The organism is Nocardia sp. TBRC8007, from assembly GCF_056629435.1.
The window spans coordinates 1-57,671 of sequence record NZ_JBWSOR010000018.1; the positions used below are offsets into that span (position 1 = coordinate 1).

Below are 57,671 nucleotides of genomic sequence, written 5' to 3' on the forward strand. Positions count from 1 at the left end.
ACTGCTGGCTACCCAGGTGACCGCCCGGCTCGGCGAGGTGCTGGACACCCAGGTCCCGGTACGCACGCTGTTCGACGCGCCGACTGTCGCCGCACTGGCCGCTTATGCCGAAACGCACCGCGGTGGCGGTGGCCGTGCTCCCTTGCGTCCCGTGCCGCGCCCGGACCGGATTCCGTTGTCTCCTGCTCAGCAACGTATCTGGTTTCTGAACCGATTCCATGCCGACGCGCAGGCCGGACCCGCGGACGCCGTCGACAATATCCCCATCGCATTGCGGATGTCGGGCGACCTCGATATCGCGGCACTGGCCGCGGCTCTCGCCGACGTCGTGGCTCGACACGAGACCCTGCGCACGATATACCCGGACGGTCCGGAAGGCCCGGAACAAGTAGTCCTGGCCCAGGCCGCACCGGACATCTCGGTCGAACGGGTGTCCCATACCGCGCTGGTCGACCGGTTGCGCGCGCTGGCGATTCCCGGCTTCGATCTGACCGTTGAAAGACCTATTCGCGCAGTACTTTTCGAGATAGTTGAGGAAACGCGGCCACAGTATGTGCTCGCCATGGTGTTGCATCACATCGCCGCGGACGGGTTCTCACTAGGGCCTTTGGCCGAAGACCTGATGACCGCCTACGCCGCCCGCAAGGCGGAGACGGCGCCCACTTGGGCGGCATTGCCGGTGCAGTACATCGACTACACGCTCTGGCAGGCCGGATTCGCCGATACCGAGCGCCAACTCGACTACTGGCGCCGTACGCTCGACCGGCTTCCGGAGCAGCTGGAACTGCCTGCCGACCGTCCGCGACCGCCGGTGTCGTCCTACCGCGGCGAGGCCCATCGCTTGCGGATCGACTCCGACCTGCACAGTGAACTGCGGGAGTTAGCCCGTAAGCGGGAGACCACGTTGTTCAGCACGGTCCACGCGGCGCTGGCGATCTTGTTGTCCCGTCTGTCCGGCAGCTCGGACATCGCGATCGGAACCCCGGTCGCAGGCCGTGGCGCGGCGGCGCTGGATCGGCTCGTCGGGATGTTCGTCAACACCCTGGTGTTGCGCAGCGTCATCGATTCCAGGAGCAGATTCGAGACCGTGCTGGATACAGTGCGTGATCAGGACATCGATGCGCTCTCACACGCCGATGTTCCGTTCGAACGGCTCGTCGAGACACTCGCGCCCGCCCGTGCGCGCAACCGTCATCCGCTGTTCCAGGTGGCGCTGACCTTCCAGAATTTCGCACTACCCGAAATCGAGTTGCCGGGACTGCGCGTATCGATGCATGATTTCGATTCGCCCGCAGCTGAGTTCGATCTCCAGTTCACTGTGTTGGAGTCGAACGACAAAGACGGTCGTGCGGACGGCATGCAGATCGAGATCCGTTACGCCACCGATCTGTTCGATGCGGCGACCATCGCGGTCCTCGGCAGGCGATTCACCCAGGTGCTCGCTGCTATTGCCGCGGATCCTACCGTGGTCATCGGCGATATCCAGTTGCTCAGCGCCGAGGAGCAGCAGCGGGCGCTGTACGAATGGGCGGTAAGCGGTCCCGCTGCCGTTGAGGTCACCGACAGTCTGGCCGATCGATTCGCGCGAGCCGCCGCGCTCGAACCATCGGCGACAGCAGTCCGCGATGGGGTGCGGTCGCCGGCCTACGCCGAACTCGATAGTTGGTCCAACCGGCTGGCGAGGCGGCTCATCGCCGCAGGGGTCGGTCCGGAAACACTGGTGGCCGTCGCACTGCCTCGGTCAGTGGAACTGGTGGTCGCTCTGCTCGCTGTGCTCAAGGCAGGAGGCGGGTATCTACCGATCGATCCGGCCTATCCGGCCGACCGCATCGAGTATGTTCTCGACGATGCCAGCCCGATCTGCGCGGTCGCCGGCGCAGGCACCGAATTGCCATCCGGCTGGTTCGGTGGACCGATCATCGACGTCGACGCCTCGGCACTCGCCGCGTACAGCACCGCGCCGATCACCGACGCGGATCGGCGCGCACCGCTGCGCTCTGCGCATGCCGCGTACGTCATCTATACCTCCGGCTCTACCGGAAGGCCGAAAGGCGTGGTGGTGCCGCACCGCAATGTGCTGCGACTGCTGGACAATACCCACAGGTACTTCGCCTTCGGCCCTGCGGATGTGTGGACGCTGTTCCACTCCTACGCTTTCGACTTCTCGGTGTGGGAGTTGTGGGGCGCGCTGCTGTCCGGTGGCACGCTCGTAGTGGTCGACTACTACACCGCCCGCTCGCCGCAGCAGTTCCGGGAACTGCTGATCACTGAGCGGGTCACTGTGCTCAATCAGACGCCGTCGGCGTTCTACCAACTCGTAGCCGCCGACTCGACCGAGTCCGAGCCCGCCGCGTTCGCACTGCGCACAGTGATCTTCGGCGGCGAAGCGTTGGAGCCGCAGCGGTTGACCGGTTGGTTCGCGCGTTATCCGCACTCGCCGCGGCTGGTGAATATGTACGGCATCACCGAGACCACGGTGCATGTCTCCTACCGCGAAATCGGTGCGGAGACCGGCTCCGCCAGTGTGATCGGCGCGGCGCTGCCCGGGTTGACCGTTCGCCTGCTGGACGACCGATTGCGGCCTGTCCCGGTCGGGGTACCCGGCGAGATCTACGTCTCCGGTGGACAGTTGGCACGCGGCTACCTGCATCGTCCTGCCTTGACCGCGGGACGATTCGTCGCCGACCCCTACGCGAGCGACGGATCCCGTGCCTACCGCTCCGGTGACCTGGCCCGTTGGACCGCCGATGGTGACCTGGAATATCTCGGCCGGGCGGACCAACAGGTGAACCTGCGCGGGTTCCGGATCGAATTGGGCGAGATCGAGGCCGCATTGCTGGCGGCGGCCGCGACGGTGCGTGAGGTGGCTGCGGTGGTTCGCACCGATCTAGTAGACGAACCGCGCATTGTCGCGTATGTGGTATCCGGCGATGACGCGCTCGACACCGCCGCACTACGCCATACACTTGGCCATCGGTTGCCCGAGCACATGGTGCCTGCCGCTATCGTGCCGGTGGCGCGCATCCCGTTGACGGTCAACGGGAAACTCGACCAGGCCGCACTGCCTGCGCCGCTGTTCGAATCGACCGTTTATCGGGCGCCGAGCACGGTGAGTGAGCGTGTCGTGGCCGAGGTATTCGCCGATGTGCTCGGACTGGAGCGCCGGGTAAGTGCCGACGACGATTTCTTCGAGTTGGGCGGAAGTTCCTTGCTGGCCGCGAAGGCGGTCACCCGGATCGGTGCGGCGCTGGGCCGGAGGGTCGGCGTGCGTGTGCTGTTCGAAGCGCCACGGGTCGCGGAACTCGCGGTGGCAGCATGCGCGGTCACCATGGGGGGTGCGCGCCCGCCGTTGGTGGCCGGATCGCGCCCGGAGCGAATCCCACTTTCGCCTGCGCAGCAGCGGATGTGGTTCTTGAACCAATACGATCGATCCTCTTCCGCGTACAATATTCCCGTCGCCCTGCGGCTGTCCGGCATATTGGATGTGCCTGCGTTGCAGGCGGCGATCGGCGATGTGGTTGCCAGACACGAGGCACTGCGCACCCGCTACCCGCAGCTCGGTGATGCCCCGGTGCAACTGATCGAGCCCGCCGCGCGGGCGACACCGGCGCTGGAGCCGATCGATATTCCAGAAGCACAGGTCCCGGAGCGGATTCGGCAGCTGGCCGAGACCACCTTCGACGTCACCACCGCAGTGCCGGTGCGGATGTGGCTGTTGCGCGTGGATCGTGCCGAGGCACACCCCGAACCCGTGCACGAGGAATTCGTGCTTGCCGCAGTGCTGCACCATATCGCCGCCGATGGATCATCGATCGTTCCGTTCGTGCGCGACCTGGTGTTCGCCTACGCCGCCCGGCGTGACGGTGCGGCACCGGAATGGGCGCCCCTTGTGGTGCAGTACGCCGATTACGCATTGTGGCAACGCGATTTGCTCGGCGCGGAGGACGATGCCGAATCAGTGGCTGCGGGTGAGATCGCTTTCTGGACCGAGACATTGGCCGGGCTGCCCGACCAGCTCGCGCTGCCGTCCGATCGTCCGCGCCCTGCCACGCAGAGCTTGCGCGGTGCGAAAGTACCTTTGGCGATCGACGCGCGGCTGCACGCGGATCTTGTCGCGCTCGGCCGGAGCCAGGGTGCGACGCTGTTCATGGTGGTGCACGCGGCGTTCGCGGCCCTGCTTGCCCGCTGGTCGGGCACCGGCGACATCGTGGTCGGCACACCGGTGGCCGGCCGCGGTGCGGCCGAACTCGATGACGTGATCGGAATGTTCGTCAACACTCTCGTACTACGCGTCGGTGTCGACAGCCACGCCTCTTTCGCCGCCCTGCTGGCTCGCTCGCGCGCGGCCGATCTCGCGGCATTGGAACACACCACGGTGCCGTTCGAACGAGTGGTAGAAGTGCTCAATCCGGTGCGATCGACCGCAAGGCACCCGCTGTTCCAGATCGGCTACTCGTTCCAGAACCATGAGCGCGGACAGCTGCGGCTACCGGGGCTCGATGTGCAAGAGGTCGAATATGACAGCGGGATAGCACAATTCGATATGCATCTATTCGCCGTCGATCACTATGCCGACGAAGGCGAACCCAGCGGCATCGATCTGACCCTCGGTTATGCCACCGACCTGTTCGAGCGGCCGACCGCGCTCCGCTTCGTCACTCAGCTGCGCCACGTGCTCGAAACGGTGGCGGCTCGGCCGGATCTGCCGATCGGTGATATCGATCTACTCGGCGCCGAGCGATCACTGGTGCTCGCCGACTGGAATCGGACTCGGCATCCGCTGCCACGGGAGACCCTGGCGGATCTGTTCGGCGCGCAATGCGCGCGCAGCCCGCATGCTATCGCATTGGTCGACGCGAACAGCGGAAACGAGCTCAGCTACGCGGAGTTCGACGAACAGGTGAACCGGTTGGCGCACAGACTCATCGCGACAGGTGTCGGTCCGGAGACGACCGTTGTACTGGCGATGCGCCGCTCGCTGGAACTGGTCGTCGCGATGTACGCGGTGGTGCGGGCAGGCGGTGCGTATGTGCCGATCGATCCCGATCATCCGGCTGAACGGATCGCCCACATCATGGCGGTCGCCGACCCCGCGGCTGTGCTGACTACTTCGCACGATGGGATGCCGATCGACATCGAGTGCACTGTGCTGGACGTCGACCAGCTCGACCATGCCGAGTTCGATACGACGCCGGTCACAGACGCACAGCGGATTCGTCCGCTGCGGCCAGAACACCCGGCCTACGTGATCTTCACCTCAGGTTCCACCGGCCTGCCCAAGGGGGTCGCGGTCCCGCATGCTGCTGTGGTGAACCAGCTCGCCTGGCTCGCCGAAGAATTCGCGCTCGGCGCCGATGACCGTGTGCTGCTGAAGACCCCCGCGACCTTCGACCTGTCGGTGTGGGAGTTCTGGTCTCCGCTGGTTACCGGCGGCAGGCTGTTCATCACCAAGCCCGGCGCCGAACGCGATCCGGACCAGCTGCGCATGCTGTTGCAACACCACAGTGTGACAGTGCTGCACGCGGTGCCTTCACTGATCGGGATGCTGCTTGCGGTCGAACCCGATCTGCCACTGCCGGTTTCGGTGCGTGATGTGTTGGCCATCGGTGAGGCGTTGCCGCAGGCCACTGTGGAGGACTTCTTGCGCAGGCACCAGGGCACGACCGTGCTGCACAACCTGTACGGCCCGACCGAGGCGGCGGTATCGATCACCTCGTTCGAAGTACGTGCACCGCAGGAGCATGCTGTTCCGATCGGCGCGCCTGTCTGGAACAGCCGGATCTACGTGTTGGACGCGCGTTTGCGACCGGTGCCGATAGGGGTGCCGGGTGAGCTGTACCTGGCAGGCGCGCAGTTGGCGCGCGGCTACCAGCGTCGCTGTGCGCTGACCGCTGATCGGTTCGTGGCAGACCCGTTCGCGGCCGATCCGACCGTGGGCGAGCGAATGTACCGGACCGGCGATATCGTGCGCTGGCGGCAGGACGGGATGCTGGAATACCTGGAACGCGCGGACTTCCAGGTGCAGATCGGCGGTTTCCGGATCGAGCTCGGTGAGGTCGAGGCCGCGTTGCGGCACCAGCCGGGTGTCAGCGCGGCGGTCGCGGTGGCAAGGGCGGACGAGCGAGCCGGAGCAAGGCTCGTCGCGTATGCCTCGGTGCCGGAGGCTGATCCGGATACGCGCGCCGAGCTGGCGACATCATTGCGCACGGCGCTGGCGGCGCGACTGCCCGGCTATATGACCCCAGCCGTTGTGGTTGTGCTGGCGGCGCTGCCGCTCACCGCCAATGGCAAGATCGACCGCGCCGCGCTACCCGAACCGATCTTTGCCGAAGCCGCCTTCCACGCACCGGTCAGCGCATTGGAGTGTCTGGTCGCGGAAGCTTTCGTGGAAGTCATAGGCCTGGACTCGGTGAGCATGGCCGCCGTGGGCACAGCCGACGACTTCTTCGCCCGAGGTGGCAACTCGCTGATGGCCACCAGGCTGGCCGCTCGGCTGGGTGCGGCACTGGGCGGCCACGTTCCGGTGGCCGCGGTGTTCGAGGCGCCGACGGTGGGCGCGCTCGCCGAACGGCTCGCACACATCGATCACGCTGCGGCCCGGCCTGTCCTGGCTCGTCGCACGGACGGTGCACCGGTACCGCTCGCGCCGGCCCAGCAACGCATGTGGGTGGTCAACCGGCTCGCGCCCGACTCCTCGGCCTACCACATCCCTGTGGGTCTGCGACTGCGTGGCGCGCTGGATGTAGCCGTGTTGGCTCTTGCCGTACGGGATGTGCTGGACCGGCACGAAACGTTGCGCACCAGATACCCGGATACCGAGCAGGGGCCGGTCCAAGAGGTCGTGGCCGCTCCCGCGGTCGACCTGACACCGATCGAGGTGTCGCACGAAGAACTGGACGCCGCGATCGCCGCATTCGTATCCCCCGGCTTCGACATCGCCGCCGCGCCTCCGGTGCGCGCCGCACTGTTCACGACCGCCGCCGCCGACTACGTCCTCGTGGTGACGCTGCACCATATCGTCGCGGACGGGTACTCGGTCGCTCCGCTGACCAAAGACCTGGTGCGCGCCTATCTCGACAGGTCGGCCGGGCGCGCACCGGAGTGGACCCCGCTGCCGATCGGATACCGCGACTACAGCGTGTGGTGCTTGGAGTTGCTCGGCGCCGCGTCCGATCCGGACAGTGTGCTCGCCCGTCAGCTCGCCTTCTGGCAGCGCGAACTGGCCGGCGCGCCCGAACTGCTCGCCCTGCCCACCGATCGCCCGCGACCAGCCCACAGGGACGCCAGAGGCGCTACCGTCGTGATCGAAATCGGCAGCGAGCGGGTCGACCGGCTCGAACATCTTGCCCGTACGCACGGCGGTACCTTATTCACCCTGGTACACAGCGCGCTTGCGGTACTGCTTGCGAAATTGTCCGGCACCGGGGACATCACGGTCGGTGCCCCGGTGGCCGGTCGCGGTGTCCGTGAACTGGACGAGCTGGTCGGTATGTTCGTCAATACGGTGGCATTGCGGACCGAGGTCGACCCTGTAGCGAGTTTCGCGGAGCTGCTGCGGCAGGCCACGCACCGCGATATGACCGCGCTCTCCCATGCCGACGTGCCATTCGAGCAGGTGGTCGAGGCACTAGCGGTGTCCCGCTCTAGCTCGTACACGCCGCTGTTCCAAGTGCTGCTCACCTTTCAGAATATGCCGGGTGGTTCGGTCGAGCTGCCCGGGCTCGCGGTCGAGGCGCTCGATCTCACCCTGGCCGAGGCGAAGTTCGACCTGCAGTTCACTGTGCTCGAATGTTTCGGCACCGATGGTGCCCGTACCGGTCTGGATCTGCATATCAGTTATGCCACAGACATTTTCGACGTATCGACCGCGCACATACTCGGTGAGCGACTGTTGCGGGTATTAGATACGGTCGCAGCCGATCCGGAGGTGGCGATCCGCGCGATCGACATCCGCTCCGCCGCCGAACGCCGACCTCGGCCCACCGCGACGGTGGCCGATCTGCCTGTGCTGGTGGCACGGGCAGCGGCAGGCGCACCCGATGCCCGCGCTTTTGAACATGGCGATCAGGTGGTCAGTTTCGGTGAGCTGGACACCAAGCTCACCTCGGTGGCCGAAGCAATGGGTGCGGCGGCCACGCCAGAAGTCCTGATCAATGTTTCGCTCGCCGGACTGGTACCGGGCATTCTCGCTGCCTTGGGCGGTAGCGGTCTGGCGGCCCTTCTACAGACCCTGCTCGCCACCACACAAGCGGTGCTCGCCGATTCGGAGTCGGCGCTCGATTCGGAAGGAAACCGTTGATGAACCACGCAGATTCGGTTACGTCCAGCACGAGCGGCGCGCAGTCCGCCCCAGGTGATCGCGCCGCCATGCGCCGCGCCTACGGTATCGACGATCTGCCCGTCCTCATCGCGGCCGTCGCGGAACGGGAACCGCGGCGAGTGGCCCTGAGCCACGGCGAAGTCGCTGTCACTTACGCGGAGCTCGCGGAAGAACTCGCGGTGCTGTCCGAAGCGATGGGCGCAGGACTCGGCGCGGACGCGCTGGTCTCGGTGGTGGTCTCCGGCCGGCTTCCCGCACTGCTGGAATCCGGTGCGGGAGCGCTCGGCGCGATCCTGGACGCACTGCTCGACGACGCGCTGACTGTGGCGCACGACGTCTTGACTTTCGCAGTGGCGCCGGTCGAGACATTAGTGAGCTTGTTCGAGGAGCAGGTCGAGCGCACTCCGGACGCGGTAGCGCTCGAGTACGCGGGCCAGACCCTGACCTATGCCGAGTTCGACGGGCGGGTCAACGCACTGGCCCGACACCTGATCGAGCTCGGCGTCCGACCGGACGCGTTGGTCGGCTTGGCCGTTCGGCGGTCTTTCGACTTGCTGGTCGGTATGTACGCCATCCTCAAGGCAGGCGGCGCGTATTTGCCGATCGATCCCGATCACCCAGCCGACCGCATCGCCTATGTACTCGCGGTCGCCGAACCGGTGCTCGTGCTCACCACTACACCGGACGAGCCCGAGCTCGGCGGCGATATCGCGACGCTGCGGATAGACCGGTTTGCAGGCGCGCCCACGCCGGATGCCCCCGTGCTCGTTCATTCGGCCGACGAGCTCGCCTACGTGATTTTCACCTCCGGCTCGACCGGACGACCGAAGGGTGTGGCGGTATCGCACCGGTCGATCGTGGCGAATCTGCGCTGGCGGCAACGGCTGTACCGGTTACACGCCGATGACGTGGTGTTGCAGAAGACCCCGTTCACCTTCGATGTGTCGGTATGGGAGTTCTTCTGGCCGTTGCAGATCGGAGCGCGACTGGTCATCGCGGCGCCGGAAGGGCACAGGGACCCGACTTATCTGACCAGGGTGATCGATGAGTGTGGCGTCACCGTGGCGCATTTCGTGCCGTCCATGCTCGCGGTATTCGCTGCTGAGGCGCAGGCAGCGGCAGTGGATTCGTTACGGCTGGTCTTCGCCTCCGGCGAAGCGTTGCCTGCCGCGACCGCAGCGGGCTTCCGCGACCTCAGCGGTGCGACGCTGCACAATCTGTACGGGCCGACCGAGGCCGCGGTCGATGTGACCTCGCATGAGGTGACCGGCACGGACGTTACCCAGGTGCCGATCGGAGTAGCCGCCGACGATACCGAACTGCTGGTGCTCGACGACAACCTGCGGCCAGTGGCGCGTGGTGTAGTGGGCGAGCTGTATTTGGCCGGCGTGCAGCTGGCCCGCGGCTATGTCGCCCGTCCCGGTCTGACCGCGGAGCGCTTTGTGGCCGATCCGGAGGGACCGGCAGGGGAGCGGATGTACCGCACCGGCGATTTGGTGCGATGGGCACCCGGCCCCGACGGCATACCGGACGAACTGGAATATCTGGGCCGTACCGACTTTCAGGTGAAACTGCGTGGGCTGCGGATCGAGCTGGGCGAGGTAGAGGCAGCGCTGCTGCGGCATCCGGGGGTACGACAGGCGGCGGTGGTGCTGTATCGGCACACCAGCGGCGAACATCTGGTCGGTTATGTTGTCGGCGAGGCGACCGACCAGGTCGACGTGCTGGATTCCGTTCAGCGCGAGCTGCCCGAGTACATGGTGCCCACAATGCTGGTCCCGCTGGACGCGATGCCGGTGAATGCCAATGGCAAGTTGGATCGGCGGGCGCTGCCCGAGCCGGAATTCGGCACCGACGCGGCAGTTTACCGCGCGCCGGCAACCGAGGCAGAGGTGGTGGTCGCGGCGATCTTTGCCGAACTGCTCGACGTGGAGCGGGTGGGGGCCGACGACAATTTCTTCACCCTCGGCGGCAATTCTCTGCTGGCCACCCGCGCTATCGCCCGGGTCGCGGCGGCCCTTGACGCCTCGGTGGATGTGCGCGACTTCTTCGATCGTCCGACCGTGGCCGCGGTGGCTCGGCGCGCCGCGACGTCGATTCCGGCGACACCGCGTCCGGCGCTGGTCGCGGGTTCGCGACCGGAGCATGTCCCGCTCTCGCCGGCGCAGCGACGGATGTGGTTCCTCAACCGGTTCGGCGCCGATGCCGAGATCGATCGCGACCTCGGCGCCGCGGCCGTGGACAACATTCCGGTGGCGCTGCGCGTGCGCGGGCCGCTCGAGGTCTCCGCCTTATCGGCCGCGATCACCGATCTGGTGGCTCGGCACGAGGTACTGCGCACGGTGTATCCGCATACCTTGGCCGGACCGGCGCAGCTGGTGCGCCGCGTGCACGCGGTATTCGACCTGACCCCGACGGAGGTGCCGCCACAGCGGCTCGTCGAGGCGATAGGCCGAGTGGCGGGCCAGGGATTCGACGTCGCCGAGGAGATCCCGGTGCGGGTGCGCCTGCTGCGTTGCGGGCCGCAGGACCACACGTTGGTGCTCGTTGTCCACCACATCGCCGCCGATGGTGTTTCGCTCGGCCCATTGATGCGCGATCTGGCCACTGCCTACGCCGCACGGTATGACAGTAGAGCGCCGGAGTGGACGCCGCTGCCGGTGCAGTACGCCGACTACGCGTTGTGGCAGCGACAAGTGCTCGGTGTGGAGTCCGATGTCGATTCCTTGGCCGCGCGTCAGCTTGCTTTCTGGCGGGCCGAATTGGCGGAGTTGCCCGCACAACTCGATCTGCCTGCCGACCGCCCTAGACCGGCCTCCGCCTCATATCGCGGCGCGACATTCGAGTTCGCTATCGACGCCGACTTGCGCGCTGACCTGGAGGCCCTTGCGGCCCATTGCCGCGTCACTCCGTTCATGGTGTGGCACGCGGCGCTGGCAGCCCTACTGGCCCGGTTGTCGGGCACGACCGACATCGCGATCGGCACGCCGGTCGCCGGGCGCGGCGAGGCCGCGCTCGACGATCTGGTCGGTATGTTCGTCAACACCCTGGTGCTGCGCGCGGATGTGAATGGCGCCCGCAGTTTCGCCGAGCTGCTTGCCCAGATCGCTGAACGTGATCTGCGTGCCTTCGCGCACGCCGATATCCCGTTCGAACAGCTGGTGGAGGCGCTGAATCCGGCGCGCTCAGCGGCCAGGCATCCGTTGTTCCAGGTCGCGTTGTTCATGCAGAACATGGGACCGGTCGCGCTGGCAATGCCGGGTCTGGAGACGGAGCTGGTCGACTTCGATCCCGGTTTCGCGAAATTCGATCTCCAGCTCACCGTATCGGATACCACGACGGGGTATCGCGCTGAATTCACCTACGCCACCGATCTGTTCGATGCCGCGACCGTGCGGGAATTCGCGGCCAAGTTCGTCCGGTTGCTGAGTGCGGCCGTGCGGACACCAGAAGCACCAGTCGGCGATATCGTCCTGCTCGACGCGGGGGAGTTGGACTACGTTACTTCCAGCTGGAATGCCAGCGGGCACAAGGTGGCCGACCGGTTCATGCATGAGGGCTTCGATGCGCAGGTGCGCCGTACTCCGGATGCCACCGCCCTGCGCACCGAAACCGAGCAGTTGAGCTACACCGAGCTGTCCGATCGGGCCAATCGGCTGGCCCGAATGCTCATCGACAGCGGTGTCGGCCCGGAAGCATTGGTGGTGCTGGCCATGCCACGCTCGGTCGAGTTGGTCGTGGCCATGTACGCCGTAGCGCGGGCGGGCGGTGCATATGTCCCGGTGGACCCGGCGCACCCGGCCGAGCGCATCGGGCACATCCTCGACACCGCATGTCCGCATGCGATCCTCACCACTACGACGGCTGGGTTCGACGCGACGGCCATGACGGCCGAGTCTCGCCCAGGCACCGTGCATTACCTGGACGAGCTCGATCTTTCGGGGTATTCGCCAGGCAAGATCGGCGATGGTGAACGCCGTGCCATGCTGCGTCCGCAGCACCCGGCCTATGTGATCTTCACTTCCGGATCGACCGGAAAGCCGAAAGGCGTGGCAGTCAGTCACCAGGCCATCGCCAACCAGCTGGTCTGGATGCACGCCGAATACGGCTTCTGTGCCGGCGATATCTACTTGCAGAAAACCGCGAGCACCTTCGATGTGTCACTGTGGGGCTACTTCCTGCCCCTGCGCGCGGGCGCGACTCTGTTGCTGGCCGGGCCGGACGGGCATCGCGACCCGCGCTACCTCGCCGAGACCATCGCTCGCCACGGTGTCACGCTCACCGACTTCGTGCCGTCGATGCTCGCAGTGTTCGCCGCGCACGTGGAGCCAGGCGAACTCAACACACTGCGTGCGGTGTTCGTCATCGGTGAGGCGTTGCCACCGGAGACGGTGGCCGCGTTCGATCACGTGTGCGCCGCGGGGCTGCACAATCTTTACGGCCCGACTGAGGCGGCGGTATCCATCACCTATCGTGCGGTCACCGCGGCGGACGCACCGCTGGTTCCGATCGGCGAGCCGGAATGGAACGCGCAGGTCTACGTCTTGGACGCGCGATTGCGGCCAGTGCCGATCGGGGTGCCGGGCGAACTGTACCTGGCGGGCGTGCAGCTGGCGCGCGGCTACCACGGCCGGGTCGATCTCACCGCTGACCGTTTCGTCGCCAACCCGTTCGGCGAGTCGGGCGCGCGCATGTATCGCACTGGCGATCTGGTGCGCTGGAGTGCCGATGGTGAACTGATCTACTTGGGCCGCACAGACTTCCAGGTGAAATTCCGTGGACAGCGAATCGAACTCGCCGAGATAGAGACGGCGCTGCTGGCCGCACCTGAAGTGAGTCAGGCGGTTGTCAGGTTGATCAGCGGCCCCACCGGCGATTTCCTGGTTGGCTATGTGATCGCCACGCCGGATGCGGCTGTCGTTCCTGAAGCGTTGAAAGCCGCACTCGCTCAACGCTTGCCCGCCTACATGGTGCCCGCGACCGTAGTGGAGCTGGACGAATTCCCGCTTGGCACCAGCGGCAAACTCGATCGTGCCGCGTTACCGGTCCCGGTGCTCTCGGTCGAGCGGTTCCGCGCACCGGTGACCGCGCCACAACGGCTGGTCGCCGCGGTGTTCGCAGAGGTGCTGCGCCTCGAACGAGTAGGTCTGGACGACGACTTCTTCGCGCTCGGCGGCAGTTCACTGGATGCCACCCAGGTCACCGCCCGTACTGGCGAAGCTATCGGGGTACGTATCCCGGTGCGCACGCTGTTCGACGCGACCACGGTGGCGGGTTTCGCCGACGCGGTCACGCGACTGAGCGCCGATGCCATGCCCCGGCCCGAGCTGGTCCGTCGGGATCGGCCCGAGCGGGTGCCGCTGTCACCTGCCCAGCAGCGCCTGTGGTTCCTCAATCGGATCGAGAGCCAGGACGGCGCCGACAGTGTCTACAACCTTCCGGTCGTGCTGCGGCTGAGCGGGCGGCTCGATGTTCCCGCATTGGAACATGCCGTGCTCGACGTCTTGGCCAGACACGAGACATTGCGCACGGTCTACCCCGATGCCGAAAGTGGCCCCTACCAGTCGGTGCTGGATACTGTCGACGTCAGCCTCGCACTGCGGCCGGTGTCGGTCACCCCCGCCGCGGTGGCGGATACCGTGGCCGGGATCGCCCGTGCCGGGTTCGATGTGACCACCGAGCCGCCTACCAGAATCGTGCTGCTGGCCATCGACCACGCGGATACGCGACCCGACGGCTCCGGCGACGAATATGTGTTGGTGTTCGTGGTGCACCATATCGCGGCCGATGCTTTGTCGATGGTCCCGCTGAGCACCGATCTGATTCGGGCTTACGTCGCTCGGCGGACCGGTACGCGACCGGACTGGGCCATGTTGCCGGTGCAGTACGCGGACTACAGCTTGTGGCATCGGGATGTGCTCGGCGCTGAGGACGTCCCAGGCGATCTGGCCTACCAGCAGCTGCGTTTCTGGCGCGCGGTGCTCGACGGCGCACCGCCGCAGTTGCCGCTGCCGACCGATCGCCCCAGACCTGCTGTGGCGTCGCAGCGCGGCGCCGCTGTGGACTTCGTGCTGGAGCCTGAGGTGGTGGCTGGGCTGCGCGATGTAGCGCAACGCGGTGGTGCGACCCTGTTCATGGCGTTGCACGCGGCCTTCGCCGCAACCTTGGCCCGACTGAGCGGTAGCACCGATATCGTGATCGGCACACCGGTCGGTGGGCGTGGTGAGCGGGCGCTGGATGCGCTGGTCGGCATGTTCGTCAACACGTTGGTGCTGCGCACACAGGTCAGTGGTGCTGCGTCGTTCGCCGAGTTGCTGGCCGAGGTGCGCGACGGTGATCTGGCCGCGTTCGCCAACGCCGACTTGCCGTTCGAACGCCTGGTAGACGTTACGACGGTGGATCGTTCTTCCGGTGCGCATCCGTTGTTCCAGGTGATGTTCAGCTTCGCGACCGCGACACCCGCGTTCGGTAGCGCGGAGCTGCAGGTGCCGGGACTGGCGGTGCGTCCGGTCGAGATCATTGATACCGGCGCGAAATTCGATCTCCATCTGGTCATCGAGGAGGAGAACGGGACGGAGGGACTGTCCGGCAGTCTGCGGTATGCGACCGATCTGTTCGATGCGCGGACCATCGAATTGTACCTCGCCCGATTCCGATGGATACTCGCTGCCGTCGCAATCGACCCGGACATGCCTATCGGTGATATCGAGCTGCTTTCGGACACCGAACGCGCACTGGTGCTGCGCGAGTGGAACGCCACCGCGCACCAGATCGGCGAATCGGACACGCTCGCCACACTGTTCGCCGCACAAGCGACCAGGACACCGGACGCGCCCGCGATCACCTTCGAGGTGCCGACGGCTCATTCGTCGCCCGACCACCACCTCTCATCGAGCCGCTCCGCGACGCTTACTTATAGTGAGTTCGCTGGTCGGGTCAACCGGCTGGCGCGCTGGCTCGTCGACCAAGGTGTCGGTCCGGAGACGCTGGTAGCGCTGGGGATTCGGCGTTCGATCGATCTGGTGGTCGGTATGTACGCGATCACTGTCGCGGGCGGTGGTTATGTGCCGCTGGACCCTGACCACCCTGCCGAGCGTACCGCGCACATCCTGGACACCGCCCGGCCGGTCTTCGTGCTCACCGCTGGAGCCGAGCTGAATTGTGGTATCGCCGAGATACGGATCGATCAGCTGGAGCTGTCCGGCTATTCGGATGCCCCGCTCACCGATGCCGACCGGCGTGCGCCGCTGCGTCCGGCGCATACCGCGTATGTGCTGTTCACCTCCGGATCGACCGGCAGGCCGAAGGGCGTGGTGATGAGCCACGGCGGAATTGTGAACCGGCTGCGCTGGATGCAGTCGGCGTATGTCGCGCTGGGACCGCATGACGTGCTGCTGCAGAAGACGCCGGCCACTTTCGATGTGTCGGTGCCGGAATTCTTCTGGCCTTTGCAGGTGGGGGCACGGATGGTGCTGGCGCGGCCGGACGGGCATCGCGATCCGGCTTATCTGGCCGAACTCATTCGGAGCGAGGGCGTCACCGCCGCGCACTTCGTGCCGTCCATGCTCGCTCTTTTCGTGGCCGATCCGGTCGAGGCGCCGTCGCTTCGCCAGGTGTTCTGCTCCGGTGAGACCTTGCCCGCGGGTACGGCCCAGCGGATGCGTGAACTCGCCGGGGCACGGGTGCACAATGGTTACGGTCCGACCGAAACTGCGGTGGAGGTGAGTTTCCACGAGGTATCCGACGCCGATGTCGAGACCGTGGCACTGGGCAAGCCGATCTGGAACACCAGGGCCTACGTGCTCGACGTACGGTTGCGGCCGGTGCCGGTGGGAGTGCCGGGTGAGTTGTATCTGGCGGGTGCCCAGCTGGCGCGTGGCTATCTGGGTCGTACTGATCTGACTGGTGACCGATTCATCGCCGACCCGTTCGGTCCGGCGGGGGAACGGATGTACCGCACTGGCGACTTGGTGGTATGGAACCAGGCTGGGGAGCTGGAATTCCTGGGCCGCGCCGATTTCCAGGTGAAGCTGCGTGGCCTGCGCATCGAACTCGGCGAGATCGAGTCGGTTCTGCTCGCGACGCCAGACATTGCCCAGGCGGTCGTCATGGTGCGCGACGATCGGGGTACAGGGCAGCAGTTGGTCGCCTACTTGGTTGTCGAGGAGCCGGTCGATATCGCCACCGTAAGGGACACAGTCGCCGAGCGACTGCCTGGATATATGGTGCCGCAGGCCTTCGTGGTGCTGGAGCGGTTCCCAGTGAACTCCTCAGGGAAGCTGGACCGTGCGGCGCTGCCTGAGCCCACGCCGAAGACTACACAGTTCCATGCACCGAGTGGATTTTCGGAAGAACTTGTCGCACAGACATTTACGACACTACTCGGGGTGGCGGAGGTCGGTGCGGACGACGATTTCTTCGCCCTTGGCGGCAATTCGCTCAGCGCGACCCAGCTCGCCGCGCGGTTGGGCAAGGCCACTGGCGCCGAGGTGCCGGTGCGCACGATCTTCGATGCGCCGACAGTGCGCGCATTGGCCCGCCGGATCGCTGTGGCTCGAACGGATGAGAGCGAATCCGCTGTCTTGCCACCCCTCACGTCGCAGGAACGCGGCGCGGCGATTCCGCTGTCGATCGCCCAGCAACGCATGTGGTTCCTGAATCGGTTCGATAATGCCGGTGGCGGGTACAACATCCCATTCGCTTTGCGGCTGACCGGGGCGCTCGATGTGCCCGCTCTGACAGCGGCTGTCGCCGATGTGGTCGCCCGCCACGAAACCCTGCGCACGATCTATCCCGAACACGATGGCGTGGCGGCGCAAGTGGTCCTCCCGGCCGAGGCGAACCTGTTCGATATGGTCGTGCGGCCGGTATCCGCGACTCAGGTACCCGAACTCATTGCTGTCGCGGCGCAAACCAGTTTCGACGTGACCACCGAGGTCCCGCTGCGTGTACAGCTACTGCGCGTACACAACGCAGCCGCCGAGGCCGATGCGGAACAGGTGCATATCCTGCTGTTCGTCGTGCATCACATCGCGGCCGACGGATGGTCTTTCGCGCCGCTGACCCGCGATCTGGCCAACGCCTACACCGCGCGCTGCGCGGGTACTGCTCCGGTGTGGCAGCCGCTGCGGGTGCAGTACGCCGATTTCGCGATCTGGCAGCGGGCCGCGCTCGGCTCCGCTGACGATCCGGCCGCGCTGATCTCCCGTCAGCTGGCCTACTGGACCGACCGGTTGGCCGAGGTGCCCGAGGTGCTGTCCCTGCCGTCGGACCGGTCCCGCCCCGCTGTCGCCACCAACCGCGGCGGCGCGCTGACCGGGCGATTGGACGCTGCCCTGCACCAGCGGATCCAGGACCTCGCCGCGGCACATCGGGTGACCCCGTTCATGGTGCTGCATACTGCGCTGGCCGTGCTGCTGAGCCGCTACGGTGCGGGCGCCGATGTCGTGATCGGCGCACCGGTCGCCGGGCGTGGCGAGGAGGTGCTGGACGAACTGGTCGGCATGTTCGTCAATACGTTGGTGTTGCGCACCGAAGTTCGTCCGGATGCGTCTCTGGCCGAGTTGCTTGCCTGCGTGCGTGCCACCGACCTGGCGGCCTACGACCATTCCGCAGTGCCGTTCGAGCAGCTGGTCGAGATCGTGAACCCGGTCCGCTCCCAGGCGCACGCACCGCTGTACCAGGTCGCGCTGACCCTGCAGAACCACGCCGCGCCGGAATTCCGGCTGCACCAGTTGGCCATCGCCGCGCTGGAGGTCGGCCCGGCGCCGATCCAGCTGGATCTGGACTGGACGCTGACCGAGCGCTACACCACCGAGGGCGCCCCGGACGGTATCGACGTACACCTGCATTACGCGCTCGACTTGTTCGACGAGCCGACTGTCGCCGGTTTTCTCACCGTATTCGAGCGCATACTGCGTGCCCTGCTGCACGACACCAGCACCCTGGTCGGCGATATCGAACTGCTGTCGGCGTCCGAACGCTCCGTGGTCCTGGCCGATCGCAATGCCACTGCGCATGCACTGCCCGGCGAGACGCTGGACGATCTGCTCACTGCCCGGATAGCGGCCACGCCGGACGAGGTCGGGGTGCGCTACGAAGATATCGAGCTCACTTACGCCGAGTTCGCCTCCAGGGTCAACCGGCTGGCACGCGCGCTTATCGCGGCGGGTGTCGGCCCGGAGACCATCGTCGGCTTAGTCGCATTCCGCAGTGTCGACATGCTCGTAGCGATGTACGCGATCGTGCGCGCGGGCGGAGCCTATCTGCCCATCGACCCAGCGCATCCGGCTGATCGAGTGGCGCAAGTGCTGGAGACTGCGGCGCCGCGGTTGGTGCTGACGGTCGGCGGAGCGACGCTGTCCGGACCGGGCGGGATACGCGTGCTCGACCTCGCTGAGCTCGATCTCGGAGGTGTCTCAGACGGGCCGGTGTCCGATACTGAGCGAATCGGCGCGCTGCGCCAGGACAACACAGCGTATGTGCTGTTCACTTCCGGCTCCACCGGACGCCCGAAGGGCGTCGCGGTCACTCACCGCGCGATCATGAATCAGTTGCGCTGGCTCGAATTCCGCTACCAGGTCACCGCGTCCGACCGCATCCTGCAGCGTGCGCCACTGACCTTCGACGTATCGGTCTGGGAGTGTTTCCTGCCGGTCGCGGTCGGTGCCCCGCTGGTGATCGCCCGGCCGGGCGGACATCTGGATCTCGCGTACTTCGCGGGTCTACTGCGCGAGCACCGGATCACCATCGCGGAGTATGTACCGTCGGTGCTGGCCGCCTTGATCGGCGAGGGGATGGGGGACGCGCTGGGCTCGTTCCGGCACTTGCATTGTGGTGGAGAGGCGCTTACCCCGGATCTGCTCGCCGCACTGCACGGCAGCTTCGAGGGGGCGGTGCACAATGCCTATGGCCCGACCGAGGCGGCGATCTCGGCGATATATCACGAGTTCACCGAAGCCGATGTCGAGACGGGCCGGGAAGTGGCTATCGGCAGGCCGTGCTGGAACACCAGGGCTTATGTGCTGGATGCTCGGTTGCGTCCGGTGCCGATCGGCGTCACCGGCGAGTTGTATCTGGCGGGCGAGCAGTTGGCTCGTGGCTATCACGCCCGTGCCGGGCTCACCGCCGAACGGTTCGTCGCCGATCCATTCGGGTCGCCGGGCCAATTGATGTACCGCACCGGCGACCTAGTGCGCTGGAATCGCGACAGTGATCTGGTGTACCTGGGCCGCAACGACTTCCAGATAAAACTGCGAGGACAGCGCATCGAGCTCGGCGAGATCGAAGCCGTCCTCGCCGCTGTGACCGGGGTGACGAATGCGGCAGTGCTCGTGGCCGCCGACAACGCGGGCTACGAATCTCTGGTCGGTTACGTCACCGGTACCGGCCTGTCCGCCGATTCGGTGCTCGACGAAGCGCGTGCGCACTTGCCTGCCTATATGGTGCCCGCCCATGTAGTGGTGCTCGACGAGATGCCGTTGACCACGGTCGGCAAGCTGGACCGGTCAGCGCTGCCTGCCGCTGAATTCACCGGCACCGCAGTGCGGTTCCGCCCACCACGGGAAGGAACTGAAGCGGTGTTGGCCACGCTGGTCGCCGACCTGGTCGGTACGGCGCGGATCGGCGCGGACGACGACTTCTTCGCCCGTGGCGGCAATTCGCTGTTGGCCATGCGGCTGATCGCCAGGACGAATGCCGCCTTCGGCTGTGCGCTCACCGTGCGCGACGTATTCGAGGCACCGACCGTGGCCGAGCTCGCGGTGCTGGTCACGCGATCGGTAAGACCGAACGACGCCGGCAGGCCCACGTTGGCGCCGCGCGTGCGTTCCGCGCGCATTCCACTGTCCATGGCACAGACTCGGATGTGGCTGCTGCACCAGCTCGATCCAGAATCGGGTGTCTACAACATCCCCATCACTATCCGGCTCACCGGCGCCCTCGATCATGCCGCGTTGTGTGCCGCGGTGCGCGACGTGATCGATCGGCACGAATCGCTGCGTACCGTCTTTCCCGCTGACGCCGAAGGGCCAGTTCAGGTGGTGCTCGCAGGCGCGGACGTGCCCGAGTTGACATTGCGTCCAGTCGAGGTAGCCGAGCCGCAGCTGCATGACGCGGTGCTAACGACGACCGCTGACGGATTCGACCTGCGTACCCGGATTCCAGTGCGGGCGAATCTCTTTCGTACTGCACCCGACAACCATGTGCTCGTCGTGGTGGTCCACCACATCGCCGCCGACGGCGTTTCCGCAGCACCGCTGGCCCGCGACCTGATGACGGCTTACACCGCGCGGATCGCGGGGCAGGCGCCAGGGTGGCGACCGCTGCTGGTGCAGTACCCGGACTTCACACTGTGGCAGCACGAGGCACTCGGTTCGGCAGCCGACCCGGATTCCACACTGTCGAGCCAGATCGCCTACTGGCGAGCCGAACTCGCCGAACTGGCCCCAGTGTTGGAGCTGCCAACGGACCGTCCGCGCCCACCGGTGGCCTCCGGCCGCGGCGCCACCGTCGAGCTGGAGATTCCCGTTGAGCTGACCGGAGCGATCGCTGAACTCGCACATCGGCACGGCGTTTCGACCTTCATGGTGCTGCACGCTGCCTTCGCCGCACTGCTGGCCAGGCTGGCGGGCACCGATGATATCGCCATCGGCACCCCGGTCGCAGGCCGTGGTGAGGAAGCGCTGGACGAGTTGGTCGGCATGTTCGTCAATACCCTCGTACTGCGTACTCCGGTCGCGGCGGGCACATCCTTCGCTGAGCTGCTCAGCCGAGTGCGTACGGTCGATGTGGGCGCCTTCGCACATTCCGATCTGCCCTTCGAGCGGCTGGTAGAAGAGCTGAATCCGGTTCGATCGCAGGCCCATTCGCCGATCGTGCAGACCCTGCTCACCTTCGAGCACCGCGACGACACCGTGCTGCGTCTGCCCGGTCTCACAGTGTCGGCCTACCCGCTGGACAACCAGGTCGCGCAGTTCGATCTGGCTGTGGAACTCGCCGAACACCAAGCCGAAAACGACGGTACCGTGCTGCGTGGTGTGCTGCGGTATGCGACCGACCTGTTCGACCGCGGCACTATCGAGTCGTTCGGGGCTCGTCTGGTCCGGGTGCTGCGGACCGTGGTGATCGATGCGTCGGTCCGTGTCGGCGATATCGAGTTGTTGGACGACGCGGAGCGTACATTGGTGCTCGACCGCTGGAACGACACCGCAACACTGGTGGATTCCGCTGCCACGCTGCTTTCGCTGTTCGCCGCGCAGGTGGCCAGGACACCGGATGCGCCTGCGATCACCTTCGAGGTGCCGGCGCAGGCTCACTCGTCGCCCGGCCACAGCTACGTGACGTTGACGTATGGCGAGTTCGCTGGTCGGGTCAACCGGTTGGCGCGTTGGTTGGTCGATCAGGGTGTCGGCCCCGATACGCCGGTGGCGTTGGGTATGCGGCGTTCATTGGATCTGGTGCTCGGCATTTACGCGGTTACTCTCGCTGGTGGTGCGTATGTTCCGCTCGATCCCGATCATCCGGCTGATCGGCTGGAGTATGCGCTGACCACGGTTCGGCCGGTGTGCGTGCTCACTTCGGGCCTTGACCTGGAGACGGATACGGCGCGGCAAGTCCGGCTGGATCGGCTCGATCTGGCCGGGTATTCCGCTGAGCCGTTGACCGCGCTCGACCGGATCGGCACGCCGGAGCCGGAACATACCGCGTATGTGATCTTCACCTCGGGGTCGACCGGCCGTCCCAAGGGGGTGGCGGTCTCGCATGCGGCGATCGTGAATCGCCTGAGCTGGATGCAGTCGATGTATGCGTTGGCCGCGGACGATGTGGTGCTGCAGAAGACTCCGGCTACCTTCGACGTTTCAGTGTGGGAGTTCTTCTGGCCTTTGGCTTTCGGTGCGCGTTTGGTGGTGGCGCGGTCGGACGGGCATCGTGACCCCGCCTATTTGGTGCGGGTGATCGGCGAGCAGGGCATCACCACGGTGCACTTCGTTCCCGCCATGCTCGGGGCGTTCTTGGCCGAGGCACGTGCTGTGGAGTGCGCGACACTGCGTCATGTTTTCGCTTCCGGTGAGGCGTTGCCCGCAGTGGCCGCTCAGCAGGCGCGGGAGTTGGTCGGCGCGCGGGTGCATAACTTGTATGGACCCACCGAGGCTGCTGTCGATGTCACCTATCACGAGGTGACCGATGCCGACGTAGTGTCGGTGCCGATCGGGCGACCGGTGGCCAATACCAGGGTGTTGGTGTTGGACGCTCGGATGCGGTTGGTGCCGGTCGGTGTGCCTGGCGAGTTGTATCTGGCGGGTATCCAGTTGGCTCTAGGGTATGTGGCGAGGCAGGAGTTGACCGCAGAGCGGTTCGTGGCCGACCCGTTCGGGCCTGCTGGGGCACGGATGTACCGCACTGGTGATCTGGTGGCATGGCGCCCCGATGGTGAGCTGGAATATCTGGGCCGCACCGACTTCCAAGTAAAGCTGCGCGGCCTGCGCATCGAACTCGGGGAAATCGAGTCGACGCTCACAGCGCTGGATTCCATCGCCCAGGCGGTGGTGCTGGTGCGTTCGGACGAGCGGCTGGGTGACCAGCTCGTCGCCTATCTGATCGCACCGCCTGGCCATCCGATCGATATCGAGGATGTGCGCGCGGCAGTGCGGGCCGAGCTGCCCGCTTATATGGTGCCCGTGGCGTGGGTGGTGCTGGAGGAGTTCCCAGTCAATGCTTCCGGCAAGCTGGATCGCAAGGCATTGCCCGCACCGGTATTCGAGACCGCGGAATATCGTGCTCCGGCCACCCGTGCCGAGGCGGCTGTCGCGCAGGTCATCGCGCAGCTGCTCGGTGTCGAGCAGGTCGGTGTCGACGACGACTTCTTCGCTCTCGGCGGCAATTCGCTGATCGCGACCAGGGTCGCGGCCCGGCTCGGAGCCGAGCTGAATGCCGAAATTCCGGTCCGCCTACTCTTCGAGGCGCCGACGGTGGCCGCGCTGGCCGCCAGGGCCGAACGGCTCGCAGGCACCGGCGGCAAGCCCGTACTGGTGGCGCGGCCACGTCCCGAGCGGATTCCGCTCTCGCCCGCGCAGCAGCGACTATGGTTTCTCAATCGCTTCGATCCGTCCGAGACGGTGTACAACATCGCGGTAGTGGTTCGACTCACCGGTTACCTCGACCTGGACACGCTCGCCTCCGCCCTCGGCGCTGTGGTAGGCAGGCACGAAACCCTGCGGACGGTGTATCCGGATCTCGACGGCACCGGTTACCAGTGCATTCTCCCGCCCACCCCGATACAGGAGATCCAGCGGTTGGACGGGATGGACGCGGTCGCCGAGTTCGTCGCGACCCCATTCGACCTGACCGCCGAGGCGCCGCTGCGCGTCGGTTTGGTCACCGGCTCCGACCGCGACTACTTGCTCGCCTTGGTGGTGCATCACATCGCGGCCGATGGCTTCTCCATGGGGCCATTGGCCCGCGACCTTGCCGCCGCGTACGCGGCGCACGCGACCGGCGCCGCGCCGGTCTGGCCCGAGCTCGCGGTGCAGTACGCCGACTACGCGCTCTGGCAGCGTGAAGTGCTGGGCGCAGAGGCTGATCCGGATTCGCTGGCCGCGCGCCAGCTGCGGTACTGGCGTGAAACACTGCTCTCCTTGCCCGCTCAGCTGGATCTGCCCGCCGACAGGCCGCGTCCCGCGATTGCCTCACACGCGGCGGCGAGCCTGACAATGGCACTGCCGGACGAGGTCAGCGCAGGTATCGCGGACGTGGCCGCACGTTATGCGGCCACCCCGTTCATGGTGGTACACGCCGCGCTGGCTACGGTGCTCGCCCGACTGTCCGGTACGTCCGATATCGTCATCGGTGCGCCGGTCGCAGGCCGCGGTGAAGCGGCACTGGACGATCTGGTCGGAATGTTCGTCAACACCTTGGTGCTGCGCGCCGAGGTGCCCAGCTCTGATACCTTCGCCGAGGTACTGCGCAGGGTGCGTATGGGCGACCTGGATGCCTTCGCACACGCCGATGTCCCGTTCGAGCGATTGGTCGAGGCGCTCGACCCGCCGCGATCCCAAGCGCGGCACCCGCTGTTCCAGATCGCGCTGTTCTATCAGAACCTCGCACCGATCACCGCGGAGATGGCGGGTATCACCATCACCGAACATGAACACGACTATGCGACAACCCCGTTCGATCTACAGTTGACCGTCACCGATGACGTGCTGCATTTCACCTACGCAACCGATCTGTTCGATGCCGCCACGGTCGAGTCCTTCGGTACCCGTTTGGCACGTTTACTCGCCACTGTCACTGTTGATCCGGAGCAAGTGGTCGGCGATATCGATCTGTTCGGTGTGGACGAGATGCACCGCGTAGTCGTGGAGTGGAACAATTCCACGCATACCGCGTTTGTCGCCGAAATGCTGCTCGACGAATTCGAGGCGCAGGCTGTCACAACACCAGACGAGCCCGCGTTGGTGTTCATCCCAGACAACTCGGTGGCCGCCTCGGACCAACGCACCATGAGCTATGGCGAATTGGACCGGCGCGCCAACCAGCTGGCCCGTCATCTGATCGCAGCGGGAATCGGTCCAGAAGCGCTTGTCGCGCTGTCGATTCGACGTTCGCCAGAGCTGGTAGTCGCGATGTACGCGGTACTCAAGGCCGGTGCCGCGTATGTACCGATCGATCCGGACCACCCGCCACGGCGCATCGCGCACATCCTCGACTCCGCGCGACCGGCTGCCCTGCTCACGACGACAACCGATCAGATCGGTGCGGACGATACCCTCGCGACCGTCCTGGTCGACCGAGTCGTGCTGGATAGTTACTCCGCCGAGCCGATCGCGGCCGAAGAGCGCACCGCGCCGATCCACCCACAGCACCCGGCTTATGTGATCTTCACCAGCGGATCCACCGGGAAGCCCAAGGGTGTGAGTGTTTCGCACGCCGCGATCGTCAATCAGATGACCTGGATGCTATCGCAATACCAGCTCACTGCCGAGGATGTTTATCTGCAGAAGACCGCGACCACCTTCGACGTGTCGCTGTGGGGTTACTTCCTCCCGTTGCGTATCGGCGCCACATTGGTGCTGGCCGCTCAGGACGGCCATCGCGATCCTGGTTACCTCACCGAGGTAATCGCCGGAAAACAGGTGACAGTAACCGATTTCGTCCCCTCGATGCTCAACATCTTCGCCGGGCATGTCGCCGCTGCGGGTCAGCGGGCTCGGCTCGACTCATTACGCATGGTATTCGTGATCGGTGAAGCGCTGCCCGCTGAAGCGGTGCGTGCCTTCGGTGCGGTGAGTGCCGCCCGGTTGCACAATCTGTACGGGCCGACCGAGGCGGCGGTGAGTATCACCTATCGTGATGTCACCGGCGAGCATGAGCGCACCGTCCTGCCGATCGGAAACCCCGAGTGGAACAGCCGAGTCTATGTGTTGGATTCGCGGTTGTGCCCGACGCTACCCGGAGTATCGGGCGAGCTCTATCTCGCGGGCATCCAGCTGGCCCGCGGTTACCACGGCAGGCCGGATCTGACCGCGGACCGCTTCGTAGCCAACCCGTTCGGCGCGCCGGGGGAGCGGATGTACCGTACCGGCGACCTGGTGCGTTGGGAATGCGATGGCGGTACTGCCGAACTGGTATATCTGGGCCGGACTGACTTCCAGGTGAAATTCCGCGGCCAGCGCGTCGAACTCGGCGAGATCGAAGCCGCGCTCGCCGCGGTGCCCGGTGTGGCTCAGGCCGCGGCACGGGTGGTCGCCACCGCTACCGGCGATGATCACCTGGTCGGCTACCTCACCGCCCAGCCGGGTGGCATGGTGTCCGATACCGAGGTGCTGCGCTCCGCCGCGGCAACGCTGCCGTCGTACATGCTCCCTTCGGCACTGGTCACTCTGGCGGAGTTCCCGCTCAACGCTTCTGGCAAGCTGGACCGGAAGGCATTGCCTGACCCCGTCTTCGATCGGGTGATCTACCGTGCCCCCGTCACACCTGCCGAGCGGCTGGTAGCTGAGGCTTTCGAGGCGGTCCTCGGTACCGGGCCGGTCGGCACCGAGGACCATTTCTTCGCGCTGGGCGGCAATTCCCTCAGTGCTACCCGAGTGCTGTCCCGGCTCGCCGAACGGCTCGGCCGCCGGGTTCCGGTGCGGTTGCTGTTCGAGGCGCCGACCGTACGCGCGCTGGCCGTAATGCTCACCGAGGAAGCCATCGCGACCGAGCAGGTGGTGCCACTGGTCGCCGGGGTGCGGCCGGACCTGATTCCGCTGGCACCGGTGCAACGCGGCATGTGGTTCCTCAACCGGCTCGACCCGGCCTCGCCCGCGCACAACATCCCGGTCGCGCTGCGAATCGTGGGTGAAATCGATGCGGCGACCCTGCGTGCCGCGTTCGACGATGTTGTCGCACGGCATGAGACGTTGCGCACGATATATCCGGTCGACGCGGCCGGAATCGGCCATCAGGTGATCCTGCCTTCGGACGCCACGGGGGTGCGCTTGGCGGTCGAAGCGCTCGGCGATAGTCCGCTGGATGACCGGATCGCCGAATTCCTCGGTGCGGGTTTCGATGTCACCACCGAGGTACCAATGCGTGCGGTGTTGTTGCGTGAGCATCGAACCAGCCATGTGCTGGTCGCGGTCGTGCACCACATCGCGGCGGACGGCTACTCGATGGGCCCGCTGCTGCGGGATCTGCTGGCTGCCTATCTCGCCCGCACACTCGATACCAGCCCGCACTGGCCCGAGCTCCCGGCACAGTATGCCGACTATGCCCTGTGGCAGACCGCCGATCTGGAAACATCTAGCGCACAGCAGCTCTCGTACTGGACCGAGACGCTGCGCGCACTGCCCGACGATCTCGAACTGCCCACCGACCGCCCCCGCCCCGCCGTCGCGAGCAAACGCGGCGCGAGTGTACGGGCCAGGATCGGTAGCCCGGTCGCGCTCCAGGTGCGCGAACTCGCGGCGCGGTGCGATGCGACATCGTTCATGGTGATGCACGCGGCGCTTACGGTTTTGCTGTCCCGGCTGACGGGCGCCGATGACATCCCGATCGGTACTCCAGTGGCCGGACGCGGTGCGGCGGCATTGGATGAGCTGGTCGGTATGTTCGTCAACACCGTGGTACTGCGTACCCGTCCGGATCAGGACCGTTCTTTCCTCGATCTGCTCGAGCAGACCAAGGCGGTCGACCTCGCCGCGTTCGGGCACGCGAGCGTGCCGTTCGACCGGGTGGTCGACGAACTCGGTGTCGAGCGTTCGCAGGCCAGGCATCCGCTGTTCACCGTGGCGCTGAGCTACCTGAACGTCGGCGCAGGTGCCGTCACCGTGCCCGGACTCGAGCTCACTGCGGTCGAATTCGACGAGCCGGTGGCCCGGTTCGATCTGCAATTCACCGTGGCTGCCGAACCGGACGCCGACGGACACCTGGCGGTCGAACTGGACTACGCCACCGATCTGTTCGACGCGGACACCGCCGCGGCCTTGCTGCGCCGCTTCGGCAGACTGCTCGGCTCCCTCACCGCAGCGCCCGAGCTGCCGATCGCCGCGGTCGATATGCTGGCGCCCGCCGAACGCGCCGAGGTGCTCGACCACCGGGGCGGCGCGCCGGTACCGCCCAGCACGCTGGCCGAGATGATGGCCGCGGCGGTGGCCTTCGATCCCAGTGCGGTCGCACTCATCGAGGATGCGCGGCAGCTGAATTATCTGGAGCTGGACGCGCAGTCGTCCCGCCTGGCGCGCATGCTCATCGGATACGGTCTCGGCGCCGAGGATGTCGTGGCGGTGGCGGTGCCGCGGTCGATCGATTCCATGCTCGCGGTCTGGGCAGTGGCCAAAACCGGCGCCGCGTTCGTTCCGGTCGATCCGACCTACCCGGCCGAGCGCATTACGCATATGCTCTCGGACTCCGGCGCGGCGCTAGGCGTGACGATCACCGCTTGCCATGCCGCATTGCCCGGCGCGGTCGACTGGCTGGTGCTGGATGCACCTGCCACCGTCGACCGGATGCGCAGGCACAGCGCGGCTGGGCTGAGCGCCACCGAACTGATCCGTCCCGTGCGGGTGGGCAATCCGGCATGGATGATCTACACTTCCGGCTCGACCGGAACCCCTAAAGGGGTTCTCGCCACCCATGGTGGCCTCGCCGGGGTGGCCCGCGCCCAGCGGGATCGGTACCAGGTCACCGCGGCCGCCCGCGTCCTGCACGTGGCCTCGCCTAGTTTCGACGCGTCCATGCTAGAGCTGCTGTTGGCTCTGTCGGCGGGCGCGGCGATGGTGATCGCGCCCGCGGGTAGCTACGGCGGCGCCGAGCTCACCGCGCTGATCCGCGATCAGCGGGTGACGCACGCGTTCCTCACCCCCGCAGTGCTGTCGACACTGGACCCGGCCGAGCTGGGTTGTCTGCGTCAGCTCACCGTCGGCGGCGAATCCTATGGTCAGGACACCGTGCGGCGTTGGGCGAGTGGGCGATCGTTCTACAACACCTATGGCCCGACCGAGACCACCATCATCACCACGATCAGCGCGGCGCTACGGTCGGAGGACCCACTCGAGCTGGGCACGCCGATCCACGGTATGTCAGCGGTAGTGCTGGATAGCAGGCTGCGGCCGGTGCCGGTCGGCGTTACCGGTGAGCTGTACCTGCGTGGTCCCGGCCTGGCCAGGGGATACCATGCGCGAGCCGGGCTTTCGGCTTCTCGCTTCGTCGCCGATCCCTACGGTTCAGCGGGTGGACGGCTGTACCGGACCGGCGATCTGGTGCGCTGGACTCGTTCCGGTGCCATGCGGTACGTGGGACGTTCCGATTATCAGGTGAAGGTGCGGGGACTGCGCATCGAGCTCGGTGAGATCGATGCCGTGCTCGCGGCGCACGAGGCGGTGGATGTCGCGGTCACCGTGGGCCATACCGATTCCTCGGGTGTGGTCTGTCTGGTCGCCTATGTCGTCGCGACGCCGGGTCGGACGATCGACATCGCCGCCTTGCTCGCTCATGCCGCCCGCTCGCTCGCGGCGTACATGCTGCCGAGCAGCGTGTTGGTGCTCGACGAGCTGCCCCTGACACCGGTCGGCAAGTTGGATCGCAAGGCATTGCCGCGGCCCGAGCTGCGTGCCGCGCCATTCCGTGCGCCGCGCACCGCGGTCGAGCAGGTGGTGGCGCAGACCATTGCCGAGGTACTCAGCCTCGACGGTGCGGTGAGCTTGGACGACGACTTCTTCGCCCGCGGCGGCAATTCATTGACCGCGACCCAGCTATCCGCCCGGCTCGCGGACCGGCTCGAAGTCGGCGTCGGTGTCCGTCTGGTGTTCGAGCACCCCTCTGTCGCCGCCTTGGCCCAGGCCTTGGAGACCGCTTCTGGGGAAGGTTCGCGTCCCGCGCTGGTCCGGCGGCCTGACACCGGTCCGGCACCGCTTTCGCTCGCCCAGCAGCGCATGTGGTTCCTCAACCGGCTCGATCGGCAGTCCACCGCCTACAACATCCCGCTGGCGGTGCGCCTGATCGGCGAGCTGGATGTGGCCGCGCTCAACGCCGCGATCGGGGACGTTGTCGCCCGCCACGATGTGTTGCGCACTGTGTACCCACAGCACGAGTCCGGACCAATGCAGGTTGTGCTGCCCGCCGCGACGAATACACCGGTACTGGTGCCCATCACCGTTCCCGTCGATGACCTCGGCGCGGCGGTCGCCGACTTCGTCGGTGGTGGTTTCGATGTCACCGAGACCATCCCGGTGCGCGCCAGGCTGTTCGCCCCGGTCGACGATCACGCCGACGCCGATAAGGCGACCACGGATACCGAGCACGTGCTCGTGGTGGTCGTGCACCATATCGCCGCGGACGGCTCGTCGCTGCTGCCACTGGCCCGTGATGTCATGATCGCTTACGCCGCGCGTAAACAGCACACCGAGCCGGACTGGTCCCCACTGCCGGTGCAGTACACCGACTTCAGCCTGTGGCAGCGCGAAATGCTCGGCGCGGAGGACGATCCCGACTCGCTGTTGTCGCGCCAGATGCGGTTCTGGAACGCCGCGTTGGCGGATCTGCCCGCACAGCTGACCGTGCCCACCGATCGCCCCCGTCCTGCGATTGCCTCCACCAGGGGCAGGCACGTCGATTTCACGATCGACGCGGCGGTTCAAGCCCAGCTGATCGAACTCGGCCGAGCGTCGGGGGCGACCCTGTTCATGGTGATGCATGCCGCGTTCGCGGTGCTACTCGCCCGCTTGTCCGGTACAGGGGACATCGCGGTGGGCACTCCGGTCGCCGGGCGTGGGGCACCCGAACTCGACGAGGTGGTCGGCATGTTCGTCAATACCCTGGTGTTGCGTGCGCAGGTCGAGGCGGGCGCCGGATTCGCCGACCTGCTCGGGCAGGTCCGCGACACCGATGTCGCGGCCTTCGCGCATGCCGATGTGCCCTTCGAGCGGTTGGTCGAGGTGCTCAATCCGGAGCGCTCCACCGCGCGGCATCCGTTGTTCCAGATCGGCTTCTCCTTCCACAATCAGGCGGAGGCCGACTTCGCCCTGGACGGTTTGACCGTCACCGCGGCCGATTTCGAGTCCGAGGTCTCCCAGTTCGACTTGCACCTGGTCATCACCGACCGCTACGGCCCAGACGGGTCTCCTGCGGGCATGGCCGCCTCGATCACCTACGCCACGGCCCTGTTCGACGAGACCACAGTCGCGGGCTTCGCCACTCGCCTGCAGCGGCTGCTGCTCGAAGTCTGCGCGGCTCCTGAGCGGCCGGTCGGTGATCTCAGCTGGTTGGATCCGGTGGAGACCGAGCGCATGCTGATCACCTGGAACCGAGCCGAGCGCAGCTTCGTCCCGGCCACACTGTTGTCGGCTTTCGAGAAGCAGGTCGCCCGGACACCAGAGGCCATCGTGATTGTCGACGGCACCCGGATGGTGACCTACCGGGAGTTCGGCGCGCGAGTCAATCGCCTGGCTCGGGTACTCATCGGGCGCGGTATCGGCCCGGAGACGCGGGTAGCGCTGGCTATCGGCCGTAGTGTCGATTTGCTTGTCGCGATGTACGCGGTAGTGACGGCAGGCGGTGCCTACGTGCCGCTGGACCCGGCGCATCCACCGGAGCGCACCGCGCGGGTGTTGGCCGCCGCGAACCCGCACCTGGTGCTCACCTCGGCGCGGGCACGGATGTCGCCCGCGACGATAATGGAATACGGCGTGGTGCTGGATATCTCGACGGTAGATGACACCGGTGCCGACCGTCCGATACGAGACGAGGAGCGGATCGCGCCGCTGTCGCAGGCGAATGTCGCATACATCATCTTCACCTCCGGATCGACCGGCACTCCGAAGGGCGTGGCGGTGCCGCATGCCGCGATCGCGCATCAGCTGGACTGGATGCAAGCGGAATACGCGCTCGGCTCCGAGGACGCGATCGCGCTGATCACCTCCGCTGCCTTCGACTTGTCGGTGTGGGAGTATTGGTGGGCGCCGCGCACCGGAGCCAGGATCGTGCTCGCTCCCCAGGACGCGCAGCGCGATCCCGCTGGGCTGCTCGATCTGGTGCGCCGAGCAGCGGTGACCACGCTGACTCTGGTGCCGTCACTGCTGGCGATGCTGGCCGAAGCTTCCGGCGCACAACCGCTGCCCGCGTCGCTGCGCCGAATGCTGGTCATCGGTGAGGCGCTGCCCGCTGTGACGGTGCGGCGGATCGAGGCGCTCACCTCGGCCCGAATCGACAACCTCTATGGGCCGACCGAGGCCGCGGTGTCGGTGACCCGGTTCCGGACCAGTGCGAACAGTAAGCATGCGGTGACGCCGATCGGCACACCAGAATCCGGTAATCAGGTCTACGTGCTCGACGACCGGCTGCACCCCGTTCCCACAGGGGTGACCGGTGAGCTGTACCTGGGCGGTGCGCAGCTGGCCCGCGGCTATCATGACAAGGCCGAACTGACCGCGGAGCGGTTCGTCGCGAATCCGTTCGACGTCTCTGGCACGCGCTTGTACCGGACCGGCGATATGGTGCGCTGGGGTATCGATGGCAACCTCGAGTACGTCGAGCGGCGCGATTTCCAGGTGAAGGTGCGCGGCTACCGCATCGAACTCGCCGAGATCGAGCACGCGTTGCGCGCACGTCCCGAGGTGGCCGAGGCAATCGTCATCGCGTACGGCACCGGCGGCGACAATGCGGTACTGGCGGGCTATTTCACCGCGACGCAGCGGCTCGATCCGGGCGAACTGCGTGCCGCATTGGCGGATACCCTGCCGAGCTATATGGTTCCCGCGATACTGCGGCAGCTGGAATCGTTGCCGCTCACCGCGAATGGCAAGGTTGATCGGGCCGCGCTGCCGCGACCAGATCTTGGCGTGACAGAATTCCGCGCTCCCGATACCGAGCTGGAACATCAAGTGTGCGCGGTCTTTGCCGAGGCGCTCAGCGCTGAACGGATCGGCCTGGATGACAACTTCTTCGAACGCGGCGGCAATTCGTTGCTGGCCACCCGGCTGGCAAACGGACTGAGTACCGCACTCGGCGAACAGATCCCGGTGCTCTGGTTGTTCACCGCGCCGACACCGGCCCGCCTGCTCGCTCACCTGGAGCAACACCGGTCCGGCCGTGGCCGGGTCGATGCGGCCGCCGCGTTCGATGTGGTGCTGCCCCTGCGTACCGGCGGTGCGCGTGAGCCGTTGTTCTGCATCCATCCTGCCGGTGGCGTGGCCTGGTCGTTCGCGGGCCTCGCCGCCCATCTCGACCCCGATCGGGATGTGTACGGCATCCAGTCGCCGGTGTTGAGTGCCGAGATGGCCTTGCCCGATTCCATCGAGGCCTGGGCACGCCGGTATGTCCAGGAGATTCGTGCTGTGCAACCGGAGGGCCCGTACCACCTGCTGGGATGGTCGCTCGGCGGTGTGCTCGCTCACGCTGTAGCCGTGCAACTGCAGGAGCAGGGACAGCGGGTGGCGGTGCTGGCCATGATGGACAGCCCGCTTCGTGTCGCCGTGGCCCAGGATGTGGCAGCGCCGGTCGCCGATCTGCTCGGCGGATTGCTCGGCGAAGCGGCCGACGACGATGACGCCGAGCTGGATTTGTCCCAGCTCGCGCGCCGGATCGCGGCGCTGCCGGAGCCGTTCGCCTCGTTCGGCGCCGAACGCCTTGATCGGGTCTTGGCCGCGGGAGCCGGGTCGCTGGAGTTGATCACGCGGTACCGTCCGCGCCCGTACAAGGGCAATCTCGTGTATTTCACTGCCGCGCTCGACGACCCGACCGGCGCCACCGGCGCGGTGAGCTGGGCAGACGCGGTGGACGGCACCGTGCACAACCATGCGGTACATGCCTCGCACTGGCGGATGACCTCGCAGGACGCGCTGGCCAGGATCGGTCACGTCCTCGCCGAGGCATTGGCCGATGCCGACCAGTCCTAGATTCCCCCAACTCTGACTCGACCAGGAATGAGGAACTCGAATGAACAACCCGTTCGATGACAATGACGCCCAGTTCTATGTTCTGATCAACGAAGAGGGAGAACATTCGCTGTGGCCGGTCTTCGCCGCCGTTCCCGGCGGTTGGACTATCGCCCACGGAGCCGCTGACCGCACGTCGTGTCTGCGGTATGTACAGAGTCATTGGGTGGACATGCGCTCGAAGTCGCTCGTTGATGCAGTGCCGGACAAGGTGAACTGATCGTCTGCGTCCAATGCGTGCGACTTTCGTGCTGTACCGACTCGCAGTGCCGACGGGGATTTCGCATGGAGGAACGGCGTTGCGGTACAAGCAGGCCCATCAAGTGCCTGTCGACCTTCGCGACCTTTGCCCTCTCGCACTGTCGAGCTCCGGGTCCGTATCGCGGATGCGGACACAGGCGGTGCGGGTTCGGCGAGTGCCGGTACCCTACGCGGCCGTGTCCGCCGCCGCGACTACACCGGGACGCCATTTCCGGTTGTATCGGTTGTGGCTCTGCCGAGCTGTGTGGCGACGGTCCGAGGAGATGTCGGCCGTGCCACACAGTCCAGCGTTCGGGGCCTGCGCTCAAATCGTGATACCGAGTATGCCGGTGGGGCTGGTGGCGACCACGGTGGGGGTCGCTGTGCCGGTGATCGGCGCTGAAACTACCTGACTGGTGCCAGGGTTGGTGATGAATAGGGTGCTGCCGGAGGCGGTGATATCTGCAGGACCCAGCAGGCCGGTCACCAGAGGAGTCGCCGCGCCCCCGGTGACCGGTACCGTCGACACCTGAGTGGCTCCGCTCTCGCAGAGGTAGAGGAGATTGCCGACCCGGATGAGACCTGCGGCATTGATCAGACCGGATGCCAGCAGGGCTGGTGTGCCACCGGCCTGCGGCACCGAATACACATTGCCGGGGTTGATGACATCGGTGAAGAACAGCAGGCCGCCGTAGGTGTAGGGCAGTGCGTTGCTGGTGCCGTCCAGGGAGGTGACGGTGACCCCGACGGTACCGGTGCCTGGTGGGGCGATGGCGTTGATCTGGGTGTCGGAGATGATGGTGAAGGTGGTCGCTGTCGCCCCGAACCGTACGGTCAAGGGGCCGGTGAATCCGCTGCCGAAGATTTCCACTGTGTTGCCGCCGGATTCGGGACCGGAGATCGGGTTGAGCGCGGTGAGCACGGGTGGTGCCAGCAGCGCCGCCGCGATCGGGGCGAGCCCCGATTGGGTCGATATCCCGTCGGTGATGCCGAATATGATGCCGGTGGGGTTGGTGGCGACCACGGTAGGGGTGGCGGTGCCGGTGATCGGCGCCGATACCACCTGGTTGGTGCCCTGATTGGTGATGAACAGGGTACTGCCGGAGACGGTGATATCCGTAGGGGACGCTAGTCCGGTCACCAGCGGGGTCGGTGTGCCACCGGTTGTCGGTACCGTCGACACCCGAGCGGCCCCGACCTCGCAGATGTAGAGGAGGTTGCCGACCCGGACGAGACCTGCGGGAACGCTCAGTCCGGTCGCCAGCGGGGTCGGTGTGCCCCCGGTCTGCGGTACCGAATACACGTTGCCGGAAAGTGCGACGCCATCGGTGAAGAACAGTAGGCCTGCGCCGTTGTAGGTGTAGGGCAACGGATTGCTGGTGCCGTTGAGCAGGGCGGCGACGGTGACCTCGACGGTGCCGGTGCCTGGTGGGGCGATGGCGTTGATCTGGGTGTCGGAGATGATGGTGAAGGTGGTCGCTGTCGCCCCGAACCGTACGGCCAGCGGTCCGGCTCCGGCGAATCCGCTGCCGAGGATCTGTACGGTGTTGCCACCGGAAGTGGGGCCGGAGCTGGGGTTGAGCGAGGTGAGCACAGGCGCCATCGGGGGCCTCCTAAAGAATTAAAATCGTTGTTATGCAAAGCTTTTCGAGGTTATTGCATCTCCTCTGTATTCAGTAACTCACTGGCGGTGGCAGTTTCGCAATGAAACTATGGTGGCAGTTTCGCAACAATCCCGGTTCATGGCCTCGGATCTACGACCAGCTGGTTTCGGGAGGTAACAGTGGTTGCCCGGCAGTGGGTATCGGGGCACGGATGCGACATTCGGGATATTCGACTACAGGGCAGTTCTGTGCATACCGCCGGTGTGACATATCGTCGAGGATTGAAAGAGTATGATGCGCAAAAGGATTGACATCGCTGATGCGGATCGGATGAACTCGATTCGGCATCTGCGCCGGATCTGCATCCGACTGCTGCCGGGGCACGTACTCGAGGCTGTACGAACCCATCGGCTCGCCGGAAACCGACCGTGAGCAATGAGTCCCGGAGTCCGGCTCGAGTAGTGACGGGCAGTGCTACGCCATCCGATCTCGGTGAGGATTTCGGTCAGGACAGTCCCGGTCAGTTCGACCCACCGACCGGGGCGGAACGCGTTAGCCTGGCGGTTCTGTATTCATGGCAAGGCGGCTTCGCCGTAGCGCGCGATACGTTGTTCGATGTTCTGCGCGGTGCGGCGCACCTGCTCGCCCAGTGCGCGGATGGCGGGACCGTCTAGGGTGGCGAAGACAGTGGCCATCACCGCCATGGGCACTGTGGCATCGGGATTGTGGATCGGTGCGGATATCGTGGCGATGCTGTAGGCCGAGCCGTCAGCCAATTCGTCTTCCAGGACGTCGATAACGGAGAGCTCGGCGTAGGCGCGGGCAAGTTGTGTGGTGATCTCATCGACCTCGCCGTCGGCGCTGAGCGCGCGTAGTGCGGTGTAGACACGCACATACTGGGGGGTGAGCCGTTCCACGATGAAGCCGCGGTGGCGGATCTCGGTGAGCACGGCTGCCATGCGCTGCTGGAACCTGTGGCTAGGTGTTCCGATTGCCTGCAGCCACTCGTGCTGTGCATCAGCGCTCGACCAAGCGATGTAGTCGCGTCCGATCGGGGCTACGAACGGGGTGCGCATACCACGCTTGATCCTCGGCCCGCGTGGGCATTCGCCGACGGTATCGATGACTACCAGGGTCGCGCCCTCCCGACGAGCCAGCGAAACCTGAGTGTTGGTGGCGGTGGCCAGTTGCCGCAGATCGGCCCGATGCAGCTGGGCGCTATCCGGCCTGGCCAGTCTGGTCATGGCAGGCCCCCAGGTATAGCGGGCTGTCGCAGGATCTCTGATCACCCACTCGCGGGTAGCCAGTGTGGTCAGGATAGCGTGCCCCGTGGCCCGGCTGATGTCCAGGCTGCGGCAGATCTCGGCCAGAGAGAACTGTTTGGCCGGCTCGCGACCGAGCAGTTCCAGCACCGCGATCACCCGCTCGGTGGGCGCTGACGAGCCTTGACTCGGGGGCGGGGCCGGGGCTACCTTATTTGTCATATTATCGAACTTTATGTCGATATTTCGACATTAACAAGCGGTCGGTGGAGACGCTGATGAGTGAGGCAATGGCGGTGCGCGACCGGCACTGACTGCTTGGGATCGCATGACTGTCGAGATGATTGCGAGCTACACATGATCACACTGACCAGGTCCGGCCAGGGCACAACCGCGCCCGCCGTCGCCGAACAGCGTCGGGTGTCGGCGTTGACCTGGCGAGCCTTCGGCATATGGACTGCGATCTTCTGGGGCGCGACCGCAGTTTTCGCGATGCTCTTCTATGTGGGAGTCCTCGACTTCACCACAAGCACCAAAGCTTCGCTCTACGGCACCAGCATTTGGCTCAATGGGTGGTTCATCCCGTTGTTGCTACCGGGAGCCAAGCGGCGGCCACGGCGGGCGCTGTTGCACGAATGCCTGGTTTTATGGATGCTCTCCTATGTGCTGACGAATCTGCTTTGGGAGATTCCGTGGGTGGTCTTCTCCCCCATCGTTTTCCACGATCTGCACACGCTGAACGACATCGTCGCGCAGACCGAATGGATGCGGGAAAACGTCTTGCACATGTACTGGTGGGACCTCGCCTCGTTCGGCTCGGTCGACCTCAGGACAGTCAACCACAATTCGACTTTCTTCGCGCTGGAGATCTTCGCTTTCCTCAATCTCGCCGAGTCCCTGATCTTCTGGCGTCTGAACAAGAAACGCTCTCCGCTGCGCTATCTGATTCCGGTGCTCGGCGCCGGAATACCGGTCGCGGCTACCTTCATCTTCTCGTTCAGCGAGGTGTTCAACGGTTTCGAGAACTTGCCCGGCGGCGTTGCCGACACCCTCCTTGCGTTGGTATGGACGCAATACCAGTACGTGGTCTTCCCGATCGTCTTCGGGTACCTGGGCGGCAAACTCCTGTTAGAGGATTGGCGCTATACCAGGGTCGCGGCGACCGGGCTGCCGGACTCCGGTCAGGCCACCGCGTAGTACGAAGCTGGTTGCCTGTGCTGCTATGGCCACCGCGTCCATCGGATTGCGGCACCGGCAACGCAGGCGACCTTTATCACGTCGTGAACATGGGTCCGGCCGAGCTGTGCCCGATCGCGCGGTGACTGCCGTGCACTCGGCTACGACACGCGCGACATGCACCGGAGTGGCGCTGATACACCGCTCCGGTGGGCATAGCCTCAGACAATCTCCACTGAGTCCGAATCCACTCCGAGCTCGAGAAGGGGTCAGAATGTCACACAACACCGTGCCCACCAAGGACGGTTGTGAGCTGGCTTACCGCGATACCGGAGGACATGGCATTCCTTTGGTGCTCCTGCACGGCTGGTCTCAATCTCGAGCCGTCTTCGATCGGTTGATCGAGCAGCTACGCCCCGGCCGCCGGATCATCAGCTACGACATGCGTAACCACGGCCGATCCGGCCGCACCGACAACGGCGCCAGGATCAGCGCGCTCGCGGCAGACCTCGATCATCTGCTGCATCACCTCGGTATCGACCGCGCCGATCTGTTCGGGCATTCCATGGGCGCCTCGGTGCTCTGGTCCTATCTGGAACTGTTCGGCCCCGATCGGGCGCGCAGCCTGATCCTCGTCGACCAGCCCGCAGCCTGCGTCGCTCAACCCTGGCTGCGGCCGGCCGAAGCCGAACAGGCAGGCGTCCTCTTCGACTTCCCCGGTGCGGGCGCGTTCGCCGCTTCCCTGCTCACCGATACCGCGCCGCGCACCCGCCGTGAGTTTCTCGCCGACATGCTCACCGATCATATTTCCCCCGATGATTTCGAATGGCTCTACCAGCAGAACCTGCTGTTACCCATGCCGTGGGGCGCCCGTCTGCTCATCGAACACCTCATGCAGGACTGGCGTGACTTTCTGCCTCGGATCACCACACCCACCTTGGTCATCAGCGCCGAGGTCGGCAATATCGCCTCCGGCTCACAAACCTGGCTCGCATCGCGCATCCCCGGTGCCGAACTGCATGTCATCGCGGAAAGCGAAGGCGGTGCCCACTTCGCCTTCTATGAATCACCCCATCACTTCGCCACGATCCTCGACAACTTTCTCGACCGCGTGCCCGGATAGCAGCCCCACATCGCCGTTGTTCGCGCGCGCCGTATCGGCTGTGCTACAGGGTGCAAAGCCTCGGTCTCGGTCGATCCGCTCTCAGCGGGTGACTATTTCATCGGCAATTCGGGCCAGGGCATGATGTCGTCGATATGGTTCTCCAGCTGTGTCGCAATACTCAACGCAGCGGTTTTCGCCGTTTCGAACACATCCGGCGTGGCGGGACCCAGATCCTCTCCACTCGCGGTGACCTTGACCTCGAGGTTCCGCACGCGGAAGATCACCCGTGAGAACGCCCCGTTCGTGCCGAGTTGTGCGGCTGTTTCCTGGTGGGCGCTATCGCCGAGTAGCGGTACCGGCACCGCTTTAGGAGGCCGATAGAAAGCCTTTGTCGCAAGGGTAAATTCTACAGCTACATGTCGTTCCAGAAGAGCTGGGTCTCCAGCCGAGTAGCGAATGCGATACACTGTGCATTCGAGCTGGTTGACCTCGATATCCTGTATATTCTTCTCTTCGTCGAGATTTCCTGGAAGGTCCGGATTCAAGATATCTGCAAGGAATTCTCGAGTAGGCACTACGATCTGCTCGCGAATTGGCTGGCAATCTTTCGGCACTGCGCGATAGATCAGTTCCTGAGGTTGCTGGTCGACCGTCGTGGAGCAGCCGACGAGCACCGTCGCGACAGCTACTGTCACCGATATGCCGATAGGCTTGAAAATACTCTTGCAGGGTTCCCGAATGTACCGAATTTTTATGTTCACGACGGGGTTCCCCAGCTCGGTCCAGTAGGGTTGCGAGGTTGCCAGCCGGTGACGTCCAAGGCGTCGGTAGCGATCGCGGCGGGTACCGCGACCTCTCCGGCCCTGGTGATGATCGCGTCCATGGTTCCTGCCAGGTTGTTCTGGTACGTGATTATCGAATCCAGGACGTTTCCGGTCTCTTCCATGAACTGTCCCAGCGCCTGGAGGATGCTCGACGCTATGCTCCCGCCATCCAGTGTCAGCGTTTCCATGATTTCCTCGAGCAGGCCGCCTGCGAGTTCGGCAACGATGGCCGCGTACTTCGTGATGTGACCAATAGCGGTCGCGTAGTTCTGGGTCACCAATGCGCTGAATTTATTGATCTCGTCGGCGATCTCTTTGATGACCGCTCTCTGTTCTGGTGTCATCGTCAGAAGGTTGTCGAGATATTCGACAGCGGCGTCCTTCGCACTGCCATTCCATCGTGCGTTCACGGATGCCCGTGCGGTTGTCAGCCCGTTCCCGTCGTCGCTTCCGTCGATCGACTGCGTCAATTCCGACACTGCCTTCTGCCATGCCGCGAGGACAGTGGAAACCAGGTTCGGGTTTCCGAGCATCTTGCGGATCAGCTCGACCTGCTCTCGGACGGCTGTGTTGCCGACTTTCTCAGCGGTGGTGACGAGCGTGGCCGCTTGATTGTAGGGAAAGGTGAGTTCGGTCGCCAAGCCGAAGGGATTCTTGTCTGACGGAATCGCGTAGCCTTGTCGCGTCTTCGATCCCACGTCAGTAGCCTAATTGTGCGTCGATGAAGCCGAATTTACGATAGTACTCGGTGTCGACACTTTCGAAGTGAGTTGCACACGTTTCCATTCCCGAGGCCGCTGAGGCAATAGAATTCGAGCCAGAGATCAGTTTCCCGACCAGGGTATCCGATGCAGTGTTGAATTTTGTCACGATATCTGTGCCGAAGTATCCGAGTGCATCACCATCCATGGGAGCGTCCGAGATAGCCTTTTTTGCTTCATTCCAGTGCTCGGCTGCCTGTTTAACCTCCACCGCCTGTAATTTCAATGCCGCCGGACACACGCGAAAATCTGTATCAGCCAAAGTCTTTTCCCCTGTTCACATCTGAACCACGTACTGCTCTAGGTTGCGCTGCTGTGGAGTTCAGCGCTGCGATCAGGGCGGTCAGTACGTCGTTCTCGTTCGACTCGGATACCTCATAGGCCTCGAGCTGAATCGAGCGGAGAGCGCCGGTCCCGTCTACGGTGACAGTTCCATACTCGATACCGGTGTAGTGGTCGGTTACCGGCACCCGATGCCGCTGCGCGATTCGTCGCGCGGTGCGTGTTCCCGACCGGATATCGGTGATCAACTCGTCCCAGTCGCGATTCATCTCCTGGACAAGGTGATATAGCCGATCGAAGTCGGTCACGCCATCCTCCTTCCGGACGGACTCGTCGCACTGCCGGGGCCACGCAGGTCGTCCAACAGTTCGTACGCTTCGGGAAAGGCTTGGGCGAAGCGCCTGGTCATTTCCTCCGAGGCCTTCGAACGCGCGCGATCCACCGCTTGCACAATCGAGTCGCATACCTTGTCGAGATCGTCTGCGAGCGCCCACGCCGGCCGATTCCGGTCACCGAACCCTTGCGCCAGAGCGATATCGGTCACGGTGCCGGTGCCGGAGACCCACGCCGTGACCGCACCATCGTTCGACGTGGCCGTGAAGGACAGTTCTCCGCTGTCATTTTCGATTTTCGTCGTACGGCACAGCGCCACCGCGAGCTGCTCTTCGCTCTGCGCCTGCAGACGGCGCAACTCTTCGCGCGCATAGTCCATGGAGCCCCCCGGAGGTAGTCGATTCGCGTCAGCGATCATCGTCTTCGCTCGAGGCGGATGTCAACCCGAAACGCGGAGAGCTGCGAATTCCCGGCTGCCAGAATATGAGAAGGCGCAGTGTTCCGGGTGGCGACGGTGATCCGTCGATCGCACCGCCGTCGCCTGCCCGGTCGTCCTCACGCCAAGTCGGTCGCGATGATCTGTTCGATATTGCGTTCGGCGAGGGCCGCGATTGCCAGGAGGGGATTGACACCGATATTTCCCGGAATCAAGGAACCGTCCATAACGTAGAGGCCGGAGTATCCGTGCAGCCTTCCGTAATCATCGGTGGCCTGTCCGAGCACGCATCCGCCCAAGGGGTGATATACGAAGTCATCGCCCCAGATCTTGTAGACACCGAATAGATCGGTGCGGTAGATCGTGCCTGCTTTGGAATTGATGGCGTCGAAGACCCGTTTGGCCGCTTTGATCGATGGCTGGGTGTAGGACGATTGCCAAGAGAGATCCACCTTTCCGGTGGACGAGTTATAGGTGAACTCGGCGCGGTTGGGGTTGTCGGTGATTGCCAGATAGAGGTTGACGCCGTTCTCGGTACCGGTAGGGAACGGTGCGATTTCGGCGAATACCGGCCCTTGGGGATCGGCCCAATTGTCGATGCCCATGCACGGAATCGTCGACTGTAATGCGCCGGTGAGATGCCAACCGGCCCTGGCTACCATCACGTTGCCGTTATTGCCCCAGCCGGTGCCGACCGTACCGGCCAGATTCGGCAGTTCACCCTGCGCCTTCATCGTGACCAGCAGCTTGCTGGTGCCGACGCTGCCCGCCGCGAAGATCACTTTATCGGCGACCACGGTTTTGGTCGCCAGGGTATTGCCGAGGACGTCGCTTTGGGTGATGGCCACTGTGTAGCCGTTCGCGGCCGGTGTCACACTGGTGACCTCGTGCAATGGTGAGATGCTCAGCCTGCCGGTCGCCGCGGCCGCAGCGAGGTAGGTCTTGTCCAGAGAGCGCTTGCCATAGTTGTTGCCGTAGATCACCTCCCCGTTCAGCGCCGATCGGGGGACCTCTTTCGCCTGCTCGCGCCGCATGTAATCGAAGTCGTAGACATTGGGCACGAACGTGGTCGCGTAGCCTGCCTTTTCGGCGGTCTTACGACTGGCCCTGGCGTATTTGTAGCACTTCGCGGAGTCGAACCAGTTCTCGTCGACGTTGTTGACGCCGAGCGCGGCCTGCGCTCTGGGGAAATAGGTGGAGTACATCGTGGTGGCGTCGACCGAAGGTAGGATTTGTTGGAAGTAGTTCCGTTTCGGCAGTGGCGCCATGCCGCCGTTGACCAGTGAGCCGCCGCCGACACCGCGGCCTTGATATATCCGCGTTGCCGAGAATTCTTCCGAGTCGAGCACGCCTGCGCTACGTGGGCTGATGGACTTGTTGGCGTCGAACCCGAGAAAGTGGCTCACCGGTTGATCGGTCCTGTTCCGGAACCAATACGATCGTTGATCCGGCTTCAGCATGGTGCAGAAGACTTTTCCGTCCGATCCGGCCGTGGTCCAGCTCTGTCCCATCTCGACCATCGCTACCTGTTTGCCCGCCTGGCACAGCCGTAGCGCGGCGACCGAGCCGCCATAACCACTGCCGATAATCAAGATCGGCACATGATCGCCGTCGCCGATATTCGCGGCCATTGCTTTCGCGGTCCACATTGCCGGGCCGAGCGCAAGCGCGCCTCCCGCTATAGCGGTACTCGCCAGAAATTTGCGCCGTGTCATTCCCCGTCGAACGGCGGTGTTTGCCGAGGGATGTCGGTTGTGCATACTCAGAACCTTCCGATACGGAGGCGAAGACCTCGAATCGGAAGGAATGTAACAGGTTCTAGTTATGCTTCGAGGTGGAATGGATTGTGGATCTTTATAATTCGCAACCAGTAAATCGACGAGTATTTTGGCGGATTTCCGTCGCCGGCCCGTTTCGTTGCGGCCGATCGCTAGCGCGCGGGGCGGCCGAAGAGCACCAGCTGCATCAGCAGTTGTACCCGATCCGGCGCGGCCAGCGGCTCGTTGCCGAAGGCTCGCCCCAGGTCGACGACTACCGCGAAGGCCGCGTGGACGAGTAAGCGTGCCTCGGCCGGGCTGAGTTCGGGACGCACTTCGCGAAGCAACCGGGCCCACTCTGCTACGCTGAGCCGCTGGATATTGCGTAGGGTGGTGCGCTCGTCAGCTGGAACATGTTGGAACTCAGCGTAATACACGAAGCTAAGGGCGCGTTCGGTGAATGATCCGGCGACGTACTGCGCGATCAACGCGGTGAGGGCGGCTTCGGAACTGGTGGCTGCCGCGACCGTGGGGCCGATCACTCCCGAGACCCGCTCGGCGGCGCGACGGAACGCGGCGGCGAGAATATCGCTCTTGCCTCGATAGAATCGATATACTGCGGAGGCAGCCGAAAGTCCTGCCGCAGTGGCGATATCCTCCACGCTCACATTCGGATACCCGCGCTTGTAGAAAAGCTCTACTGCTTTATGGAGCAGGAGTTCGTGTTTGAACGAGTCCGGGATCTCCAGCGCGGGCACCGGCTCGACTGCGTGTTCTACGGGCAGCTCGGCGTGCACGATCGCCCAACATGCCGAAAGCAACAGTCGGGAAAGCACTTTTGCCGGCATGGTGACCCGATGGTCGGCGATGCTTGTGATGATGCTCAGCAGTGCGGCTTGCAGCACACGCAGGTCGTCGACAGATATTTCCTGGCGCAGTGCGGCGCATCGATTGCCCAGGGCGTCGAGGACCGCATTCTGTTGCTCGGTGAGTGTGGTCTGGTCTTCGGGCTCTAGGTATCTTCTCTCCCAGCGCACCAGGGTAACTGTGGGGCGATTTTCGATGGTGACTGCGATCAGTGCCTCGAGCAGCTGCCGTAACCGCTGCTCGGCCGGCTGGTCCGTCGACCGGTCGGGCAACGCAACCGATTCGGTCACCGCGCGGCCCACCCGCAGTAATTCCTCCCGGAATAGGGCGTATTTGCTCGGGTAGTGCCGATACAGTGCCGCGGAGCTGATCCCGAGCTCGGAGGCGATGTCGTCCATGCTGACGCCGTGGTATCCGAGCTCGCCGAATGCCGCTGCCGATGTCGCCGCGATCTGCGCTCGGCGATTCTTCGGCCTGCGCCGGATTTCTCGAGATGCCGAGTCGCCGCTGCTCGCCCTCCGCGCCATCCGGCGATTATCGACATTCATAGCGGATATCGTAACGATCTGGCCGTATCGGTGGCCTCGTCATGTCAAGTGATGCTGCTCCCAGCGGCCGGGCTCCGATGGACCGTCTTCTCCGGTCGGTGACGAGGTGAGCTGTGGGTATCGATGGATCATTTCTTCCTCGCGCGATAGGCCGCGACAGCGTTGCGGTTTCCGCACGTTGTACTGCAGTAGCGGCGAGATCGGTTGCGGGATAAGTCGAAAACGATGCCCGAACAAGTACTGTCGGCGCATATGGACAATCGGCTGGTCTCATCGGCGCGGATCAGATCGATCAGCGCCATCGCGGTCTCGACGGCGATCCGTACGGGAAGCGGAGCCTGCGGGGAGACCGCGTGGATGTGGTAGTCGATGGTGCCGTGTCGGACCAGCTGGGGTGTGGCTCGATGTGTCGCCAAAGTCTCGTTTACCAACTGGGTCATCGTATCGCGATCGCTGGTGAGCATCCGGCGTAGCGGTGCACGCAGGGCGCGTACCGCCGCGAGTTCCGCGGCATCGCCCGCATGTGCGCCGGTATAGCCGTGTTTGACGAAAAATATATCGAGCTGGTCGGTTTCGGTCAGGGCATCCGGCGGCTCCGCCGAATTCACCAGCTCGACCGCCGCGACCAAGCTCACTTCTGTGTCATGAGCAAAAGGCATATTGACAGATTACCAAATCAATCATAGCGTCATGTTCAATGTTTGCAATTGCTCATGACAGCGCCGTGCGGTGGAGATCGGGATCGGTATGCGCGGTGATTTCTGCGATATCGTTCGGGCTATCCGGCCCGCTGGCGCGCGGTGCGATGACCGCGGGTTGGAGTTCGGTAGCAGTAGTGGCGGTTCGGGTCCTGGTGGCCGCTGCCGTCCTCGCGCCGATCGCGGCGGTCCAGTTGCGTGGTGAATGGTCGCTTGTGCGCCGCAACGCCGCTCTGATCACCGCCTATGGACTTATTGCCGTCGCGGGTACGCAAGTGGCGTTTTTCAACGCGGTCGCTCACATGCAAGTCGGGGTGGCGCTCTTGATAGAACTCACTGCGCCGATCGCCGTGGTGGGCTGGCTGTGGTCGCGCCATCGCCAACGACCCGCTGCGGCGACCATTGTGGGCGCTCTGCTCGGGATCGGCGGCTTGGCCTTGGTTATCGACCTTGGCTCTGGTCCGGCCACCAACTGGGTCGGTATCGCCTGGGCCTTTGCGGCCATGGTGGGCGCGGCCTGCTATTTCGTGCTGTCCGCTCAGGGGGATGGCACGCTACCCGGCGCCGTTCTCGCCGCAGGCGGGCTCTTCATCGGCGGATTCGCCCTGCTGGCGCTGGGGGTGATCGGCATCCTCCCGCTCCGCGCCACTACGAATCCGATCGTCTTCGACGATTTCACCGTCTACTGGTGGTTTCCGCTCCTGCTGCTCGGTATGGTGACTGCCGCTCTTGCTTATGTCACTGGCATCGCCGCTACTCGACTGCTCGGCGCTCGCCTGGCTTCTTTTGTCGCCCTTTTCGAAGTCCTGGCCGCCATGTTCTTCGCCTGGACGCTGCTCGGCGAGGTTCCTCGCCCGATCCAACTGCTCGGCGGGGTACTGATTGTCACGGGCGTCATCGTCGTGCGTCGCGGGGAGTGATCACCTTGGCTACCGAATAGCGACAAGGTCATCGTGTCGGGTGGGAGCCGGATAGATGCTCACGCGGTCGGGTCAGGTCGCGTCCCCCGGATTGTTCGTGTCGAATGTCGCTACCCCGAGCTTCTGCCATGCATGCAGCAGATGCCTGTCGCCTGATGCCGCGACGAGATCTGAATCGTCGAGTTGTTCGGCGCAGCAGCAATGGATGGCGTCATATCCCCGCAGTGCACAGTGATCGGCCAATTCGGCCGCGCGCAGCATCAATGTTTCGTCGATCTCGATGATCTCGATCTGCCGCCAGAGTCGGCCCAGCAGATGCAAGCAGGCCGTGAAGGCCGCGCCATCGAGGCGATCCATTCGATGAGCCTGTGCGAGCGCTGCCGTGGTCTCCACGTAGAGGAGCCTGTTCGACACCACTGAGTCGGAATCATCCCAGAAGCGACGGCAGGCTTTGCTGCTTGGCTCGTCGACCAGCAGTGGAACCAACGCGGAGGTATCGAGATACCCGATCACCGGCGCTGCTCATCGATGAGTTCACTGACGATGCCGTTTCCGTGGATCGGTTCCGGAGCTGCCTGCTTCTGCGTGCGCGCGGGTTGGACGCGCCCTTCGCTACGAAGCTGTTCCAGCTTCGTCGGGCGGTCGACCGGAACAATACGGGCGATCGGCTGCCCATGATCGGTGACCGTTACCGTGTATCCGGATCGAACCTCGGCGAGGTATCGACTGAGGTTATCGCGAAGCCCACGAACTCCGACATCCATGGCAGGGTCCTCTTCTTGTGGTCATAATATTGTATGGAATTATAGCCACAGTTCTCACTCGGATTCGCTACCCGGGACAGCGAGAGGATTCAGCTATGTCCTGCCTGGCGGAGAGCGCCGTACCAGTCGAGCAGATCGGGGTCGTCCACGGCGCTGCGCTCCACGACGCGGTTCGGGTCGGCGCCCTGGAATAGTTTCTTGATCGGTACTTCCAGCTTCTTGCCGGTGCGGGTATGCGGGATGCCGGGGGCGAGGATGATCTCGTCGGGAACGTGGCGCGGCGACACTTCGGTGCGAATGGTGTTGTTGATGCGCGCTTTCAGCTCGTCGGTGAGTTCGGTGCCCGGTGTCAGGACCACGAACAGCGGCATCCAGTAGCCGCCTTCGTGCTGCTCGGCGCCGATCACCAGGGCCTCGGTGATTTCCGGTAGCCGTTCGACGGCTTGGTAGATGTCCGCGCTGCCCATCCGGATGCCGTGCCGGTTGAGGGTGGAGTCGGAGCGGCCGTGCACGATCACGCTGTGCCTGTCGGTGATGGTGATCCAGTCGCCATGTCGCCATACGCCGGGGAACATATCGAAATAAGCTTCGTGATAACGCTTTCCGTCGTCATCGTGCCAGAAGCGCACCGGCATGGACGGCATCGGTGCAGTGATCACGAGCTCGCCGACCTCGCCACGCACCGGTTGCCCCGCCGGATCGTAGGCATCCAGCGCGACACCGAGGTAGGGCGCCGAAAGTTCGCCTGGCCACACCGGTACGGTGCGTACCCCGCCGATGAATGCCGACACCACGTCGGTACCACCACTGATCGAGCAGATCTGGACGCGCTCGCCCGCGTGCTCGCTCAGCCATAGCGCTGAAGAGGTGGGCAGGGTAGAACCGGTGATACCGACCATACGCAGCGCCGACAGATCGTGTTCGGCGCGCGGCACGACGCCTGCTTTGCCGCAGGCCAGCACATAGCCGGGGCTGGTGCCCAGCACGGTGGCGCGCACTTCGGCGGCGAGGTGCCACAATGCGTCGGGGGCGGGGTGGGTGGGACTGCCGTCGTAGCAGACGACGGTCGCTCCGACCAGTAGCCCGGCGACCTGGAAGTTCCACATCATCCAGCTCGGGCTGGTGTACCAGAAGAAGGTGTCGTCGGGGCCGATATCGGATTGCAGGGCAACGGCTTTGAGGTGTTCGAGCAGCACGCCGCCGTGGCCGTGCACGATACCCTTGGGCAGGCCGGTCGTGCCAGAGGAGAACACGACCCACAGCGGATGATCGAACTCGACGGGCTCCGTGGTGATTACGCGCGACCCCGACTCGGTCATGGCGACCGCTTCGTGCCACGGCAGCGTATCCGGTACGTCGAGCCCGAGCCGGGACACCACGATCGTGGCCTGCACTGAGGTCATGCCCGCGCGCAGCGCCGCGATATCGGCCCGCTTGTCGTATGTCTTGCCGCCGAAGCGATAGCCATCGGCGGTGATCAGCACGGTGGGTTCGAGCTGCCCGAGCCGATCCAGCGCCGCCTTCGGCGAGTAGTCCTGCCCGCAGGCGCTCCAGACCGCCCCGATGCTCGCGGTGGCCAGGAACGCGACGACGGCTTCGGGTAGATTCGGCAGATACCCCGCTACCCGGTCGCCGCAGCGCACACCGAGGTCACGCAATGTGCGGGCGAGAGCTGCGGTATGGTCGACCAATTCGGCCCAGGACACTTCGCGGACCGGGCCGTCCTCACTGACAGCCTTGATCGCGGGCCGGTCGCTGCGGGCCTGGCGGATCACCTGGTCGACGTAGTTGAGCCGGGTGCCGGGGAACCACTGCGCGCCAGGCATGTCGGTGCTCGTCAGTACTTCGCCTGCGATCTCCCCGAGCGCGAAGTAATCCCACAGCGCGTGCCAGAAACCGGCGAGATCGGCGACCGACCACTGCCACAAGGCGTGATAGTCTGCCGCGCGTACCCCGGTATGCTCGGCGACGAATCGCGCGAAGTCGGTGATCCTGGCCTCGGCGATATCTCGTTCGGTCGGCACCCATTGTGGTTGCATCGCGGTTCTCCTGGCTGTGGGACTGGGTGATCAGGCGCGGTTTGCGCGGCGGACGATCTGCTCGGCGTGCCGGAATACCGGGCCGTCGACCATCTTGCCCTCGAAGGAGAAGACCCCGCGGTGTTTGGGTGCTTCTGCCAACAGTCGCAGAGCCCAGGCGGTCTCTTGTTCCGAAGGGGTGTAGGCCGCCCGTAGCACTGGCAGCTGGCTCGGATGGATGGCGCCTTTGGCGTCGAATCCGACTGCGACCGCGTCCTCAGCTTCCGCGCGCAGACCGTCCAGGTCGCGAATGTTCAGATATACCGAATCCAACGCGAATTTTCCGGACGCCTTCGCGGCCAATAGCGCGGTGGACCGCACATGGCGGGCTACGTCCCGGTAGCCGCCCTCGGCATGCCTGCTCGACGTGCCGCCCATCGCGGCCACCAGATCCTCGGCGCCCCACATGACGCCGATAGTGTTGCGCGCCATCGCCGCCCGGCCGGCTGCGAGCGCGCCGAGCGGGGATTCGATCAGTGCGATCACCTCATAATCAGGTAGGGCTGTGATCTGTTCGGCCGATTCGCATTTCGGCAGCATGATCCGGCGGTATCCGGTCTGGGCCAGCGTCTCCAGGTCGAGTGCGTGCTCCTCGGTGCCCGCCACATTGACCCGCACCACCGTGTTCCGCGGGTCCAGCGGCGTATCCAGGAGCGCGACCCTGGCCGCCGCCTTGTCATTCGTGGCGACCCCGTCCTCCAGGTCGAGGATCACCACATCGGCCGCGGCCGATGCCTTCGCATAGCGCTCCGGGCGATCGGCCGGGCAGAACAGCCAGGCCGGGCCCGTCATCTGCCAGCTCATGGCATATCCTTCCGCGAAGACTTGCGGACCAGCGTTTTGCGGACCGCGGTGGCTACGATATCGCCGTGCTGGTTGCGCGCGGTATGCGCGAAGGTCACGATGCCTTCGCTGGGACGGCTTTTGGACTCGCGTTTGTCGGTGACCACGGTCTCGGCGTACATGGTGTCGCCATGGAACAGCGGCTTGGGGAAGGTGACTTCCGAGAAGCCGAGATTGGCCACGATGGTGCCCTGGGTCAACTGCGCCACCGACAGCCCGACCAGTGTGGACAGGGTGAACATCGAGTTCACCAGCCTCTGGTTGAACGGGGGCAGCTGCTCGCTGAACGCGGCGTCCAGGTGCAGCGCCTGGGTGTTCATGGTCATTGTGGTGAACAGGACGTTGTCCGCTTCGGTGATAGTGCGGCCGGGTCGGTGTTTGTAGACCACTTCGGTATCGAACTCCTCGAACCACAGGCCACGCTGCACAACCGTGCGCCGGGTCACAGCCCGAGCTCCCGCCCGATCAGCATCAACTGTACCTCCGTTGTGCCCTCGCCGATTTCCAAGATCTTGCTGTCGCGATAATGCCTGGCGACCGCGTATTCGTTCATGAAGCCGTAGCCGCCGAAGATCTGGGTCGCATCGCGGGCATTGTCCATGGCGGCCTCGCTGGCTACCAGTTTCGCGACAGACGCCTGCTTCTTGAACGGCTTGCCCGCCAGCATCAGCGCCGCAGCGTCATAGTAGGCCGTACGGGCGGCGTGTGCCCGCGCCTCCATCCTGGCGATCTTGAAGGCGATGGCCTGGTTGCGTCCGATCGCTTGGCCGAACGCCTCGCGCTCCTTGGCGTAGCGCACGCTCTCGTCCACACAGCCCTGCGCGGCCCCGACCGAGAGCGCGGCGATGGCGATGCGGCCCTCATCGAGGATGCGCAGGAAGTTCGCGTAGCCGCGCCCGCGCTCGCCTAGCAGGTTCTCCTCCGGTACCCGGACATCGGTGAAGCTGAGCGGATGGGTGTCGGAGGCGTTCCAGCCCACCTTGTTGTACGCGGGTTCGGCAACGAAACCGGGGGTGCCGGCAGGCACAAGGATGGTCGAGATCTCCTTCTTGTCGCCGCTCTGCCCGGTCACCGCGGTCACCGTGACGAGCGCGGTGATATCGGTGCCGGAATTGGTGATGAACTGCTTGCTGCCGTTGATGATCCACTCGCCGCCGTCAGCGACCGCGGTGGTTCTGGTGCCGCCCGCGTCGCTGCCTGCACCAGGCTCGGTGAGCCCGAAGGCAGCGAGATTGCGACCGCTGGTCAGCCGAGGCAGCCATTCCTGCTTCTGCTTGTCGTTGCCGAACCGGTAGATCGGCATCGCGCCGAGCGAGACGCCCGCCTCCAGGGTGATCGCTACGCTCTGGTCGACTTTGCCCAGCTCCTCCAACGCGAGGCACAGCGCGAAGTAATCACCGCCCATGCCGCCGTACTCTTCGGGGAAAGGAAGGCCGAACAGCCCCATATCGGCCATTCCCGCGACTACCTTGTACGGGAAGGTGTGGTTCGCATCGTGCTCGGTGGCTACCGGTGCGACCACCGACTGCGCGAAGTCGCGCACCGTCAGTGCGAGATCGCGGTATTCCTCCGGCAGCGTGCCGGTGGATAGGAAGTCGGTCATGCTATGTCCTTTCTGGCCTGAGCGGGCCCTGCGTGGTGATGCTGCGCTGCCGTCTTCGGGCCTGACCCGCTCATGCTGTGTTGTTGTGTGCTTGAGCGGGGGCCCTGCGTGGTGATGCTGCGCTGCCGTCTTCGGGCCTGACCCGCTCATGCCGCGCCCTTACCTATTCGGTTGGCTCGGCGTGGTTCAGCCGGTCCGGTGTGGCGACGACACGCGCGAGCACCTGATCGAGGCGCACTTGAGCGCCAGGCTCGACCAGCAGTTCCACGGTTCCGGCGACCGGGGCGGTGAGCGAGTGCTCCATCTTCATCGCCTCCACGGTGACCACACGATCACCCGCGGCGACGGTGCTGCCCGCGGCAACCGGCACGGTGATCACCGACCCAGGCATGGGGCTGCGGATCTCGGCATCACCGATATGGTCGTCGGCACCGCGCACATCGACCTCGGCGACTTCGCGAAGGGCGGCGATGCCGGAGGCCCCGGCCACCCAGAGTAGGCCGTCGTGTTCGGCGACCCGGTAAGCGTGCCGCAGGCCCGCTGTGGTGAGGGTGAGTACTCCGGCTGCAGTGCTACCAGCGAATGTCGCGGTGATCGTGCAGGTTTCACTGTCACCGACGCGGACAAGGCCGTCGGCGGGGGTCCCGGAGAGATAGACGTGTTCGATGCGGTCGCCGCCCGCGAGCCGGATCGGCATCGGCGCGTGGGCGCCGATTCGCCACCCGGACGGGACTGCCCATAGCTCAGCCTGTGTCACTGGCCAGCGGCGCAGCCAGTGGCAGGCCGCCGCAGCGATGAACTCGTTGTCACCGACTGCGGCAGGATGGAAGTCGGCCACCAGCCGGTCCAGTAGAGCGGTGTCCAACCGTCCTTCGGCTACGTCGGGGTCGGCCAGTAGGAAACGCAGGAATTCGATATTGCTGGTTACACCGAGCAGCACGGTCTCGGCCAGCGCCTGATCGAGTTTCGCGAGCGCGGTGGTGCGATCAGCGGCGTGCGCGATGATCTTGGACAGCATCGGGTCGTAGTCGCTGCCCACGTGCGTACCGATCCGTAGCCCCGAATCGACCCGCACCCCTGGGCTTTCCGGTTCGTCGAGGTCGAGCACCGTGCCACCGGTGGGCAGGAATCCACGGGCCGGGTCTTCGGCGTACACTCTGGCCTCGATCGCGTGCCCGGCCATCCGGATATCGTCTTGGGTCACCGCGAGCTTCTGCCCGGCCGCGACCCGGACCTGGCATTCCACCAGGTCGACACCGGTGACCAGCTCGGTCACCGGATGCTCCACCTGCAGACGGGTGTTCATCTCCATGAAGAAGAATTCATCTGGCCGGTCGGCGGAGACGATGAACTCCACAGTGCCCGCGCCTACATAGTCCACGCTGCGCGCGGTATTGCAGGCGGCGGCGCCGATCCTGGCCCTGGTCGCCGCGTCGAGCAACGGCGAGGGCGCCTCCTCGATCACCTTCTGGTGGCGCCGCTGCAGGCTGCATTCGCGCTCGCCCAGGTGCAGCACATTGCCGAACTGGTCGGCGAGGATCTGCACCTCGATATGCCTGGGCCGGGTGACGAAGCGTTCCAGGAACAGCGTGTCGTCACCGAACGCGGCAGCGGCTTCCCGCCGTGCGCTGCGCAGCGCCTCGGGCAGCTGGGCTGGGTCGTCCACCCGGCGCATGCCTTTGCCTCCGCCGCCTGCCGATGGCTTGACCAGCACCGGATACCCGACTTCGACGGCCGCGGCGATCAGGGCGTCATCGGTCAGGCCCGGCGTGGCGATACCGGGTACCACCGGGACGCCGAACGTGGCGACAGTGTTCTTCGCGGTGATCTTGTCGCCCATCACCTCGATCGCGCGCGCGGGCGGGCCGAGGAAGACGATGCCGGTCTTGGCCAGCGCGGCGGCGAACGCGGGATTCTCCGAGAGGAAGCCATAGCCAGGGTGTATGGCCTGCGCGCCGGTGCGCACGGCGGCGGCCACTACCGCGTCGATGGCGAGGTAGCTCTCCCTGGCGGGTGCCGGGCCGAGGCGCACCGCGGTGTCGGCTTCGTGCACGTGCCGCGCGTCGGCATCGGCATCGCTGTAGACGGCCACCGAGCGGATGCCCATGGCGCGCAAGGTGCGGATCACCCGTACCGCGATCTCGCCGCGATTGGCGATGAGCACGGTGTCGAAAGCCACAGGAACTGAGGTGTTGAGCATCGCGATCACATCCGGAAGACGCCGTAGGAGACGGGTTCGAGCGGGGCTTGCGCGCATACCGACAGGGCGAGCCCGAGCACCGTTCTGGTATCGGCGGGATCGATGATGCCGTCGTCCCAGAGGCGCGCGGTCGAATAGTAGGGATTGCCCTGGCTTTCGTACTGCTCCCGGATCGGAGCCTTGAACGCTTCCTCATTCGCGGCGGTCCAAGGTTGTCCGCTGCTGTCGAGCTGGTCGCCGCGCACCGTCGCCAGCACCGACGCGGCCTGCTCGCCGCCCATCACCGAGATCCGCGCGTTGGGCCACATCCAGAGAAACCGTGGCGAATAGGCCCGCCCGCACATCGAGTAGTTGCCCGCGCCATAGGAGCCACCGATCACAACGGTGAGCTTCGGCACCCGCGCGCAGGCCACCGCGGTGACCATCTTCGCGCCGTGCTTGGCGATCCCGCCTGCCTCGTAGTCGCGCCCGACCATGAAACCGGTGATGTTCTGCAAGAACAGCAGCGGGATGCTGCGCTTATCGCACAGTTCGATGAAATGCGCGCCTTTCATCGCGGATTCGCTGAACAGCACGCCATTGTTGGCCACGATGCCCAACGGGTGCCCATGGACGCGCGCGAATCCGGTGACCAGCGTCTTGCCGTATTCGGCCTTGAACTCGTGGAAGCCGCTCTCGCTGTCGCCCGCTCCGTCGACCAGACGGTGGATCACCTCGCGCACGTCATAGGGTGTGCGCAGATCAGCAGGGACCACATCGTAGAGCTCTGCTTCCGGTGCGGCGGGCGCGATGGTCGGCCGCACCTCCCAGGGGGTGGCGATACGCGGTCCGAGCGTGGCCACGATCCGGCGCACGATGCGCAGTGCGTCCTGGTCGTCCTCGGCCAGGTGGTCGGTGACGCCCGAGGTGCGCGAGTGCAGTTCCCCGCCGCCGAGTTCCTCGGCCGTGACCACCTCGCCAGTCGCGGCCTTCACCAACGGCGGACCGCCGAGAAAGATCGTGCCCTGATTACGCACGATCACTGCCTCATCGCTCATCGCGGGCACGTAGGCGCCGCCAGCCGTGCAGGAGCCGAGCACCGCGGCGATCTGCGGAATCCCCTTGGCGCTCATGGTCGCCTGGTTGTAGAAGATGCGTCCGAAATGCTCCCGGTCCGGGAACACCTCGTCCTGGCGCGGCAGATACGCGCCGCCAGAGTCGACCAGATACAGACATGGCAATTGGTTCTGTAGCGCGATCTCTTGCGCGCGCAGATGCTTCTTCACCGTCATGGGGTAGTAGGTGCCGCCTTTGACCGTGGCGTCATTGGCCACGATCACACACTCGCGTCCGGACACCCGACCGATCCCGGTGATGATCCCCGCGCCGGGGGATTCCTCACTGTACATCCCGGTCGCGGCCAGCGGAGACAGCTCCAGAAACGGGCTGCCAGGGTCGAGCAGGTGATCCACCCGCTGCCTCGGCAGCAGCTTGCCCCGCGCGACGTGGCGTTCGCGCGCCTTCGCCGACCCGCCGAGCGCTGTGGCGGCCAGCTTGGCGCGCAGGTCGTCGACCAGCGCCGTATGTGCGGCGCGGTTGTCGACGGCCTCTTCGGTAACGGTCATCACGCCATCCTGTCATCCAGTTAGTCACCGATAACTGGAATTCAGGTTAATCTTGACTAACCGAGATGTCCAGGTCGGCGGAGAGGAACACGTATGACCAGTGTGGACTCCGTCGTGCCCACCCGCCGCGAGCAGCTGAAAGCGCAGCGCAGAGCACAGTTGCTCGAAGCGGGAGCCCGGCTCATCGCCGATCGAGGCTTCCTCGGCATGCGCCTGGACGACCTGGGCGCCGCCGTCGGTATCAGCGGGCCAGCGGTCTATCGGCACTTCCCGAACAAAGAGGCGCTGCTGGTCGAACTGCTCATGGGGGTCAGCCAGCGGCTACTCGACGGCGGCACCGCCGTGGTGGCGGCGACGAGTTCGGCCGAACAGGCGCTGGTCGGGCTGGTCGACCACCACTTGGACTTCGCGTTCGGCGAGCCGGAGCTGATCCGCATCCAGGACCGCGACCTGGACAATGTGCCCGCCGCCGCGCGCCACGAGATCCGCCGCACTCAGCGCCGATATGTGGAGATCTGGGTGGCCGTACTGCGCGAACTGCATCCGGAGCTTCCCGAAGAAACAGCGCGGGTGCAGGCGCATGCCGCGTTCGGCTTGATCAACTCGACCCCGCACAGTGCGAGTACGGCGACCGCGGTCCGGGCCAGGCCCGTGCTGCGGCGCATGGCGCTGGCCGCTCTTGGCTCGAGCTGATTCACGCTGCGGCAGCACACTTCCAGAGAGCGCTGATCGGTAGGCAGGACAATCCTTCGCCGAAAGGGAGTCGCTGGTCACCACAGTAGAGGACGAAACCGGCGCGGAACCGGTCGCCGAGGCGGTCTTGCAGAATACGCAGCGTTCGGAAGTCGTCGGTGCGAACGGTTTCGGCCGTTTTGACTTCGATGGCGACGATTCGGCCCGCGCTGTCTTCGAGGACGGCGTCGACTTCGCGGCCGTCGCGGTCGCGGTAGTGGTACAGCCGGGCCATGGTCTGGCTCCAGGTGAGTTGGCGGGCGAGTTCGCCGAGGACGAATGTTTCGATGAGGCTGCCTGCCGTCGTGTGGGTGGTGACGTCGGTGAGCAGGTGGGCGGCGATGCCGGAATCGTTGACGACGAGCTTGGGTGTGGCGATTGCTCTGGATGTCGCGTTGGACGACCAGGCTGGGATGAGCCGGATGAGGTAGATGACCTCGAGTAAGCCGATGTATTCGCGGACTGTCGTCACTGGGACACCCAGATCGGAGGATACGCGTCGGTAGTTGAGCAGCCCCCCGCTCTGCGCGGCCAAGGTCGCGATGAGGCGGCGCATATCGGAACTACGACGAACGTCGGCGATCTGGTGGACGTCGCGACTCATGATGTCGTCGAGATAGGACTTGAAGAACTGGGCGCGGCGTCGGGGCGAATGTCGACTGATCGCCTCGGGGTATCCACCACGTGTGGCGAGGGATAGGTAGTCTTTGCGGCGCAGTTCCGCTTGTTCGGTCCGTAAGCGGCTTCCTTCGGCGAAGGCGGCGTCGACGAAACCATCGGGCGCGCTATTGATTTCTCCTTGGGACAGCGGGAAAAGCTCTATGGTTTCGGAGCGCCCTGGCAAGGAGTCGGGCAGTTTGCTCAGACCGAGCAGCCGTGCTGAACCGGTCAGCAGGAACCGTCCCGGACGGGGATCGCGATCGACTGTGTTCTTGATAGCAAGCCACAGTTCGGGGACGCGTTGGATTTCGTCGATCAACATGGTGCCTGGCGCGTCGAGGAAGGCGACTGGGTCCGCGGCGGCTGCCGATCGGGTCCTCGGGTCGTCCAGATACCGTTCGACGGCGCCCCCTCGGTTGATCAGGCAGTGCTCAGCTAATGTGCTTTTGCCGGTTTGACGTGCGCCGTTGATGATAACGACCCGAGTATCGGCGAGAGCCTCCTCGACCAGCTCGGCGGCGCGGCGCGGCAAATAGTCAACGGCTTGTCGCATGGGAAATGGTAGGATATTCCGACGATCTGCCGACAGTTGTGCCGACGATCTGCCGTCTGTCTCCATAGCTTCACGGCTCGAGAGGA

Annotated in this window: 26 protein-coding genes; 7 read left to right on the forward strand and 19 right to left on the reverse strand. The window is 65.0% G+C overall.

Annotated elements, in window-relative coordinates:
- From ACX4ZE_RS15085 to ACX4ZE_RS15095, 3 genes are all read left to right on the forward strand, one after another.
- Positions 1–8,299 (forward strand): amino acid adenylation domain-containing protein (locus ACX4ZE_RS15085; RefSeq protein ID WP_480274054.1); only part of this gene is annotated, 8,299 nt, incomplete at its 5' end.
- Complete coding sequence (locus ACX4ZE_RS15090) at positions 8,299–33,696, forward strand: non-ribosomal peptide synthase/polyketide synthase (RefSeq protein WP_480274055.1); 25,398 nt, start codon at positions 8,299–8,301, stop codon at positions 33,694–33,696. The genes ACX4ZE_RS15085 and ACX4ZE_RS15090, both read left to right, overlap by 1 nt.
- 40 nt (positions 33,697–33,736) lie before the next feature.
- Entirely contained in the window at positions 33,737–33,955 is a 219-nt protein-coding gene (locus ACX4ZE_RS15095) for an MbtH family protein (RefSeq protein ID WP_480274056.1), read from the forward strand.
- Between the two features lie 345 nt (positions 33,956–34,300).
- On the opposite strand, the gene ACX4ZE_RS15100 is transcribed toward ACX4ZE_RS15095, so the two are convergent.
- Positions 34,301–35,578, reverse strand: a complete 1,278-nt coding sequence (locus ACX4ZE_RS15100) for an IPT/TIG domain-containing protein (RefSeq protein WP_480274057.1) — start codon at positions 35,576–35,578, stop codon at positions 34,301–34,303.
- Positions 35,579–36,151: 573 nt separating this feature from the next.
- On the reverse strand, positions 36,152–37,063 hold the full coding sequence (locus ACX4ZE_RS15105; RefSeq protein ID WP_480274058.1) for a helix-turn-helix domain-containing protein: 912 nt from the start codon (positions 37,061–37,063) through the stop codon (positions 36,152–36,154).
- Positions 37,064–37,198: 135 nt separating this feature from the next.
- Here ACX4ZE_RS15105 and ACX4ZE_RS15110 point away from each other — a divergent pair, with 135 nt between their 5' ends.
- Complete coding sequence (locus ACX4ZE_RS15110; RefSeq protein WP_480274059.1) at positions 37,199–38,038, forward strand: hypothetical protein; 840 nt, start codon at positions 37,199–37,201, stop codon at positions 38,036–38,038.
- Between the two features lie 253 nt (positions 38,039–38,291).
- Positions 38,292–39,140, forward strand: a complete 849-nt coding sequence (locus ACX4ZE_RS15115; RefSeq protein WP_480274060.1) for an alpha/beta fold hydrolase — start codon at positions 38,292–38,294, stop codon at positions 39,138–39,140.
- Positions 39,141–39,232: 92 nt separating this feature from the next.
- Here the strand turns inward: ACX4ZE_RS15115 and ACX4ZE_RS15120 are convergent, their stop codons facing one another.
- The 8 genes from ACX4ZE_RS15120 to ACX4ZE_RS15155 form a co-directional block, all read right to left on the reverse strand.
- Complete coding sequence (locus ACX4ZE_RS15120) at positions 39,233–39,883, reverse strand: hypothetical protein (protein ID WP_480274061.1); 651 nt, start codon at positions 39,881–39,883, stop codon at positions 39,233–39,235.
- Positions 39,880–40,644, reverse strand: a complete 765-nt coding sequence (locus ACX4ZE_RS15125; RefSeq protein WP_480274062.1) for a hypothetical protein — start codon at positions 40,642–40,644, stop codon at positions 39,880–39,882. Before ACX4ZE_RS15125 ends, ACX4ZE_RS15120 begins: the two co-directional genes overlap by 4 nt.
- Before the next feature lies 1 nt (position 40,645).
- Positions 40,646–40,969 (reverse strand): hypothetical protein, encoded by a 324-nt coding sequence (locus ACX4ZE_RS15130; protein WP_480274063.1) that lies wholly within the window; start codon positions 40,967–40,969, stop codon positions 40,646–40,648.
- Positions 40,962–41,297: a hypothetical protein gene (locus ACX4ZE_RS15135; protein WP_480274064.1), complete on the reverse strand. Its 336-nt coding sequence runs from the start codon at positions 41,295–41,297 to the stop codon at positions 40,962–40,964. The genes ACX4ZE_RS15130 and ACX4ZE_RS15135 overlap by 8 nt, the downstream gene beginning before the upstream one ends.
- Entirely contained in the window at positions 41,294–41,740 is a 447-nt protein-coding gene (locus ACX4ZE_RS15140; RefSeq protein ID WP_480274065.1) for a YbaB/EbfC family nucleoid-associated protein, read from the reverse strand. The genes ACX4ZE_RS15135 and ACX4ZE_RS15140 overlap by 4 nt, the downstream gene beginning before the upstream one ends.
- Before the next feature lie 137 nt (positions 41,741–41,877).
- Complete coding sequence (locus ACX4ZE_RS15145) at positions 41,878–43,473, reverse strand: GMC oxidoreductase (RefSeq protein ID WP_480274066.1); 1,596 nt, start codon at positions 43,471–43,473, stop codon at positions 41,878–41,880.
- Positions 43,474–43,688: 215 nt separating this feature from the next.
- Positions 43,689–44,930 carry a TetR/AcrR family transcriptional regulator gene (locus tag ACX4ZE_RS15150; protein WP_480274067.1) on the reverse strand — a complete coding sequence of 414 codons (1,242 nt, stop codon included), beginning with the start codon at positions 44,928–44,930 and terminating at the stop codon, positions 43,689–43,691.
- Positions 44,931–45,058: 128 nt separating this feature from the next.
- On the reverse strand, positions 45,059–45,589 hold the full coding sequence (locus tag ACX4ZE_RS15155; RefSeq protein WP_480274068.1) for a CGNR zinc finger domain-containing protein: 531 nt from the start codon (positions 45,587–45,589) through the stop codon (positions 45,059–45,061).
- A gap of 38 nt (positions 45,590–45,627) precedes the next feature.
- On the opposite strand from ACX4ZE_RS15155, the gene ACX4ZE_RS15160 reads away from it, so the two are divergent.
- Complete coding sequence (locus ACX4ZE_RS15160) at positions 45,628–46,548, forward strand: EamA family transporter (RefSeq protein ID WP_480274069.1); 921 nt, start codon at positions 45,628–45,630, stop codon at positions 46,546–46,548.
- 72 nt (positions 46,549–46,620) lie between these two features.
- On the opposite strand, the gene ACX4ZE_RS15165 is transcribed toward ACX4ZE_RS15160, so the two are convergent.
- The 8 genes from ACX4ZE_RS15165 to ACX4ZE_RS15200 form a co-directional block, all read right to left on the reverse strand.
- Entirely contained in the window at positions 46,621–47,061 is a 441-nt protein-coding gene (locus ACX4ZE_RS15165) for a type II toxin-antitoxin system VapC family toxin (protein ID WP_480274070.1), read from the reverse strand.
- A complete protein-coding gene (locus ACX4ZE_RS15170; protein WP_480274071.1) occupies positions 47,058–47,312 on the reverse strand; it encodes a type II toxin-antitoxin system Phd/YefM family antitoxin in 255 nt (84 codons plus the stop codon). The genes ACX4ZE_RS15165 and ACX4ZE_RS15170 overlap by 4 nt, the downstream gene beginning before the upstream one ends.
- Before the next feature lie 89 nt (positions 47,313–47,401).
- Entirely contained in the window at positions 47,402–49,351 is a 1,950-nt protein-coding gene (locus tag ACX4ZE_RS15175) for an acetoacetate--CoA ligase (RefSeq protein ID WP_480274072.1), read from the reverse strand.
- A gap of 30 nt (positions 49,352–49,381) precedes the next feature.
- On the reverse strand, positions 49,382–50,194 hold the full coding sequence (locus ACX4ZE_RS15180; protein WP_480274073.1) for an HpcH/HpaI aldolase/citrate lyase family protein: 813 nt from the start codon (positions 50,192–50,194) through the stop codon (positions 49,382–49,384).
- Positions 50,191–50,679, reverse strand: coding sequence for a MaoC family dehydratase (locus tag ACX4ZE_RS15185; RefSeq protein ID WP_480274074.1), 489 nt, complete (start codon positions 50,677–50,679; stop codon positions 50,191–50,193). Before ACX4ZE_RS15185 ends, ACX4ZE_RS15180 begins: the two co-directional genes overlap by 4 nt.
- Positions 50,676–51,836 carry an acyl-CoA dehydrogenase family protein gene (locus ACX4ZE_RS15190; protein ID WP_480274075.1) on the reverse strand — a complete coding sequence of 387 codons (1,161 nt, stop codon included), beginning with the start codon at positions 51,834–51,836 and terminating at the stop codon, positions 50,676–50,678. Before ACX4ZE_RS15190 ends, ACX4ZE_RS15185 begins: the two co-directional genes overlap by 4 nt.
- Before the next feature lie 163 nt (positions 51,837–51,999).
- Positions 52,000–54,036 (reverse strand): acetyl/propionyl/methylcrotonyl-CoA carboxylase subunit alpha, encoded by a 2,037-nt coding sequence (locus tag ACX4ZE_RS15195; protein WP_480274076.1) that lies wholly within the window; start codon positions 54,034–54,036, stop codon positions 52,000–52,002.
- A 5-nt stretch (positions 54,037–54,041) separates the two neighbouring features.
- Positions 54,042–55,640, reverse strand: a complete 1,599-nt coding sequence (locus ACX4ZE_RS15200; protein WP_480274077.1) for a carboxyl transferase domain-containing protein — start codon at positions 55,638–55,640, stop codon at positions 54,042–54,044.
- Positions 55,641–55,733: 93 nt separating this feature from the next.
- Here ACX4ZE_RS15200 and ACX4ZE_RS15205 point away from each other — a divergent pair, with 93 nt between their 5' ends.
- Positions 55,734–56,333 carry an SACE_7040 family transcriptional regulator gene (locus ACX4ZE_RS15205; RefSeq protein WP_480274078.1) on the forward strand — a complete coding sequence of 200 codons (600 nt, stop codon included), beginning with the start codon at positions 55,734–55,736 and terminating at the stop codon, positions 56,331–56,333.
- A gap of 1 nt (position 56,334) precedes the next feature.
- Here ACX4ZE_RS15205 and ACX4ZE_RS15210 read toward each other — a convergent pair whose 3' ends face one another.
- Complete coding sequence (locus ACX4ZE_RS15210) at positions 56,335–57,585, reverse strand: ATP-binding protein (protein ID WP_480274079.1); 1,251 nt, start codon at positions 57,583–57,585, stop codon at positions 56,335–56,337.
- Positions 57,586–57,671: the final 86 nt, after the last annotated feature.

Bases quoted from the DNA above. Each gene is read 5' to 3' on its own strand.
- ACX4ZE_RS15210 (WP_480274079.1), bottom strand. From the start codon at position 57,585: ATGCGACAAGCCGTTGACTATTTGCCGCGCCGCGCCGCCGAGCTGGTC.
- ACX4ZE_RS15160 (WP_480274069.1), top strand. From the start codon at position 45,628: ATGTTTGCAATTGCTCATGACAGCGCCGTGCGGTGGAGATCGGGATCG.
- ACX4ZE_RS15105 (WP_480274058.1), bottom strand. From the start codon at position 37,063: ATGACAAATAAGGTAGCCCCGGCCCCGCCCCCGAGTCAAGGCTCGTCA.
- ACX4ZE_RS15180 (WP_480274073.1), bottom strand. From the start codon at position 50,194: ATGAGCTGGCAGATGACGGGCCCGGCCTGGCTGTTCTGCCCGGCCGAT.
- ACX4ZE_RS15090 (WP_480274055.1), top strand. From the start codon at position 8,299: ATGAACCACGCAGATTCGGTTACGTCCAGCACGAGCGGCGCGCAGTCC.
- ACX4ZE_RS15150 (WP_480274067.1), bottom strand. From the start codon at position 44,930: ATGAATGTCGATAATCGCCGGATGGCGCGGAGGGCGAGCAGCGGCGAC.
- ACX4ZE_RS15095 (WP_480274056.1), top strand. From the start codon at position 33,737: ATGAACAACCCGTTCGATGACAATGACGCCCAGTTCTATGTTCTGATC.
- ACX4ZE_RS15155 (WP_480274068.1), bottom strand. From the start codon at position 45,589: ATGCCTTTTGCTCATGACACAGAAGTGAGCTTGGTCGCGGCGGTCGAG.
- ACX4ZE_RS15110 (WP_480274059.1), top strand. From the start codon at position 37,199: ATGATCACACTGACCAGGTCCGGCCAGGGCACAACCGCGCCCGCCGTC.
- ACX4ZE_RS15205 (WP_480274078.1), top strand. From the start codon at position 55,734: ATGACCAGTGTGGACTCCGTCGTGCCCACCCGCCGCGAGCAGCTGAAA.
- ACX4ZE_RS15190 (WP_480274075.1), bottom strand. From the start codon at position 51,836: ATGACCGACTTCCTATCCACCGGCACGCTGCCGGAGGAATACCGCGAT.
- ACX4ZE_RS15145 (WP_480274066.1), bottom strand. From the start codon at position 43,473: ATGACACGGCGCAAATTTCTGGCGAGTACCGCTATAGCGGGAGGCGCG.
- ACX4ZE_RS15200 (WP_480274077.1), bottom strand. From the start codon at position 55,640: ATGACCGTTACCGAAGAGGCCGTCGACAACCGCGCCGCACATACGGCG.
- ACX4ZE_RS15175 (WP_480274072.1), bottom strand. From the start codon at position 49,351: ATGCAACCACAATGGGTGCCGACCGAACGAGATATCGCCGAGGCCAGG.
- ACX4ZE_RS15170 (WP_480274071.1), bottom strand. From the start codon at position 47,312: ATGGATGTCGGAGTTCGTGGGCTTCGCGATAACCTCAGTCGATACCTC.
- ACX4ZE_RS15100 (WP_480274057.1), bottom strand. From the start codon at position 35,578: ATGGCGCCTGTGCTCACCTCGCTCAACCCCAGCTCCGGCCCCACTTCC.
- ACX4ZE_RS15195 (WP_480274076.1), bottom strand. From the start codon at position 54,036: ATGCTCAACACCTCAGTTCCTGTGGCTTTCGACACCGTGCTCATCGCC.
- ACX4ZE_RS15115 (WP_480274060.1), top strand. From the start codon at position 38,292: ATGTCACACAACACCGTGCCCACCAAGGACGGTTGTGAGCTGGCTTAC.
- ACX4ZE_RS15140 (WP_480274065.1), bottom strand. From the start codon at position 41,740: ATGATCGCTGACGCGAATCGACTACCTCCGGGGGGCTCCATGGACTAT.